General features: G+C 69.4%; 28 protein-coding genes, 1 tRNA gene and 2 pseudogenes. 18 read left to right on the top strand and 13 right to left on the bottom strand.

Features of this window, described 5'->3' with window-relative positions; genetic code table 11:
• The first annotated feature begins 117 nt into the window (after positions 1-117).
• Positions 118-1,263, top strand: a complete 1,146-nt coding sequence (locus LZ495_RS01615; RefSeq protein ID WP_235049994.1) for an NAD(P)H-dependent flavin oxidoreductase — start codon at positions 118-120, stop codon at positions 1,261-1,263.
• 43 nt (positions 1,264-1,306) lie between these two features.
• Here LZ495_RS01615 and LZ495_RS01610 read toward each other — a convergent pair whose 3' ends face one another.
• Positions 1,307-1,942, bottom strand: a complete 636-nt coding sequence (locus tag LZ495_RS01610) for a TetR/AcrR family transcriptional regulator (protein WP_235049993.1) — start codon at positions 1,940-1,942, stop codon at positions 1,307-1,309.
• A gap of 118 nt (positions 1,943-2,060) precedes the next feature.
• A complete protein-coding gene (locus LZ495_RS01605) occupies positions 2,061-4,850 on the bottom strand; it encodes a helix-turn-helix transcriptional regulator (protein ID WP_235049992.1) in 2,790 nt (929 codons plus the stop codon).
• A gap of 170 nt (positions 4,851-5,020) precedes the next feature.
• On the opposite strand from LZ495_RS01605, the gene LZ495_RS01600 reads away from it, so the two are divergent.
• The 3 genes from LZ495_RS01600 (at position 5,021) to LZ495_RS01590 (ending at position 8,126) form a co-directional block, all read left to right on the top strand.
• Positions 5,021-5,401, top strand: coding sequence for a nuclear transport factor 2 family protein (locus tag LZ495_RS01600; protein ID WP_235049991.1), 381 nt, complete (start codon positions 5,021-5,023; stop codon positions 5,399-5,401).
• Between the two features lie 252 nt (positions 5,402-5,653).
• Entirely contained in the window at positions 5,654-7,153 is a 1,500-nt protein-coding gene (locus LZ495_RS01595) for an MFS transporter (protein ID WP_235049990.1), read from the top strand.
• A gap of 97 nt (positions 7,154-7,250) precedes the next feature.
• Positions 7,251-8,126 (top strand): hypothetical protein, encoded by an 876-nt coding sequence (locus LZ495_RS01590; RefSeq protein ID WP_235049989.1) that lies wholly within the window; start codon positions 7,251-7,253, stop codon positions 8,124-8,126.
• A 5-nt stretch (positions 8,127-8,131) separates the two neighbouring features.
• Here LZ495_RS01590 and LZ495_RS01585 read toward each other — a convergent pair whose 3' ends face one another.
• The 4 genes from LZ495_RS01585 to LZ495_RS01570 all read right to left on the bottom strand — a co-directional run bounded on the left by LZ495_RS01585 (position 8,132) and on the right by LZ495_RS01570 (position 11,174).
• Positions 8,132-8,923 carry a TIGR03084 family metal-binding protein gene (locus tag LZ495_RS01585; RefSeq protein ID WP_235049988.1) on the bottom strand — a complete coding sequence of 264 codons (792 nt, stop codon included), beginning with the start codon at positions 8,921-8,923 and terminating at the stop codon, positions 8,132-8,134.
• 32 nt (positions 8,924-8,955) lie between these two features.
• On the bottom strand, positions 8,956-10,119 hold the full coding sequence (locus LZ495_RS01580) for a hypothetical protein (protein ID WP_235049987.1): 1,164 nt from the start codon (positions 10,117-10,119) through the stop codon (positions 8,956-8,958).
• A 13-nt stretch (positions 10,120-10,132) separates the two neighbouring features.
• Complete coding sequence (locus tag LZ495_RS01575; protein WP_235049986.1) at positions 10,133-10,348, bottom strand: hypothetical protein; 216 nt, start codon at positions 10,346-10,348, stop codon at positions 10,133-10,135.
• 184 nt (positions 10,349-10,532) lie between these two features.
• Complete coding sequence (locus LZ495_RS01570; protein WP_235049985.1) at positions 10,533-11,174, bottom strand: TetR/AcrR family transcriptional regulator; 642 nt, start codon at positions 11,172-11,174, stop codon at positions 10,533-10,535.
• Between the two features lie 332 nt (positions 11,175-11,506).
• On the opposite strand from LZ495_RS01570, the gene LZ495_RS01565 reads away from it, so the two are divergent.
• From LZ495_RS01565 to LZ495_RS01555, 3 genes are all read left to right on the top strand, one after another.
• A complete protein-coding gene (locus LZ495_RS01565; protein WP_235049984.1) occupies positions 11,507-12,163 on the top strand; it encodes a DUF6230 family protein in 657 nt (218 codons plus the stop codon).
• A 111-nt stretch (positions 12,164-12,274) separates the two neighbouring features.
• Positions 12,275-13,474: a DUF6114 domain-containing protein gene (locus LZ495_RS01560; RefSeq protein WP_235049983.1), complete on the top strand. Its 1,200-nt coding sequence runs from the start codon at positions 12,275-12,277 to the stop codon at positions 13,472-13,474.
• 4 nt (positions 13,475-13,478) lie between these two features.
• Positions 13,479-14,420 (top strand): hypothetical protein, encoded by a 942-nt coding sequence (locus tag LZ495_RS01555; protein WP_235049982.1) that lies wholly within the window; start codon positions 13,479-13,481, stop codon positions 14,418-14,420.
• Between the two features lie 174 nt (positions 14,421-14,594).
• Here the strand turns inward: LZ495_RS01555 and lepB are convergent.
• Positions 14,595-15,068 (bottom strand): annotated as a pseudogene (gene lepB / locus LZ495_RS01550) (signal peptidase I); the annotation flags it as partial.
• Between the two features lie 377 nt (positions 15,069-15,445).
• Here lepB and LZ495_RS01545 point away from each other — a divergent pair.
• From LZ495_RS01545 to LZ495_RS01525, 5 genes are all read left to right on the top strand, one after another.
• Entirely contained in the window at positions 15,446-16,573 is a 1,128-nt protein-coding gene (locus LZ495_RS01545; protein WP_235049981.1) for a CAP domain-containing protein, read from the top strand.
• Between the two features lie 499 nt (positions 16,574-17,072).
• Positions 17,073-19,898 (top strand): arylsulfotransferase family protein, encoded by a 2,826-nt coding sequence (locus LZ495_RS01540; RefSeq protein WP_235049980.1) that lies wholly within the window; start codon positions 17,073-17,075, stop codon positions 19,896-19,898.
• 453 nt (positions 19,899-20,351) lie between these two features.
• Positions 20,352-23,240, top strand: a complete 2,889-nt coding sequence (locus LZ495_RS01535) for an arylsulfotransferase family protein (RefSeq protein WP_235049979.1) — start codon at positions 20,352-20,354, stop codon at positions 23,238-23,240.
• A 285-nt stretch (positions 23,241-23,525) separates the two neighbouring features.
• Positions 23,526-23,609: transfer RNA gene (locus LZ495_RS01530), tRNA-Leu, on the top strand.
• A 158-nt stretch (positions 23,610-23,767) separates the two neighbouring features.
• On the top strand, positions 23,768-23,917 hold the full coding sequence (locus tag LZ495_RS01525) for a hypothetical protein (protein WP_235049978.1): 150 nt from the start codon (positions 23,768-23,770) through the stop codon (positions 23,915-23,917).
• Positions 23,918-24,351: 434 nt separating this feature from the next.
• Here the strand turns inward: LZ495_RS01525 and LZ495_RS45200 are convergent.
• A pseudogene (locus LZ495_RS45200) lies at positions 24,352-24,747 on the bottom strand (recombinase family protein); the annotation flags it as partial.
• Positions 24,748-25,729: 982 nt separating this feature from the next.
• On the bottom strand, positions 25,730-26,776 hold the full coding sequence (locus tag LZ495_RS01520) for a PDDEXK family nuclease (protein WP_235049977.1): 1,047 nt from the start codon (positions 26,774-26,776) through the stop codon (positions 25,730-25,732).
• Between the two features lie 483 nt (positions 26,777-27,259).
• Between LZ495_RS01520 and LZ495_RS01515 the strand changes: the two genes are divergently transcribed.
• The 4 genes from LZ495_RS01515 to LZ495_RS01500 all read left to right on the top strand — a co-directional run bounded on the left by LZ495_RS01515 (position 27,260) and on the right by LZ495_RS01500 (position 40,460).
• A complete protein-coding gene (locus tag LZ495_RS01515) occupies positions 27,260-30,745 on the top strand; it encodes a helicase-related protein (protein ID WP_505011338.1) in 3,486 nt (1,161 codons plus the stop codon).
• 84 nt (positions 30,746-30,829) lie between these two features.
• Complete coding sequence (locus LZ495_RS01510; protein ID WP_235049975.1) at positions 30,830-33,685, top strand: DUF1156 domain-containing protein; 2,856 nt, start codon at positions 30,830-30,832, stop codon at positions 33,683-33,685.
• A complete protein-coding gene (locus LZ495_RS01505) occupies positions 33,685-37,098 on the top strand; it encodes a DUF499 family protein (RefSeq protein ID WP_235049964.1) in 3,414 nt (1,137 codons plus the stop codon). Before LZ495_RS01510 ends, LZ495_RS01505 begins: the two co-directional genes overlap by 1 nt.
• Positions 37,099-37,775: 677 nt before the next feature.
• The gene (locus LZ495_RS01500) at positions 37,776-40,460 is read left to right on the top strand and encodes a polysaccharide biosynthesis tyrosine autokinase (protein WP_235049962.1); all 2,685 of its coding nucleotides are present in this window, start codon (positions 37,776-37,778) and stop codon (positions 40,458-40,460) included.
• A gap of 72 nt (positions 40,461-40,532) precedes the next feature.
• Here the strand turns inward: LZ495_RS01500 and LZ495_RS01495 are convergent, their stop codons facing one another.
• From LZ495_RS01495 to LZ495_RS01480, 4 genes are all read right to left on the bottom strand, one after another.
• Positions 40,533-40,985 (bottom strand): Panacea domain-containing protein, encoded by a 453-nt coding sequence (locus LZ495_RS01495; protein WP_235049951.1) that lies wholly within the window; start codon positions 40,983-40,985, stop codon positions 40,533-40,535.
• 140 nt (positions 40,986-41,125) lie between these two features.
• Complete coding sequence (locus LZ495_RS01490; protein WP_235049949.1) at positions 41,126-42,319, bottom strand: ARPP-2 domain-containing protein; 1,194 nt, start codon at positions 42,317-42,319, stop codon at positions 41,126-41,128.
• The gene (locus LZ495_RS01485) at positions 42,316-43,746 is read right to left on the bottom strand and encodes a hypothetical protein (protein ID WP_235050456.1); all 1,431 of its coding nucleotides are present in this window, start codon (positions 43,744-43,746) and stop codon (positions 42,316-42,318) included. Before LZ495_RS01485 ends, LZ495_RS01490 begins: the two co-directional genes overlap by 4 nt.
• Before the next feature lie 273 nt (positions 43,747-44,019).
• Positions 44,020-45,444, bottom strand: a complete 1,425-nt coding sequence (locus LZ495_RS01480) for a S1 family peptidase (protein WP_235049942.1) — start codon at positions 45,442-45,444, stop codon at positions 44,020-44,022.
• 509 nt (positions 45,445-45,953) lie between these two features.
• Here LZ495_RS01480 and LZ495_RS01475 point away from each other — a divergent pair.
• Together LZ495_RS01475 and LZ495_RS01470 are read left to right on the top strand one after the other, a co-directional pair.
• A complete protein-coding gene (locus LZ495_RS01475; RefSeq protein ID WP_235049940.1) occupies positions 45,954-47,045 on the top strand; it encodes a selina-4(15),7(11)-diene synthase in 1,092 nt (363 codons plus the stop codon).
• Positions 47,046-47,090: 45 nt separating this feature from the next.
• Positions 47,091-48,437, top strand: coding sequence for a cytochrome P450 (locus LZ495_RS01470; RefSeq protein ID WP_235049935.1), 1,347 nt, complete (start codon positions 47,091-47,093; stop codon positions 48,435-48,437).
• Positions 48,438-48,528: the final 91 nt, after the last annotated feature.

The following is a 48,528-nucleotide window of genomic DNA, read 5'->3' as shown; positions in this document are numbered from 1 at the left end:
CTGGGGCACGCCGCCGCGTTGGTGGGGGGGCGGGGGCCCCCCACCCCTCCGCTCACCCCGCCCGTACGCGCACCGACATCCGCATCCACCGATCGGCCTCGGCGTAGGGAGAGCTCCGTGCGCACACCGATCTGCGAACTCCTCGGCATCGAACTGCCGCTGCTCGCCTTCAGCCACTGCCGCGACGTCGTCGCCGCGGTCACCAACGCCGGCGGGCTCGGTGTCCTCGGCGCCGCCTCGCACACCCCCGAGCAACTCGAGCACGAACTGCGCTGGATCGACGACAACGTCGCCGGACGGCCGTACGGCGTCGACCTCATCGCGCCCGCCACCTACGCGGGCAAGGGCGAGGGCCGCGACACGGTCGGCCTGTGGGACCTGATCCCGGACGGGCACCGCAAGTTCGTCGACGAACTCCTGGCCGCGCACGGTGTCGAACCGCACGATCCGCCCTCGGCGGGGCAGCGCCACCGGCCCCGGCTGACCGAGGAACACGCCCGCGAATGCCTGGACATCGCCTTCGCCCACCCGATCAGCCTGATCGCCAACGCGCTCGGCGTACCGCCCGCCTACATGGTCGAACGCGGCAAGTCCGCAGGGGTCGCGGTGGCCGCTCTCGTCGGCACCAAGGCGCACGCGGTCCGGCAGGTCGAGGCCGGCGTCGACATCATCGTCGCGCAGGGCAGCGAAGCCGGCGGCCACGTCGGCGAAGTGTCGACCATGGTCCTGGTGCCCGAGGTCGTGGACGCGGTACGCCAGGTGTCGGCCGGCGGACCGCCCGTCCCCGTGCTGGCCGCGGGCGGCATCGTCAACGGTGCCCAGATGGCCGCCGCACTGGCCCTCGGCGCGGCCGGCGTGTGGACCGGCTCGGTCTGGCTGACCTGCGAGGAAGCCGAGACCGCACCCGCCACGAAAGCCAAGTTCGTGGCCGCCGGTTCGAGCGACACGGTCCGCTCGCGCAGCCGGACCGGCAAGCCGTCGCGGCAGTTGCGCTCGGCGTGGACCGACGCATGGGAAGACGCGGCCGCGCCGCCCGCGCTCCCGATGCCGGTCCAGTCCCTGCTCAGCGAACCCGCGCTGCGCCGCGTGGACCGCCTCGCCGAGTCCGGGCACGAAGGCGCCCGCGAACTGGCCACGTACTTCGTCGGCCAGGGCGTCGGACTGATGAACCGGGTCCGGCCGGCCCGCGAGGTCGTCTACACGATGGCCGAGGAATTCGCCGCGGCCGTCGAACGCCTCGGCACGCTGCTGGACGAGGACTGACCCCGGCGGAGCGGCCGGGCGGTACAGGGGCCGCCGGGCGGCATCAGCCCTTGGGCCGGTGCCCCACGCTCGCCAGCGCGATCTCCACGTACCGGTCCGCGATCTCCTTCGGCGACAGCGGGCCGTCCAGGCGGTACCAGTGCGCCACCGCCTGGGCCATCGTCAGCACCGCGCGCCCGGCGTCCACCGGGTACGGGGTGGTGAACTCGCCCAGCTCCACCGCATCGCGCACCGCGGTCTGCACGACCGCCTCCAACTCGTCGCGCATGCCGATGTAGCGGGCCCGGTTGTCCGGTTCGAGGCTGCGCGTCTCGGTGTCCAGGAACGCCAGCGGCGCCCGGTTCGCCATGTAGAGGACGATGCACTCCACGATCGCGGAGAACCGGTCCACCGGGTGGTCCCCGGCCTCGGCCACCGCGCTGCGGCAGCGCCCCAGCACCGCGTTCATCGAACCGAGCAGCAGCTCGACCAGCAGCGCCTGCTTGTTCTGGTAGTGGTAGTAGAGCGCCGGGACCGTCACGCCGACCCGGCGCGCGATGTCGCGCACCGTCGTGCCGTGGTAGCCGTGTTCGTCGAAGGCGTCCAGCGACGCCGACAGGATCGGCGGCAGCACGATGGGCCCGTACGCCCGCCAGTCGTCGTGGCCGTCGGCCCGCAGATCCGCCACCAGCTCGGCCATGGCACGTCCTTCGCTTTCCCGGCCCCCGCGAACGCGGGGGTTCGAGAGGAGAGTCTAGCGAGCGTTCGTTACAGCCAGGAGGCAGACTGCCTTCCGGTCATAGGCTGATGACGAACCGTCAAGAAGCCAGGTCCGGAATGCCGGCCAGTTCGGTCCGCGACAGGATCCCCAACTTCGGGTACGCCTTGTACAGGTGGTGCCCCACCGTGCGCGGGCTCAGGAACAGCTGCGCGGCGATGTCCTTGTTCGACAGCCCCTGCGCCGCAAGCCGGGTGATCTGGAGCTCCTGCGGGGTCAGCACGGCCGCCGCACCGGTCGGGGACGCTGCCGCGGGGCGGGCCGCCCCGGTGCCGGTCGCGTCCAGTTCGGTGCGCGCCCGGTCCGCCCACGGCTTGGCACCCAGCCGCTCGAACGCCTCCAGCGCGGCCCGCAGATGCTCGCGCGCATCCGTCTTGCGGCGCATCCGCCGCAGCCACTCGCCGTACAGCAGGGCGGTGCGCGCCCGGTCCATCGGCCGCTGGCCGCGGGCATGCTCGTCGAGAGCCGCGAGGAACATCTTCTCGGCCGCCACATCGTCGGCGAGCAGCGCCCGGCAGCGGAGGACGAGGGCGTCCGCCCACGGCTGCCGCACGCGGGCCGCCCAGTCCGCGAAGCGTGCGAACTGCTCTTCCGCACGAGCGGGTTCGCCGATCCGCACGGCCGCCTCGACGAGGTCGGACGTGCTGCGCGTCGTGCAGATGTGATGCCGCAGCGGCTCACGCGTCAGGTGCTCCAGCCGGGTCAGCGCCGCGGCGGCGCGGCCGAGCCCCAAGTCCAGCAGGCCGAGCGCCCAGTACGTCCACGGCAGGCCGGGGGCCATCGCCCCGCCCGCACCCGTCGCCAGCGCCAGGTCCGCGGACGTGCGGGCGGCGTCCTCGTCGCCCTCGAAGGCCCGGACGAGCGCCACCACGCTGTGGAACTGGCTGGTCCACTGCTGCTGCCCGGTGTCGCGCGCGAACCCCAGCGCCTCGGTGGCGGTGGCCAGCGCGTCCGCATGCCGGTTGCCGAAGATCTCCGCCTCGACCTGGAAGAACATCAGCGTGGGCAGGCGTCCGATGCCGCCCTGGCGGCGGCTCTCCGCGACCAGGTCGACGGTCAGCCGGAACGCCTCCTCGTCCTGGCCCTGCGTCAACGCGACACCGCACAGCATCTGCAGCACCCGGGCGTCGACCTCGCCCAGCGCCTGCGCCGCGGCGACCGCATCGCCGAGCGGCGGGGGAGCGGGACGGGATGCGGCCGCGGTGCCGTCGGTGCTGCCCGCCCAGCCCGGCAGTTCCTGCCCGAGGCACTCCACGAGGTAGCGCGCGACGGGCGTGACCGGGTCGTCCGCCGGCAGCTCCAGGGCGGCCAACCGCTCCAGGGTGTCCTGGAGTTCGCCCTCGCCGATGTACCACGCGGTGTGCGCGGCCTGGATCAGCAGCCGGGCGGCGAGACCCGGCACGTCCGCGGCCGCGTCCTCGGCGCCGGTCAGCAGCGTGCGGTGCGCGCCGGGGAACTTGCCGTGCCAGAAGTCCGCCAGCCCGTGCACGTGCGCGAGCGTGGCGCGCACCACCGGATCGGTGGCGCCGGACGCACTGCGCAGCGCGAAGTCCTGGGCCCGGTCCAGCTCGCCGGCCTCCGACGACCACTGCGCGGCCTGTGCGAGACGGTGGATCCGGCGGTCCTGATCGGCCGTCAGCCGGGCCGCGAACTCGTACGCCCGCGCCGCGGCCGCATAACCGCCGCGCTCCCGGGCGCGGCCCGCGGTCACCTCCAGCGCGTCGGCGACCGCCTCGTCCGGGCCCGTGGCCGCGGCGGCGAGCTGCCACGCGCGGCGGTCCGCCTGGTCCGGGGCGTCGAGCGCGTCCGCGAGCGCCCGGTGCGCCGCGATCCGGCGGTCCAGCGGCGCCCGCTGATGCACCGCGGCGCGGATCAGCGGGTGCCGGAACCGCGGCGCCCTGCCGACCATCTCGCCGCCCAGCCGGACCAGGTCCGCGGCCTGGGCGGGTTCGAGATCGGTCGCGTCCGCACCGAGCGCCGCGCCCGCGCGCAGCACCACACCCAGATCGCCCGAGTCGTCCAGCGCGGTCAGCAGGAGCAGCGTCTGGGTGGCCGCGGGCAGCCGGCTCACCTGGCCGTGGAAGGCCAGCTGGAGCCGGCTGGTCAGCGGCAGTGCACCCGGGCGGAACACCGTCGAGGCGTTGTCGGCGGCCAGCGCGACCGGCAGTTCGAGCAGCGCCAGCGGATTGCCGTGCGCCTCGGCGAGCACCCGGAAGCGTGCGGCAGGAGTCAGGTCGGCGGCCTGCTTGTCGAGCAGCGCCCCGGCCTCCGCGGGCGGCAGACCGGTCAGCCGCAGCTCCGGCAGGCCGGGCGCCGGGAAGGCCCCCTCGCCGTCGCGGGCCCCGAAGACGATGACGACACCCTCGGCGTGCAGGCGGCGCGCGGCGAACACCAGGGCGTCGGAGGAGACGCGGTCCAGCCACTGCGCATCGTCCACGACGCACAGCAGCGGCCCGTCGCCCGCGTACTCGGAGAGCAGCGACAGCACCGCGAGGCCGACGAACATCGGCTCGGGCGCGGTGCCGACGGCCAGCCCGAGCGCGGCGTCCAGCGCCTGGCGCTGCGGTGCGGGGAGCGCGTCGAGGTGCGCGAGCGCGGGACGCAGCAGCAGGCTGAGGCCGGCGTACGGCAGTTCCGCCTCGAACTCGACGCCGGTGCCGCGCACCACCGGGATCCCGTCGGCCGCCGCGGCGGCCGCGGCATGGTCGAGCAGGGTGCTCTTGCCGATGCCCGGCTCGCCGCGCACCACGAGGACGCCGCTGCTCCCGGAGCGGGCTTCGGCGAGCAGCGATTCGAGGGCGGAGCGTTCCGCGAGTCTCCCGTGCAGCATGCCCGGAACGTTACCTACCGATGTCCGCACGCGGCGGCCCGCGGAAGTACCTATACGTGACCGATTCCTGTGATCTCGATCATCCGTAGCTTCTTGACCTGCAGGAACGAGCAAGAAGCGGCAGGCGGAAGACCCGCCCCGCCCCCTACGGAGAACCGAGGACGGACCCCATGGCCACCATCACCGCCACCGACTACACCGCCATCGTCGAGCGCTACCTCGCGGTGTGGAACGAGACCGACCCGGCGAAGCGCCAGAAGCTCGCCGAGGCCGCGTTCACCCCCGAGGCCACCTACACCGACCCGCTGGCCGCGGTCGCCGGACGCGACGCGGTCGACATGGTGATCGGCGCCGTGCAGGGCCAGTTCCCCGGCCTGGTGTTCACGCTGGGCGGCCCGGTGGACGGCCACCACGACATCGTGCGCTTCACCTGGCACCTCGGCCCCGAGGGCGGCGAGGCGCTGGCCATCGGCTTCGACGTGGCCCGCATCGCCGAGGACGGCCGCGTCGAGACGGTGCTCGGCTTCCTGGACATGGTCCCGGGCGCCTGAGGCCCGACGCCACCCGCGCAGCCTGACGCCATGCCAGAAGCCGCGGGGCAGGCCGGAGTTCCGTCGCGACCCGGCCTGTCCCGCGCCCACCCGCAACGTATGCGGAACGCCCGACGCAACACCGCGCCCGCCCCGCGTGATGCCGCACCGGCCCGGCCTGCCGCATCCCACGCGCGCCCGGCCCATCTTCACCACTCCCTCCACCCCATCTGCCTGGGCCGTTCGACGGTCCGCATCCGGAAGGACTTCACCGTGGCCACCACCACGACCACCCCCGCCGCGCGTACCTCCGCGGCTCCCGCCGAGGACCGCGGCAGGCCGTCGTGGGGGACCCTCCTCGTCCTCCTGACCGGCATCTTCATCACCACGCTCGACTTCTTCATCGTCAACGTCGCCATCCCGGCCACGCAGGCCGACCTCGGCGCGAGCGATGCCGCGATCCAGTGGGTGGTGGCCGGGTACGGCCTGGCGCTGGCCGCGCTGCTGATCACCGGCGGGCGGCTCGGCGACATGGCCGGCCGGCGCCGGATGTTCATGGTCGGAATGGGCCTGTTCACGCTCGCCTCGGCGGCCTGCGGCCTGGCCGGGAACCCCGAGGTGCTGATCGCCGCCCGGGCCGCCCAGGGCGCGGCCGCGGCGCTGCTGATGCCCCAGGTGCTCGGCATCGTGAACACCGTCTACACCGGAGAGCACCGCGCCCGCGCGTTCATGGCCTACGGCCTGACCATCGGCTTCGCCGGCGTCTTCGGGCAGCTGATCGGCGGCGGCCTGATCGAGGTCGACCTGTTCGGCCTGGACTGGCGCAGCATCTACTGGATCAACGTCCCGGTCGGCATCGCCGCAATGCTGCTCGCCCCGCGCCTGGTGCCCGAATCGCGCGGCACCGCGGGCACGCGTCTGGACTTCGCCGGGGTCGTCCTGGTGACCGCCGCCATGGTCGCCGTCGTGCTGCCGCTGGTGCAGGGCCGCGAGCAGGGCTGGCCGCTGTGGACCTGGCTGTCGCTGGCCGCCGCCCCGCTGCTCCTCGCCGTCTTCGCGCGGCACCAGCGCCGCCTCGGTGCGGCCGCGGGCAAGGCCCCGCTCATCGACCTGGTGCTCTTCCGCGAGCGCTCCTTCTCCGCGGGCCTCGGCGTGATGCTCGCGTACCAGCTGGCCATGGCGTCGTTCTTCCTGGTCCTCGCGCTGTACCTGCAGATGGGCCACCACATGACCGCACTCGAGTCCGGACTGCTGTTCGTCGCGCTCGGCGCCGGCTACTTCGTGGGCGCCGCGCAGGCCGAGAAGATCGCGGCACGGCTGGGCCGCCAGGTGCTCACGCTCGGTGCCGTGCTGACCGCAGCGGGCTTCGCCGTGCTGGCCGAGACGGTCGCGGCGATCGGCGTGACCGGTTCGGTCGGCTGGCTCATCCCGGGCCTGGTGCTGTCCGGCTACGGCATGGGCGTCGCCCTGGCCCCGATGTCCGCGATCGTGCTGGCCGGCGTCACCTCCAGGCACGCGGCCTCCGCGGCCGGCGTGCTGACCACCGCGCAGCAGGTCGGCAACGCGCTCGGCGTCGCGCTGATCGGCATCGTCTTCTACGAGGCGCTCGGCGGCGGCGCGGTACCGAACGACTATGCGCACGCCATGACCTGGGCGCTCATCCCGCTCGCCGGGGCCTGCCTGGCGACCGCGCTGATCGTGCAGCTGCTGCCGAAGCCCGACCCGGCCGCGGACACCGCGGAGGACGCAGCTCCGATGCACGCCGGGCTGTGACCGAAAGTCGACGCCCGATATACCCAAACGCATAACGGATAGTGCCAAATCGGTGCGCGTTACGCTGGATCTGATCGATCGTTCGTGGAGGTCCGGCATGGCGCGTACCGAAGTCCGTCGACTCACTCCGATATCCGGATTCCCCTTCCCGGTCCGAGCCAGTTCCGGCACCGAGGCACGCGCCGAGGAGCTGGCCGCCCGCACCGAACGCGTCCTGGCCTGGACCACCGACGCGCTGCATTTCGTCCCCACCCTGCGGCTCAACGTGGCCGACGCCGAGGACTGGTCCGGCATCACCGACATGCCGCTGTACGGCATGCCGCGTACGGTGGACGGAGAGGTGGCCGTCGCCCCTGGCGACGCCCCGTTCTTCGCCGAGCAGCTGGCCTCGTACGAACCGCACATCAGCACGGCGACCCGCGCCAACCTCCGCGAGGAGTTCGGCGAGCCCGGGTCGCTGCTGCCGTACTACGAGGCCATCCATGTGCACGAGCTGATGCACCTGTACCACCAGCAGGACTGGGCCTCGTACCCCGACCTGTGGCTCGTGGAACTGCACGCGAACATGGGCATGATCGGCTACCTGTCCGAGATGGAACCGGACATGCTTCCGGCGGTGCACGCCCTGACCTCGGTCGTGTACGACATGCCCGCCGAGTCGATGTGGTTCCGGCGCCTCCCGGACATGGAACAGGCCCTGGAGAACGGCCTGTTCAACTTCGCCTGGTACTTCTTCCACCTGACCCTGGCGGCCGAGGAGCTGTGGGAGACCGGCGGGACCCCGCTGTTCCGGCGCCTGTACGAGTACGTGAGGGCCCGTCAGCACGCCGCCGAGCCGGGGCCGGTGACGCGGGACGAGATGTGGGCCGTGCACCCGGCGCTCGCGCAGATGATGGACGAGTGGCCGAGCGGCGTGGGCCCGGGCGGCGGGGGGCCGGTGCCTTCGGAGGGTCCCACCGAGCCGACCGACTGACCGGTTCAGCCGGTGCGGGCGGGCCGCTCGGGGCCGGGCGCTCCGGCGAAAGCCTGCGCGATGCCCGCCCAGCGGCCGGCGTCCTCACCCGTCACGGTCAGGCCCAGGTCGGCAGGATGCCGCCGCCGGGTGACCAGCAGGCAGAAGTCCTCTGCCGACCCGGTGACCCGGTCCGCGGCGTCGGGCGGGCCTTGCTCCCAGAGCGAGCCGTCCGGCGCCCGCAGCTCGACGCGCAGCTCCCCGGCGGGCGACGGGAGTCCGCGGATCGCGAACGAGAAGCCGAAGGTGCGCACCCCGATATGCACGATCGGGCGCAGCCGGGCGGTGGGTTCGCGCCGGACGCCCAGGGCGTCCGCGACGTCTTGGCCGTGCGCCCAGGTCTCCATCAGGCGGGCGCTGGCCATCGACGCGGGGCGCATCGGCGGGCCGAACCACGGCAGCTTCCCGTCGCCCGGGTACGCGGCGAGTGCCGCGGCCAGCCGCGTCCGGCTCTCCCGCCAGTGCGCAAGGAGCGCTGCGGGTGGCAGCGCGGCTCCCTCGGCCGCCGCCTGGTCGACGAACCCCGGTCCGATCGCGGCGAATTCCTTCAGCCGTGCGGCGAAGGCACCCGGGTCGGCGGCGGCCAAGAGGGCTTGTGCGTCGGTCCACGCGAGATGCGCGATCTGGTACGCGATGCTCCAGCCTTCCGCGGGAGTCGGCGCGGCCCATGAGCGGGCCGGGATCCCGGCGACCAGGGCGTCGAGGTCGTCGCCCTCGGCGTGCAGGTCGGCCAGGATCGCGGACAGGTCGGCGGGCATGCGTCCTCCTGCGGCAGCGGGGTGGAGCCAGGCTACTTCGCGCTGCCGTCCTTGCTGCTGATGCCGCTGTCGCCGTCGCTGTTGTTGCTGTCGGGGTCACCGTCGAAGTCCTGGAAGGCCTCCAGGGCGAAGACCCGTTCCTTCGCGGCGTCGTCCATCAGCTCGACGAGCGGGATCACCGCCTCCCACAGGTCCTGCTCCTGGACGGCCGAGGCCATCCGGTCCAGGTCCGCGTCGTCCAGCGTGCCGGCCGCCTCGGCGACCAACTGCCGCGACTTCTCCGGGAGTACGTCGACCAGCGGCAGGAAGTCGGACCACAGGCCGGTCGCGACGACGGCGCGGACCACGTCGCCCAGCACCTCGGGCGACTGGAGTGACGGCAGGACCGCGACCGCGCGGCGGTCGTCGCCGTCGAGCAGCGCGACGAGCGGCAGCAGCGCCTCCCACAGGTGCTCGCGGTGCACCGCGCGGACCAACGCGTCCAACTGCTCGCCGTCCTGACGTGCGGTCAGCCGGGCGATCTCGGCGCGGCGGGCGTCGCCGACCATCGAGGCGACCGCGAGGGCCTCGGCCCACAGGCTCTCGGTCGAGGCGGCCCGGATGACCGATGCCAGCTTCTCGGTGTCCATCAACCCGACGATGTGGTCGAGGCGTTCGGGCATGTCGACGAAGAACCCGACGCGCAGCACCACGTCGTCGCCGACCTGGCCGAGGATGCGGCCGATCGCGGCGTCGGACAGGTGCCCGACGAAGCGGCCCATCGTGACGAAGTCGGCGCGCGTCGCCAGCACCACGCCGATCTTGACGACGAGATCCTCCGGCAGGCGTTCGACCAGGTCGCGGACGCGGCGCGGGTCGAGGTGGCCGCACGACTCGGCGGTGAAGCCGATCGGCAGCTTCTCCACGATGTCCGCGGCGCGGGCCGGTTCCAGGCGGCCGGCGACCCGGGCGGCGAGCTTGGCGCCCAGCGCCTTCTGCGAGATGGTCGCCGCGATCGACGTGGGCACCAGCTTGGTGGCCTTGGCGATGCGGTCCAGCATGTCCGGCTGGTCGTCGAACAGGGACGCGGTGACCTGCTCGCGGAAGCGGCGCACGTCGGCGGCGGGCAGCGCGGCGAGGAACGCCAGGCGGTCCGGTCCGACGTCCAGGAAGTGGGCGGTCTTCTCTATCTCGGCGCGCGTGCGGAGCGTGTCCATGGGCGGGTCCACCTCACCTGAAGAGAATGCGCCGGACCGGGCCGCGCGCGATCGCCGGGACCATCTTCAACGAGTCCTCGGCGGCCTGGTCCAGGCCCGCCGATTGATCTTCGCGGGCCTTGCGCAGCGCCTCGGCGAGGAATTCCACATCGTCCGCCGCGAGTCCGGAGAATCCGTCCGGCGGCGCCGTACCGAGTTCCGTAGCGAGTTTCTCCACGGCTGTCGCCATGATTCCTCCCCGGGTACGCGGAAAAGTGGGACGCCCGAGTAACGTCGCAGCGCGATTCCCGGCTGTCAACGGCCGCCCGGAAATCGGTGTGGCGGTACACAATTCGGTGCCCGGGGCCGGCTGCGCACCCGCGAAGTCCGCGCGCCCGGCCCGATACCGGGGGAGCCGGCCGGGCCCGGGCGGGTCAGTCGGCGGGCCTGGGCGCCGGAAAGCCGGGGTCGAATTCCTCGATCGTGCGCAGCGTCCGCAGCAGCATCGCGACCAGCAGCGTGCGCACGAAGTCGCGGTCCAGGTCCTGGTGGTGCAGCCAGTCCAGGGTCACGCCCTCGCAGTACGACAGCCAGCCGGCCAGCGCGGCCCGGGCGGTCGGGGACAGGTCGCTGCGGCCGTACGCGCCCTCGGCGATGGTGGCCACGAGCTGCCCGCGCACCCGGTCGCGGATCGCCAGGACCTCGGCGTCGAAGCCGACGCCGCCGCTCACCACCGTGCGGTACGCGGCCTCGTGGCCCTGCGCGAAGAGCAGGTAGCTGTCCAGGGTGCGCAGCAGGCGTTCGCGCGGCGGCAGTTCCGGATCACGTTCGGCATTCATGATCAATTCGTCGACCGCGTCCTGCACCACGGCGATGTAGTAGCCGCGCTTGTTGGCGAAGTAGTAGTAGATCAAGCCTTTCGCCACGCCCGCGTGGTAGGCGATGTCGTCGATCGACAGGGCGTCGTACGAGGTGCGGGCGAACAGGCGGCGGCCGACCGCGATCAACTCGCTGCGGCGCTGTTGACTTTTGTTCAAAACCGGCCCTACTCTGCGGCTTGAAGGCGACGCCTGCATTGTGCCAGAGGAGCGGGCACAGGAACGGCGAGATCATGTTTCCGGCTGCTGCCGGAAGCAATTGGCAGGGTATTTCGACAGGCCGCGTGCGTCATTCCGCGGTCGTTCACGGAGACTGTTCCGCGCTGCCCGGAATTCCCGGTGCACCGCCGTATTCCGCGATTCGCGGACGGCCGTCCGGCAGGACCCGTTCCACCGTCGTGCGGCGCCGGCGACCACGCGGCAGCCGCACCGGCATGCACCACCCCAGCACCACCCCTGCACAAATCCAGCACCACCCTGCGCAACCCGTGGCAAGGCCAGACCTACGGGAACAACGGGAGGGACCAGACGTGATCGGGGACAGCGGCTCGGTGTTCGGCCGGGTCACGGCCAGACTGCGCATCGACGAGGAAACACCCGAAGGCGGCACCAGTTGGCGGCGCTCCGTGGCGGTCGGCGTGCCGGCGATCGTCGCGATCGGCGCCATGACCGCCGCGATGGCCCAGGGCGCGCTCGCCGCGTCGTTCGCCGTCTCGGGCACGAACTTCCAGGTCAGTTCCGGAAAACTGACCAGCAACGGGCTCGGCTCGTACGTCGGCACCGACAAGGACATCAAGGGCGACGGGCACTCCGTCGCGCTGCTGCACATCGGCGACGCGACGCTGAGCGACATCTGCCAGGCGGCCCGCATCAAGACCCCGCTCGGCGACGTCGTCTTCAAGCTCACGGCGGGCGGGCAGGCCGGTCCGGTGACCGCCAAGAGCCTGATCATCGATGCCGAAGACCTCAACGGCGACGCGGAGTTCGGCACCGTGGAGATCGGACGCGACGCCTCCACCCTGGACAAGGTGGCCGGCGCCAAGGGCGACCCGGGGGCGTTCGGCCTGCAGGCCGGTCAGGTGACGGTGAGCAACGTGAAGTCGAACGCCTGGGCCGCCACCGGCGGCGACTTCAAGCTCAAGGGCCTCAACTTGTCCGTGAAACTCGGCGGCCAGGGCTGCTTCTGAGCCGGTAGCGGCGTCCCGGCCCGGAGCGCCCGCCGGGCCGGGACGCCCGAATCCCGGTGAGATCCGCCCGCACGCGCCCACGCGTACCGTACGGAAGGAGCTGAGCCCGCCGTGCACCCCGGACGTTGGCTCGACCGGCACTTGCCGTTCCCCAGGGGACGCCGGCACTTCCGCCGCTGGCGGCGTACCCGGCCGTTCTGGGGCGGCTTCTACCTGATCCTGGGCGGCGTCGAGATCATCCTGATCCCGATGTCGCCGCTGTCGATCCTCATCACCCTCGGCGTCGGCGGCCTCGCCGCGCTGGCCATCGGATCGGTGCTCGTCATCGCGGGGCTGTGCCTGTGGTTCCTGCCCGCGCAAAGGCACTTCGTCTCGCTGGTGGCGCTCATCGCATCCGTGGTGTCCTTCGCGGCGACCAACCTGGGCGGCTTCCTGCTGGGCATGGCGCTCGGCGTGCTGGGGAGTTCGATGGGCTTCGGCTGGAAGCCGAGGAAGCCGACCGCGGCCGAGGGAGCCGGGCCGGGCGTCGGCGGGGACGACGACGGCGCCGGCAGCACGAAGTCCGGGGCGGCTGCGGCCGGTCCGGACCCGGGAACCCCCGCCGGGCCGCCCGGACCGGCCGTCCCGGCCGGCCCGGCGGGATCCCCGGATGCGGCGGGGCCTCCTGCGGCCGCCGGATCCACGGCCGCCGGATCCGCGAGGGCAGGATCCGCGGGGACCGCGGGGCCCGGTGCCGGGCCCTCCCCGGGCACCGGGCGTACCGGCCCGACCGGCGCGGCACTTGCCCTGCCCCTGCTGCTGATCGCCGCCACGATCGGCACGGCCGCCCCCAAGGCGCACGCCGCCGGATGCGCGGGAGGCGGAGAGTGCCTGCGTCCGGCACTCGACGCCGTCTCGGCCGCGGCGACCGTCGGCGAGCGTCCCCCGACCGTCACCGCGACCTACTTCGCGCCGATCGGCTTCGCCCTCGTCGAGATCACCGACCTGCCGACCCGGAACGGACCGCTCAGGGTCCTCAAACTCCGCATGGGCGCGGCGCAGTTGGGGGACTACCGGCTGACCACCAACGACGGTTCGCCGACCTACCGGATCGGCGCCGACCAGCTCAATCTCAACGGCGACGTCGTCATCTACGTCACGTGGCTGTACGGCTGCATCGAGGGCCTGATCTGCTTCACCTTCTCCGCGGAGGGTCTGCCGCTGCCGCCGATCATCCCGCCGTTCGTGTTCATGACCGACGTGAAGGCCGGTCAGGCGCTGGTCGATTCGGACATCATCAGGGCCAAGAACCTGGCGATCGAGACGGGGTGACCCGATGCTGCCGATCCAGGCCGTGCTGTTCTTCTCGTACGCGATGGGCGCCACGTTCGCGCTCGCCGCCGCCCGCCAGCTCCAGTCCTGGGAGCGGCGGCCGCTGCCGGACGCCGATGCCCATCCCGAACTGGCGCAGCGCGCGCGGGCATTGACCGCCAATCCGCACTTCGTCGCCACCGTCCTGTTCGCCGCGGTGCTCGTCGCACCTCCAGGGCTCTTCCTGCTGTGGCAGAACCCGTCCTGGGGCACGATGCACGTCGTCGCGCGGCACGAGGACCTGTGGGCCGGGTTCGTCGCGGTCTACGCAGGCGGCGTGGTGGTCGCCGCGATGCTCGGATTCTGGATCTCGCGCGCCCTGGCGCTGGTCGGCGCCGGGTACTGGGCCTTCCTGCAGGCGGTCGCGGCGTACTTCCTGATGTTCGGGACGCTCGTGCACGGCTGGGACGGCTGCGGCTACCGGCGCGTGCTCAGCCCGACGCGGAACGGATTCCAGACCTGGCCGGACGACAAACTGGTCAACAACATCTCGGAGTTCGCGACGTCCGGGACCTTCCTCGCACTCGTCTTCCTGGCCGGTCCGGTGGTCATGGTCATGCTGATGACCGAGATCAGCTGGCTCCTCGAAGGCTGGCGGCTGCCCGGCGCGGACGAAGAGCGCAAAGTGCGCCGCGTCTTCGCGGTCGGCATCGCTGCCTTGGGCGTCCACGTCATGCCGTTCGCGGGCGCCGTCTACGCGAGTCTGCTCGTGCACGGAACCGGCTGGTGGATCGGGCTCGCCGTCTTCGCGGTCACGGTCGGCCCGCTCCTGCTGCTGCGGCGGTCACCGGTGCGGTGGCTGTACGGGCTCGTCGGGGTCCCCGCGGGGCACTGGCGGGACGCCGGAGTTCCCTCCGCGACCTCCGGCAGGACCGGCGCCGCGGGACGTGTGGCGCCGACGGCGTAGCAGCGCGGTCACGCCGACCGCACTCGCCAGCACATTGAGCAGCACGCCGGCCGCTACCAGCCAGGCCAGCAGGAGCGCGGGGCTGTCCGGAGCACCACTGCCGGGCAGCCCCGCAGCGACGAAGTCGCCGTTCCCCTTTGCGAGTCCGCCCTCCGCGGGCCAGGGCTCGAGAATGCGCTCGACCCGGCCGATGACGTCCGATTCGGCGATCGTGCCGTGCTCCGCTGTCATCATGTGGCTCCGCGAGTCCAGCGAGTTCGCCCGGTTGTCGCCGAGGACGAAGAACCTGCCCTCCGGAACCGTGACTTTGAACGGCTTCTCCGAGGCGGCTACCCCTTCGGGGAGGTAACTCTCCGAAACTGGCTTGCCGTTGATGACTAAGCGTCCCGCGTCGCAGCAGACGACAGTGTCGCCGCCGACCGCGACCACGCGCTTGACGAGTTTCGCCGAGGGGGTCACGCCCCAGCCCGGCTGCCCGAAGATCACCACATCGCCGCGCCCGATGCCGTCCGCGGCCTTGTGCACCAGCATGCGGTCGCCCGGGCGCAGTGTCGGTTCCATCGAGACCGAACCCGACGGGACCTTGAAGGCCGCGTACAGGAAGAAGCACGCGATGAACGGCCCGGCGATGAGCAGGGCACCGAGCATGTGGGCGGCGATCCGTACGACCTTCGACGTTGCCGTGCGACGACCGACCGCCACGCGTCGACCCCCCGATTCCGACCGATTCCGAAGGCGGGCATACGACGAGCCCGCGGGACATCCTCTGCCCGGCGAGGCCGCCCCGACAAGCGGTCCGGGGCGCCCCGGCGGCATCATTTTCCGCGGGGCCGGCACGCCGGGCGACACCACTTCGGCGGTGCCGGGCACGTCACCGGCCATCGCCGGCCGCCCACCCGTAACGCATCCCACAGCTCCGGCGCGAACCTCTGCTTCCGCTTGTCCGTTGTCCCCTGCATAGTCACCGCGAGACCACCCCTGCCACCCGACGACCACCACCACACCAAGGGCGGGACGAACGCACGATGAGCACCACGCTGGCCCCGGGCGCCAACCGCCCGCTCCCCGACGGGGCGCTGACGCTCCGCGTACCCGGCCCGTTCGACCTGTCCCTCCTGGTCACCGGCGACGACGGCCGCGTCTCCGGCGACGCCGACTTCGTCTTCTTCAACCAGACCACCGCCCCCGGGGTCCGCCTCGAACGCGACTCCGCCTCGGTGAACCCCGGCAGCCTCCGCCGCGGCGCCACCCGTGTCACCCTCGTCGTCAGCCCCGCCGACCCGTCCGCCCGCCTGGGCTCGCTCCCCACCCCGGCCCTCACCGTCACCGACCGCGCCGGCGCCGTCCTCGCCCGCTTCACGCCCCACCCGGTGACCCACGAGACCGTCCTCCTCCTCGCGGAGCTGTACGCCCGCAACGGCACCTGGAAGATCCGCGCCCTGGGGCAGGGCTACGCCGACGGCCTGGCCGGCATCGCGCGCGACTTCGGCGTGGACGTCATCGACGAGCCCGCACCGGCCCCGGCCCGGGTGCCCGCGCGGACCCCGGCTCCGCCTTCTGCTCCGACTCCCGCACGGGCCCCTGCGCCGAACCGCCATGTGGCCCCGCCCAGTGCCCCGGCCCCGCATATCCCGCAGCCGGCCGGCCCGCACTTGACTCCCGACGGCAACAACCCGTTCGCCCCGCGGCCCGCCCAGTCCCCGTCGACGCCGCCCCGGCCGCAGGCGCCCCCGCCCATGCCCGCCATGCCGTCCACCCCGGAACTCGACCACCTCCGCACCCAGGTGATCGCCCTCACCAACGCCGAACGCGCCCGGCACGGCATGGGCGCCCTCGCGTACGAACCCCGGCTCACCCAGGCCGCCCAGGTCCACAGCGACGACATGGCAGCCCGCGACTACTTCGACCACACCGGCCTCGACGGCCGCCAACCCGCCGACCGGGTCACCGCCTCCGGCTACGTCTACAGCCGCTGCGCCGAGAACATCGCCGCGGGACAGCCCACGCCCGCCGAGGTCGTCACCGGCTGGATGAACAGCCCCGGCCACCGCGCCAACATCCTCACGCCCGAACTGACCCAGATCGGCATCGGAATCGCGTACGGCGGCAGCTACCGGATCTACTGGACCCAGGTGTTCGGCACGCCCCGGTAGAGGAGTCTCCTGCGGAGCCTCGCCATGTCGATATACCAATGGCCGGAAACCCCTTTCCTGCAAAGGATTGTGACTCTGCGTCAGACGACCGTGCCGGTCGGAATTCTCGCTTGACGAGGCCAACCGGGGCGATGCTCAATGAGGCATTTCCATGTCACGGGGGGAGTAGTACGCAACTATGTCCACACCCATGAGACGGGCCCTCGTATGGGCCTGCTCGACTGCCGTCCTGTCGACCTGCGTCGCGATCGGTGCAGTGGGAACCGCGGCCGCGGCACCTACCAGCCTGACGGCAGCACCCGTCACCGCACCGGCATTTGCGCCGTCATCCGGTACGCCGGTCTTCCTGCCCCAGGCGATCACCCCGCCGCAGCCGCCCACCTACCCGCAAGCGGGTATGTGGGTGACCCCGATCGCGACGCGTGTGACGGACGGCGTCGCGCCGGGGCTCCTGATCGGCGGTAATGCCAACGGTGGCGATATCCCGGTTCCGCCCAATATGTATATCCACGACAACAGCGGCCGCACGCTGGACTCGCGGGCCGCCGAAGGGGCGGCGCTTTCCGTCGTCAACTATCTCGGGCGCCCCGCATTGGCCGCCCGGGTCGGGACGAGTTGGCGAATCGTCGGCAACGACTGGAAGACCCTCAAGACTCTCCCGTTCGCCGACATGACGAGCGCCGAATCCCACTTGCGTACGAACCAGGACGGCACCAAGGCGCTCGTCACCTTCAAACGGGTCGCCACCGTGGACCTCACGCCTTACGGCGGTCCGCAGGTCGGCAAGATCCTCGAAGGCGTCGTCCGCGAGGTCGACTTGGCCACCGGCACGACGACCTTCGAGTGGTCGTCCCTGTCGGCGGGCCCGGGGCAGGTGCCTCTTGCCGACAGCCGAGTACCCATCGCCGCCGACGTCGACTACGTGGGCCTGAATGCCGCGGCCTACGACACCGACGGCGGCATCCTCGTCTCCGCGTCCTCGACCGGTTCGGTCTACAAGCTCGACCGGACCACCGGCGGCTTCGCCTGGATCCTGGGCGGCGAGCGCAACCAGTTCAGCTTCATCGGTACCGACGCGACGCCGCACCGCCCGATCGATGCGTCCCGCGAGCCCGGGACCGGACGCCTCGCCTTCCTCGACGACAACGCGTCGGCACCCGCACGCTCGGTGTCGTACACGCTCGACGAGACCGCCAAGACAGCCAAGCTCGACTGGCACTGGACGTCCGAGGACGCGTGGTCGGACGTCCGGACCGGCGGCAACCAGGTGCTCCCCAACGGCAACCGGCTGATCACCTTCGGCGCCAAGGGCGCGGTCGCAGAGGTCACGCCGGCCGGTGCCGTCGTCTTCGAAAGCCAGGTCCCGGCAGGCGTCGCGATCGAACGCGCGCAACGTGCCGAGTGGTCGGCCCCCGGTCGCGGGCTGCCCGTCATCTACGGCTCGCCGACCGCCCAAGAGGGCAAGATCGCGATCGACGCGACCTGGAACGGTGCCACGGACCTCGCCTCGTGGCAGGTGTCGGCCGGCTCGGACAAGGACCATCTGACGCCGGTCCTCACCGCCCCGGCCACCAGCCTGCAGACGGACATCAAGGCGGCGATCCCACCGGCCGCCGTCGGTTACACGGTGACCGCACTCGACAAGAACGGCACGCCGATCCCGGGCGGCGTCTCGTCCTTCCGGTACGTCGACGACATCATCAAGGCGGTGAGCCTGCTCCCCGACCCGTCGGTGATGGGCACACCTCTCGGCCTTGCGACACCGGTCCCCAATGGTCTGGTACGCGAGTTCGGCACGGGACTCGGCTACCAGGGGTACAACTACCCGAGCTACGGCACCTTCCTTGTGCATGGCCCGCTGGCCGAGGCTTACAAGGCACTCGGCGGACCCACCGGACCGCTCGGAGCGCCCACGGGGCAGATGGTCTCGTACCCGGACGGCGGCCGCGCGCTGCCGCTCGGCAACAAGACGCTGGTGTGGTCGCCCGCCACGGGAGCCCGCACCCTCGTCGGATCGATGTCGAACGCGTGGCGGACCTCCGCTGCTCCCGCGACGGAATTCGGCTACCCGACCGGCGATGCCGTGAAGGACCCGGCCGGAGCGGGCTGCCTGCAGGCCTTCACCATCGCCCGGCTCTACGCGGAGTCGTGCGACACCGGCAGTGCTTATCCCGTCTCCGGCGCGATCGGCACCCGCTGGGACTCCATCCGGCAGTGGCTCGGCTACCCCGTCGACCGCGCCCAGGCCGTCAACGGCTCGCTGGTCCAGCGCTTCCAGAACGGCGCCATCACCAGCTCGCCGGACGGCACCACGAAGTACGTCTTCGGCGCCATCTACGCACGCTGGCAGGAGCGAGGCGGCGCCGCCGGCTTCCTGGGCCTGCCGACGACCGACGAACTGCCGGTCGGCGACGGCATCGGCCGCGTCTCCCAGTTCCAGGGCGGCTCGATCTACTGGAGCCCGAAGACCGGCGCCGGTGAAGTCCACGGCGGCATCCGCACACGCTGGCTCCAGCTCGGCGGCCCCACCGGCTTCCTCGGCTACCCGTTCGAATACGAGCGCGCCTATGAGGGCAACGCGGCCGGCGGCCGGTCCAGCGTCTTCCAGGGCGGCGAACTCGTCTGGAGCGCGGCCACCGGCGTCCACGAAGTACACGGCGGAATCGGTGCCCGCTGGCGAGGCACCACCTTCTCCGGATTCTGGCTGGGCTTCCCGCTCACCGACGAGATGCCGGCCGGCAGCGGTCGCGGCCGCTATCAGGTGTTCCAGAACGGCGCCATCTTCTGGAGCCCCCAGACGGACGCCACGATCATCCGCGGGGCCATCGGAGAAAAATGGGCCACCCAGGGCTGGGATTCCGGCTGGCTGGGCTTCCCGATCCGGGACGAGTTCCCTGTCACCGGCACCAACGGCGTCGTCCAGCGCTTCGAGGGCGGTTCCATCACCTGGGGACCCAGCGCGGGTGCCCACATGATGCCGTCGTGGTTCGACCACACCTTCTTCCGTCCGAACATGGGCCTCCCGACCACGGACGTCCTGACAGCCCCGGGCGGCCAGGCCCAATACGTCCTCTACGAGCAGGGCGCCGCGTACACCAACTACGCCTCTTCCTCGAAGACGTACACGATCGCCATCTACGGGGGCATCTGGGCCAAGTACCAGTCCATGGGCACCCACAACAGCTGCCTCGGCCTCCCCAACACCGGCGAGTACGACGGCACCACCCCGGGAACCCGCTCCCAGCAGTTCGCCAACGGCACCATCACCTGGTCCGCAGCCACCGGCCAGACCGTCGCCAAGTGCTACAACGGCAAGACCTACTGAGCGATACCCATGCTCGACCCGAAGGGCCCGGCCGGCGCCGGGCCCTTCGGCATGCCCTCCGCCCACTTCCGGAATTCCCTTTTCGGTAATACCCGGTGACTCTGCGTCAGGCCATCGTGCCGGTCGGAATTCCTTCTTGACGGTGCCAACCAGCAGGATGCTGAATGGCCTTTTCCATTCTTCGGGGAGTAGTACGCAATCGTGTCCACACCTATGAGACGGGCCCTCGTCTGGGCCTGCTCGACGGCGGTCCTCTCGACCTGTGTCGCCATCGGGACGGCGGGAGCAGTATCCGCAGCGCCCGCATCCACCGGATCCGTCGAAGCATCAGCTGCCGCGCCCGCGTTCGTGCCCTCGCCCGGCGCACCGGTGTTCCTGCCCCAGGCCGTCACCCCGCCGCAGCCGCCCAAGTATCCGGAAGCGCATATCTGGGTGACTCCGATAGCCACTCGCGTGACCGAAGGCGTCGCGCCGGGGCTGCTGTTCGGCAGCAATGCGGACGGCGGCAACGTCCCCGTTCCGTCGAACATGTTCATCCACGACAACAACGGCCGCACACTGCTCTCGCTCAGCGGGGACGGTTCCGCGCCTTCGGTCATCAACTATCTGGGCCGCCCCGCGCTGGCTTTCAGGTCCGGTTACAACTGGGACATCCTGGGCAACGATTGGCAGTCACTCAAGTCGTTGCAGATCCCGCAACAGGCGTTCGCCCAGTCCCACTTGCAGACGAATGCGGACGGGACCAAGGCGCTCGTCACGATGAAACGCCTCGCCGCGGTCGATTTGACGCCGCACGGCGGCGCCAAGGACGCCAAGGTCCTCGAAAGCGTCGTCCACGAGGTCGACCTGGCCACCGGCAAGACGACCTTTCAGTGGTCCTCGCTTGCGGCCGGTGCCGCTCAAATCCCCTTCGACGACAGCCAGGTCCCGATCATCGCCAATGTCGACTACGTGGGCCTGAACGCCGCCGCGTACGACACCGACGGGAAGATCCTGCTCTCCGCCTCGTCCACCGGTTCGGTCTACAAGCTCGACCAGGCCACGTCCGCTTTCACGTGGATCCTGGGCGGCGAACGGAACCAGTTCGAATTCACCGGTACCAACGCCGCGCCGCGCCGACCCATCGACGCCTCCCGTGAGCCGTCCACCGGACGGCTGGCCTTCCTCGACGACGACGCAGCCGCGTCCGCCCGCTCGGTCTCGTACGTGCTCGACGAGACCGCCAAGACCGCCAAGCTCGTCTGGCAGTGGGCGCCCGAAGAGGGGCTCTCCGACGTCCGGACCGGCGGCAACCAGATCCTCCCCAATGGGAGCCGGCTGGTCACCTTCGGCGGCAAGGGCGCGGTCGCCGAGGTCACCCCCGCGGGCAAGGTCGTCTTCGAAAGCCAGGTCCCGGCAGGCGTCGAGATCGACCGCGCGCAACGCGCCGCGTGGTCGGCCCCGGGCTTCGACGCAGTCGACATCGGCGCATCCACCTCGTACGACGAGGGCAAGATCCCGATCTCCGCGAGTTGGAACGGCGCCACCGACCTCGTCTCCTGGCGGGTGTCAGCAGGCCCCGACAAGGACCACCTGACACCGGTCCTGACCGCCCCCGCCACCGGCCTGGAGACAACGCTCCGGGCCCCGATCGCGCCCACCACGGTCGTCTACACGGTGACGGCACTCGACAAGAACGGCACGCCGATCCCGGGCGGGACCTCGTCCATCCAGTACGTGGACGAGATCATCAAAGCGGTCAGCCTGCTCCCCGACCCGTCGGTCATGGGCACGCCGCTCGGTCTCCCCACCCTGGTCGGCACCGGCTGGGTCCGGGAATTCAGCGCCGGCCTCGGCTACTACTCGTACGCCGGCACCGGCACCGTCCTGATCCATGGCCCCCTGGCCCAGGCCTACCAGGCCCTCGGCGGAATCACCGGCCCGCTGGGCCCCCCGACCGGACCGGCGGCCACCTATGCGGACGGCGGCGGAGCATTGCCGCTCGGCAACAAGACCCTGGTGTGGTCGGCCGCCACCGGCGCCCGCACGCTCACCGGGACGATATCGAGCACATGGCGTCGGACCAGCAATCCCGCGGCAAAATTCGGTTACCCGACCAGCGACACGGTCAAAGACCCGTCCGGTGCCGGCTGCCTGCAGACGTTCGCCCTCGTACGCCTCTACGCATCGTCCTGCGACACCGGCCAGGCGTTCCCGGTCTCCGGCGCGATCGGCACCCGCTGGGACTCCCTCAAACAGTGGCTCGGCTACCCCGTCGACTTCCCGCAAGCCGTCGGCGGCCGGCAGATGCAGCGCTTCCAGAACGGCGCCATCCTCAGCACACCGAACGGCGCCACGACCTTCGTCTTCGGCGGCATCTACGCACGCTGGCAGGAGCTGGGCGGCCCGACGGGCTTCCTGGGCCTGCCGACGACCGACGAACTGCCGGTCGGCGACGGCATCGGCCGCGTCTCCGAATTCGAGCGGGGCTCGATCTACTGGAGCCCCAAGAGCGGCGTCGGCGAGGTCCACGGCGGCATCCGCACGCGCTGGCTCCAGCTCGGCGGCCCCACCGGCTTCCTCGGCTACCCGGAAGACTACGAGCGCGCCTATGCGGGCACCGCGGCGGGCGGCCGGTACAGCAGCTTCCAGCGCGGCCTCCTCGTCTGGAGCCCGGAAACCGGCGTCCACGAGGTCCACGGCGCCATCGGCTCCCGCTGGCAGGGCAGCATGCACAACGGCTTCTGGCTGGGCTTCCCGCTCACCGACGAAATGCCCGCCGGCAGCGGCCGCGGCAGCTACCAGGTCTTCCAGAACGGCGCGATCTTCTGGAGCCCGCAGACGGACGCCCAGATCATCCGCGGCGCCGTCGGCGAAAAGTGGGCCACCCAAGGCTGGGATTCCGGCTGGCTGGGCTTCTCGACCTGGGAAGAGATGCCCGTCAACGGCGGAGTCATCCAGCGCTTCGAAGGCGGCGTCATCACGTGGGGCCCCAGCGCCGGCGCCCACATGATGCCGCACGCGTTCAACCAGGTCTTCTCCCCAACGAACATGGGTGTCGCAACCACCGACGTCCTGACCACCCCGGGCGGCCAGGCCCAATACGTCCTCTACGAGCGCGGCGCCGCGTACACCGACTACGCCGCCTCCTCGAAGACGGACACAATCCCCATCCACGGCGGCATCTGGGCCAAGTACCAGTCCATCGGCACCCACAACAGCTGCCTCGGCCTCCCCAACACCCGCGAGTACGACGGCAGCACCCCAGGAACCCGCACCCAGTACTTCGCCAACGGCACACTCACCTGGTCCGCAGCCACCGGCCAGACCGTCGCCAAGTGCTACAACGGCAAAACCTACTGACCCCACCCCGAAGGGCCCGGCCACCCCACCGGGCCCTTCGCCATCCCCACCCCCACCAGCCCCACACCCCCCACAGCCCCAAATTCCCCCCACAGCCCCAAGCCCCCCCACAGCCCCAACCCCCCCCAGCCCCAAACCCCCAACCATCACCACCCACCACCCCCAAATCCACCCCACCCCCTCCCAAGTCGTCACCCGCAGACCTCACCTCCGATACCGCGTCGCAGGTCACCCCCGAACCTTGGTATCGTTGACCCAAGACGCGCGGCCCCAGGCCGCAGTCCAGTCCGGGTGGCGGAATAGGCAGACGCGCTAGCTTGAGGTGCTAGTGCCCGCAAGGGCATGGGGGTTCAAGTCCCCCCTCGGACACTTCTTGACCTATGAAGTGCAGTTCAGGATCACTCCTGATCTGCACTTCTTTGCGTTCTGGAAGATATGTGAGGCGTAGCCCGAAGCCGGCGTAGACGGGGGCCTTCTCGGCGGGCTCGGCGCGCACCAGCGCGGTGGTCATATCGCCGAGTTCCTCGATGATCTGGCGGATCCGCAGGGGTGAACCGCCGTTTGGTGGTGAGGGCGCGCAGGCGGTGCTGGGCCTGGGCGCGGACGGCTTCGGTCTCGGCGATCCGGTGCCGATGCTGGCGGCGGGCGTGCTGTCGGTGTCGAGGGCGGCGCGGTAGCGGTCGAGCTTGCGATCGCAGTCGGCGAGCAGGGCCTGCGTGGCGGCGGTCTGCGCGGCGAGGGCCTCGGGGGCTTGGTGCGCGGCGAGGGCGCCGACGGTTTCGCGGATGCGTGCGGGTGAGAAGACCCGGGCGATCCAGGCATCCAGCGGGGGCAGGAGGACGGCTTCGCGGAGCAGGACGTTGCGGGGGTGGTGGATCGTGTTGGCGAGGGCGTATTCCTCGGGGTAGCGGCAGGGGTAGTACGCCTGGTCGTTCGTCCAGTTGCCCTGCATCTTGCGGGTGCAGATCCCGCAGCGGAGGCGGCTCTTGAGCGCGTAGGGGTGGACGGTGCGGGCCCGGTCACGCGTGGTGCGGGCGCGCCCGCCGGCCGCCATGACGGACTGGACGGTGTCGAAGTCCTCCATCGACACCAGCGGTTCGTGGGCGGGTGCGGCGGACCAGATCCACTGGTCGGGGGTGTTCCAGCGGAGCTTGTTGGTGTGCCCGAGGGTGACCTCGTCGACGTCGAGGAGGACCTCGTCCTTGCGCTGTTTGTTCCAGGCCTGGTGGCCGGTGTAGCGGGGGTTAGTGAGGATGCCGCGGACGGCGCCCTTGGACCAGGCGTTGCTGGTGCGGTGCGGGTTGCGGCCGGGGTCGTAGGCGGACGGGCACGGGATGCCGTCGCGGGTAAGGCCCTCGGCGATGGCGTACAGGCCGCGGCCAGCCAGGTACTCGCGATAGATCCACTGGACGACCCGGCCGGTGTGGGGGTCGACGGCGAGGCCGTGCAGGCGTCGGCCGTCGGGGGCCTTGGCCGGGTTGGAGTGCGGGCCGAGGTCGATGAGCATGTACCCGTACGGTGGCCGTCCGCTGAGCAACCGTCCCTCGATCCTGGTCTGCGCGGACCCGGATGCGGACGCGGTTGCGCGCCGCCTTGGAAACCCGCCGTACATGTTCATGATCAGATCGTGGGCCTCGTTGGCCCCGTCGATCGCCCGCCGATCTCCGGCACCCACAGCGCCACGCCGTAGTGCTCGAACAGCGGGAGGTGTTGGCGAACTGCGCACCGTAGAACGCGCGCTGCGGCTCCCCGACCACCACCGCATCGAAACCACGGGCGGAGTTGCGCAGTTCGTCGAGCAACGCCGCGGACCGCGGGCGGCGCGGCCAGGGCAGGGCGCGGGTCTGGCCGACGTTGAAGTACTCGGCGACGATCACCCCGCCGACCGGTCCCACGAGGGCCTTGGCACGACCAAGCTGCCAGGAGCGTGAGGACTCCGGATCCTGGTTGTCCTCGGTGGAGGCCCGCCCGGCGAAGGCGAACTGCAACTCCGGCTTCGGAAGGTGGTGTTCATGCGTGCCTGAATGCGTCCGGGCGCGTACGTACTCAGGAGTGAGGGGCAGTTGGGAGTGGCTCATCCGGGGGCTCCTCGACGCAGGCTTCGCGTGGGTGCGGCGGTTCCGTCCGGCCGTGAAGCCATTGTGCCGCGCTTGGCCCGGCGCCGGGAGGGTCGTCTTCGGGTGCTTGCGCGGCGTGCGATGGTTCCGCTGCGCGGGTGCGGAGACGAGTCACCAGGTGGAGCAGGGCGCGAGCGGCGTTCGCCCAGGACGGGTTCGGGTTCGGCGAACACGATGTTGGGGCGCAACCGGGCGAATCAGTCGATGATCACATCGATGTCCCCTTCAAGCTCCGACACCATCTGTGATCGTGGCTGTCCGGAGGGTGTCGGCGGCGGCGGTCGGAACCACGAAGGTCGGGTAGCCATGGCACTCGGGCTGGTCGTGCATCACGCAGACTTCTGTCGGATGGATCCGGCTGGTGGCAGGCTGCTATCGCCGGAGCTCGCTCGGCTCGTACCGCAGCTGGTACGACCGCACTCCAGCACCGACCATGCGGTAGACCGTGATGCCGGCGAGGAACTCGGACTTGATCTGCATCGTCCTCTGACGTTCCTTCTCGGCGTTGTCGCTGATCCAGTCCTCGATCTGCTCCGGCAGCTTGAAGGTCAGCAAGTAGCCTCCGCCCGGCTCTCGCGGAGACACGGTCCACTCGGCGTCCCCGTTCTGCCCGGTCCGCCTCAGTCTCACGACGTGGTCCGGATGGGTGTCCGCGTAGTTCATGAACTGCTGTGCGTCGGACGCGGCCAGCGGGAGAACGAACGGCGCTGCGGGGAAGCCGAGCAGGAGCTCGGATTCGTGGTGGGTGGTCAGGGACGCGACGAAATCGGCGAGCCGGGACTTGGCGGCGGCACGGAACCCCGGTGCTCCGGTATTCACCACGGGCAGCAGATCCAGGGGTCCGGTGTCCAAGCGTTGACGCAGCTCCGCGCGCATCCACGACACAGGGAACGACGTGACGTGGTGCTGCACCTGGGCGGTGTACAAGTCCTGAGCTGCTTCCTTGATGGCCTCGAGTAGCCAGGTGAAGGACTCCCCGGAAAGGTCGATCAAGGAGATCTGGTGCGCGAGGGCGTACTCCTGTGCGTCGGACGTGAAACCGTTCGCGGAGAACAGGGCGTAGGAGTACTGGTAGCGCCGCCGCGGCCGGGATCCGGGTCGGTTCATGAAGTTCTCGTTGACATCGTGGATCACCCCGTGCGCGTTGCGCACGACCTCCAGCCGGCACGGCGTTCGGTAGTACTTCGCCTCCAGGAACAGTCGCACCGGAAGCGAGAAAGCCGGAGTGAAGGCGAACTCGCCGAGCACGTCGACCTGATGGACCGCGCCACGTCCACGTACGCGAAGGTTCCCCCCGTCCGAGACCAGCTCTTCGGGGTCCTGCTCAGCGTTCACGAGCAGCCGGTAGCCGCTGTGGCGCAACAGCCAGGCCAGCGCCTCCTCCAGGAGGTACCCCCGAAGCATCGCTCGAGTGGCCACTTCACTGCCCCCTAAGATCGTTTCGCCGCGAGTTAATAGGCGCGGCCCGTCGTGCCGGCGCCCCTCGGCGGCCGTGCGTAGCGGCAGCCGAACTTTACTGATCATTTCGTCCGACTGGGCCCGTCGCCAGAGCGTCATCACGGAACGGTCCTTGCCCTCGGCGGAGACGAGGCAAGAGGTCGCGTGTGGCCTGGCGGCCGGTCTCGAGACCGCTGGACACCGGATCACCCGCCTGGTCCGCGACGGCGACGGCCGGCAAGGAACGATCGCGTCTGCGAGCCCCGGACTACGAATCAAAGGTGACCGCGTTCCCGCCCCAGCCTGACAGGATCCAACGCCGTCAACGGCGCGGCGGACTACGCTGCGAGCGCCCGTCGGCCGCACAGCACGTCAAGCTCAGAGCCGGCAGCCGAGTCTGCGACCAGAACAGAGCACTTACTCGATACGATCGAGCGCAGCGCTGAGGCTTCTCGGTGCTTGGCCATGGGAGTAGGGCTCTTGCATAGCCATGAAGTCCAGCCTGGGGTTCGGCTGACTGGCCTCACTTCGGGGGAGGCCACGGTGGTGGCTGTCACGCCGATCGGCGATGCGCTGCATGTCACGCTCCGTAACGACGCTGGCCACTTGTCCGATCAGGTGTTGTTCCCTGACGACATCGCCGTGCTACGTCCGGAAGTCTTGAAGTCGCGATGGTCGTTCGATGCCGACCCCGCGCAGTTCCGTCTGGCCGCCGAGGCGCTGCGCATGCGGCACGCTGGTCTGTCGGATCCGATGCTGGCGGTGGAGACCAGCAGCATCGACCCGCTGCCCCATCAAATTCGCGCCGTCTACGGCACGCTGTTGGGCCAGCCAGGCTCCCTACGCTTCCTGCTTGCTGACGACCCGGGCGCCGGCAAGACGATCATGGCCGGCCTGTATCTCAAGGAACTGATGCTGCGTGGGGACGTGCGCCGCTGCCTGATCGTCGCCCCTGGCGGGCTGGTCGACCAGTGGCAGTCTGAACTGGCGGAGAAGTTCGGGATCGAAATGACGATCCTCACGCGCGACCTTGCGGAAGCGGACCGCGACGGTGATCCGTTCCGCCGCAATCCCATGCTGATCGCACGAATGGATCAACTGGCTCGCAAGGAAGAGTGGCGGGACCTGCTCGCGGACACCGAGTGGGACCTGATCGTGGTGGACGAAGCTCACCGGATGAGTGCCTCATGGTTCGGCAACGAGCTCAAGCGCACCCGCCGCTACGAGCTGGGTCAGCTGCTCGGCAGCATCACCCGGCATCTCTTGCTGATGACGGCCACCCCACACGCGGGTTCCGAAGCGAATTTCCAGACCTTCCTGGCCTTGCTGGATCCCGACCGGTTCGCCGGCGAGTACCGCCAAGGCGTGCACTCCACTGACACCAACGGTCTGATGCGCCGGATGATCAAGGAGGATCTGCTCACCTTCGAAGGGAAGCCCCTCTTCCCCGAAAGGGTGGCCGAAACCGTCGAGTACACCCTCTCCCCGATGGAGATGCGGCTTTACGAAGACGTCACCGAGTACGTGCGCACGGAGATGAACCGGGCCGAGCAGTCCGATGGCCGACGCCGCACGGTGGGGTTCGCCCTCACTGTCATGCAGCGGCGCCTCGCATCCAGTCCCGAGGCCATCTACCAGTCGATCCGTCGCCGTGCTGCTCGCCTGCGCACCTACCGGGATGAGGTGCTGGCTGGGGCTGGAGCCCTCGCGGCGGCGACGATGCCGTTCGAGCCAGAAGACTTCGACTCGGACGAGTTGGACGCCGGGCAGCGTGAGCAGTTCGAGGAAGAGGTCCTGGACTCTGCCACCGCGGCACGGACGGCTGTGGAACTCGATACCGAGCTCGCCGTCTTGGCGCGTTTGGAGGAGATCGCCGAGCAGGTGCGTGCATCGGGCGAAGACCGCAAGTGGCAGGAGCTGCGCTCCCTTGTTCTCAAGGCTCGCGAAAACGGTCTGGGCGGGGCCAACCAGGCCCCCCACAAGATCATCGTATTCACCGAGCACCGCGACACCCTGGGCTACCTCGCCAGCCGCATCACCACCTTGCTGGGTGGTGACGAGGATGCCGTCGTCACCATCCACGGCGGCACCCCACGCCAGGCGCGTCGGGACATTCGCACCCGATTCACCAACGACCCGCGCTGCCACGTCCTGATCGCCACCGACGCTGCTGGCGAGGGCCTGAACCTGCAAGCTGCGCACCTGATGGTCAACTACGACCTGCCGTGGAACCCCAACCGGATCGAGCAGCGGTTCGGGCGCATCCACCGCATCGGCCAGCGGGAAGTCTGTCGGCTGTGGAATCTCGTGGCCTCCCAGACTCGGGAGGGCCAAGTGTTCCGGCGGCTGCTGACCAAGATCGAGGAGCAGCGCCGCGCGTACGGCGGCAAGGTCTTCGATGTTCTCGGCGAGCACGCCTTCGCAGACGAGCCGCTGCGTGACCTGCTCATGCGCGCCATCCGCTACGGCGAGCAGCCTGAAGTTCGGGCGCACCTTGACCGGGTCATCGACAGGTCCGTGGCCGATGGTCTGAAGGAGCTAATCAAAGAACGAGCGCTGGCCAGCCCGGAGATCGGGCTGGAGGATCTCGCCGAGCTGCGCCGGCAGATGGACGAGGCCCACGCCCGGCGCATGCAGCCCCACTTCGTGCAGGCGTTCGTCATGGAGTCCTTGCGTGCACTGGGCGGGCGGGCGTCCAGGCGAGAGAAGGACCGGTTCGAGCTGACTCACGTCCCAGCTGCACTGCGCGAACTTCGGCGCACCATAAGTCCACGGTACGCGCGTATCACCTTCGAGCCCTCCGCAACAGTGGTGCCCGGGCGACCGGACGCGGAGCTCATCGCGCCCGGGCACCCGCTGATGGACGCGATCGTCACCGAGATCCTGAACAGGTACGGCGACACCTTGACTCGCGGTGCCACGCTCCTGGATCGGGCTGCCACTACCCCCCGGCTCGTCGTCGCCTTGCTGGAGGAGCTCACCGATGGGCGCGGCGCCCCGATCAGCAAGAGATTTCAGTATGTCTCCGTCCTGCCGGACGGAGACGCAGAGCCTGCGGGCCCCGCGCCATATCTGGATCTGTCGTTGCCCGCAAACCTGAACGCGGAGCAGGAGGCCGCACTGAAACTCGCCGTGGAGGCAGAGCTGTCGTCCGCCTGGCTAACGGACGGCGTCGAGCAGGTCGCCCAGACATGGGCGATCCAGCACGGTCTGCCCGAGCACCGCGCGGATGTCGTCGCGCGTGTCGTCCCTGCTCACGAGCGAACCAAGAAGATGGTGCAGCAGCGGCTGAAGGCGCAGCTGAATTTCTGGGATGGCGAGGCGATCAAGCTGGCCGAGGCGCAGGCCGCGGGCAAGAAGATCCGCGTGTCGCCGGCTACCGCACGTGAGCGTGCCCGCTCCCTGGAGAGCCGACTCGAACGCCGACTGGCCGAGCTAATCCTCGATGCCCAGGTCAGCGTACGCCCGCCACAGATCATCAGCGCCGTACTGGTGCTACCTGCGTCGGTCCTCCCTGCCGCTGCGGATAACCAAGCCAACCCAGACAGCTACGCCGTGGACACCAGCGTCGTCGAGCGCAGAGCCGTCGATGCCGTCTTGGCCGCGGAACGCCGGCTCGGACGGGATCCAGAGGAGATGAGCCACTCCAACAAGGGCTTCGACATCCGTTCAGGCAAGCCTGACGGCCACCTGGTCTTCATCGAGGTCAAGGGCCGTGTCCTGGGTGCCGACACCTTCACGGTCACGACGAGCGAGGTCGGGTACGCCAAGAACGCCGAACCTGATTACCGGCTCGCGTTGGTGGCCGTCGACCTGGACACCCCGGACGGGTCCAACGACCATGTTCGTTACGTGCTCGACCCGTTCGCTGACTTGGTGCTGGACAAGTACGTGGACGATCTGCGCCGCAAGTGGCAGCTCGAATGGGACCGAGGGATCGACCCGGTCTGACCGTTCGGAATCTCTAGACTGTTCATCTGCTCGAACGCCTGCTGACGCGACGATCGAGTCCACATCGAACACGAGACTGAGCAGGTGAACCCCGCAGTGCAGCCCGGAGCCACATCAGGTGCCGTACCTCGACGCAAGCTGATCGAGGTTTCGCTTCCGCTCGAGGACATTAACGCTGAGTCCGCCCGCGAGAAGTCGATCCGCCACGGTCACCCTTCCACGCTGCACCTGTGGTGGGCGCGTCGCCCTCTTGCTGCCGCCCGAGCGGTGCTGTTCGCGCAGCTCGTCGACGACCCTTCGAGCCACCCGGAACTGTTCCCCGCCGAGGAGGATCAGAAGGCAGAGCGTGAGCGCTTGCATGGAATCATGCGCAGATTGGTGAAGTGGGAAAACATCTCAAATGAGACTCTGTACCGAGAGGCTCACGATGAGATTCTCAGGAGCACCGGGGGTAAACCACCGAAGATTTTGGACCCTTTTGCGGGCGGCGGCACGATCCCCTTGGAGGCTCAGCGTCTGAGCCTTGAGGCTCATGCCAGTGACCTTAACCCGGTGCCAGTGTTGATTAACAAGGCCCTCATCGAGATCCCGCCGAAGTTTGCAGGACAGCCTCCCGTGTTCCCCGGGGCCGCTGAGGCGCGGATGGGGCCATGGCCCCGTGCCATGGGATTGGCGGAGGACGTTCGTCGGTACGGCGCCTGGATGCGCGATCACGCGCAGGAGCGCATCGGGCATCTGTACCCAAGTGCAGCTGCACCGGTACTCGGCCCCGACGGCAAGCCCACTGGCAAAACGACAAAGGCTACGGTAATCGCCTGGATCTGGGCGCGCACAGTCACCTGCCCGAATCCCGCATGTGGTATCAGGATGCCTTTGGCGGGCTCCTGGTGGCTCGGCAAGAAAAAGGGCAAGGAGGCGTACGTCGTCCCGAACCTGGTCGATGACGCAAGTGTGCCTGGTGGGCGCCGGGTCGAATTCGACATTGAGCATGATCCTGCGAGTGCTCCTAATGGCACCGATGATGGGACCGTCGGCCGCAAAGGCGCACACTGCGTAGGGTGTGGCAGCGCAGTTGACCTGAAGTACATCAGATCCGAGGGGCGCGCCAAGCTCATTGGCCAGCAGTTGGTCGCCATAGCCGCGGAGAAAGATAAGCGTAGAGTCTACCTACGGCCGAACGATAACGATGTCGACGCAGCCACTGTCGAGCGTCCCGAAGAGGTTCCCGCCGGACAATTGGGGCATTATCCGCGCGACATCAAGGCTCCGATTTACGGAATGACAGATTTTGCCGATCTTTTCACGAATCGGCAGCTCGTTGCGCTCACCACCTTCAGCGACCTCATCTGCGAAGCTCGAGAGCGGATTGTTGCCGACGCTATTGCAGCAGGGATTGATCGCGGCGATCGTCTAAACAACGGTGGCATGGGGGCGGAAGCCTACGCAGATGCAGTCGCTACTTATCTCTCATTTGCTCTGAGCAAGATGGCCGCGCGAAATAATACAATGTGCACCTGGGAAGCTCGAATGGACCGACTTCGTGGGTCATTCCAGCGCCAGGCAATCCCTATGACTTGGGACTTTGCGGAAGCGCCCCCTCTTGAGGAATATGGCGGTGGATTTACCACTGTAGTGGCATCGGAAGCTGAAGTTCTTGATGGTATGGCTATTACCCGATTTGCCGGCTCGGCATTGCAGGCAGACGCAGCGAGTCGCAGTTACGACGGGGCTCTGATCTCCACTGACCCCCCATACTACGACAATATTGGCTACTCTGACCTGTCCGACTTTTTCTATATTTGGCTCCGCCGATCTCTCCGCGACATTCACCCGAATCTTTTCGGGACCATGCTTGTGCCTAAGGCGGAGGAACTCGTCGCCAACCCATATCGCCACGGTGGAAAGGGGGAAGCGGAATCTTTTTTCGAGAAGGGGTTTGAGCTTGTCTTCTCGCAGGCCCGGCGCGCCGCATTGCCTGAATATCCAATTACGGTCTTCTATGCTTTCAAGCAGTCGGAACTTGAAAAGGAGGGTATTGCTAGTACCGGGTGGTCGACCTTCCTGGACGGGATGATCCGGTCCGGTTGGATCATCACTGCAACGTGGCCTATTCGTTCGGAACTACCAAATCGCATGATGTCCGTGGGGATGAATGCGCTCGCTTCATCCATCGTGCTGGCTTTGCGGCCTCGAGAGGCGACGGCCCCCGCAACCGACCGAACCGGTTTCCTTGATGCTCTGCACAATGAGTTGGAAGCAGCCCTTCCGAAGATCCGCGAGGGTGCGATCGCGCCTGCGGACTTGCGCCAGACAATCTTGGGTCCTGGCATGGCAGTGTTTTCCCGCTACTCGCGGGTTCTGGAGGACGATGGTTCGCCCATGAGCGTGAAGACGGCACTGGCATTGATCAACCAGACCTTCGATGCGCTCCAGAACGAACACGACGCCGATTTGGATGCCGACACCCGCTTCTGCCTGGACTGGTACCGCTCTTATGGCTGGAACACCCGTCCCTACGGCGACGCCGAGTCCCTGGCCGTTCCGCTCGGTCTGTCGGTGGAAGGGATCGCCCGCGGCGGGGTCCTCACTTCCGGCGGCGGCAAGGTCACACTGATCAAGCCCCAGGACCTCGACCCGAAGTGGGATCCGGCCAACGACGACCGGCTGTCGTTGTGGGAGGTCACCTGCCACCTCGCCCGCGCGTATGCGGCCGAGGGACGCGAAACTGCCGCCCGGCTCATGGCCGCTGTGAAGGATCGGGTGGGTCTGGACGAGGTCAACCGGTTGGCCACCCGTTTGTACGAGCTGATGGAATCCCAGGACGCCCCGACCGCTGGCCTGTTCAATGGCCTGGGCGGCGCGTGGGCGGATGTGTCGGCGACGTCGGCTACGCTCCGTTCGGTTGCGGTGGCTGAGACGCTCTTCGGGGGAGACGACTAATGGCGCTGACGAACAACGAGAAGGTCCTGCGCGGCTTCGACCAGCTGTTGGGAGGCATGCGTCCCTGGGTTGACATGCGCATGTCCGCCCAGGCGCCGGCTGGCAAGGACTGGGTTGAATCGGTCGCCGCCGAGGACGCCGCGAAGTTCGGCACGTCGAAGACGTACTCGCGGGACGACGTGCGCTTCTTGCTGCGCTTGGTCACCGAGAGGTGGAAGGTCTTCGAGAAGGACCTGTCCCGTCCGCAATCCGCATTGGCTTCCGAGTTGCGGGAGACTGCGAACGCGGCCCATCACGGGGAGAAGTTCTCCTCGAACGACACGTACCGTGCGTTGGACACGATCGAGCGTCTGTTGACGGTCATCGGAGCCACGGATGAGGCCGATGCGGTCGCGAAGGTGCGTATGGAGCACCAGCGCGAGGTCTTCGAGAAGCAGACCCGCAACCGTGTGGCCCGTGAGTCACAGGCGGTCAAGGTGACCGGCATGCAAGCCGGTACGGCGATCAAGCCGTGGCGGGAGGTCGTCAAGCCACACGCCGACGTGATCCGCGGGCAGTTCTCGGCAGCGGAGTTCGCCGCCGACCTTTTCGCCGTGGCCAACGGCCTCACTGCCGCGCCGGAGTACCTCAATCCGACGGAGTTCTTCGCGCGCACCTATCTGACCAGCGGCCTGTCCGACCTGCTGACCCGTGCGCTCAAGCGCATCTCCGGGGACGCCGGGGCCAGCCCGGTGATAAACCTGCAGACCCAGTTCGGCGGCGGCAAGACCCACTCGATGCTGGCCCTGTACCACCTGTTCGCCGAGGGCCTGACAACGAGCTCCCTGCCTCCGGCAGTGCAGGACATCGTGCACGACTGCATGCCGGCAAGTGAGGGCAACCCCCTGAGCTCCCTGCGAGTCAAGCGTGTGACCCTGGTGGGCACGAAGCTCTCCCCGAGCCAGCCCATCATCAAGGATGACGGCACACAGGTGCGCACGGTGTGGGGTGAGCTGGCCTGGCAGCTCGGCGGCCGGGCAGCATTCGACCGCGTCGCCGAGGCCGACAGGACTGGCACAGATCCGGGCGATGCCCTGGACGCCGTTGTACGCGACATCGTCGCAGGCGGCGAGAGTGTGCTGATCCTGATCGACGAGTGGGTGGCGTACGCCCGCCAACTGGTGGGCCGCGACGACTTGCCCGGCGGGACGTTCGCCACGCAGCACACTTTCGCCCAGCATCTGACCGAGATGGCGAAGTCCGTCGCGGGCGTCATGGTCGTCGTCTCCATTCCCGCCTCGGACTCGCTGGACAACGGGGGCGGCGGATCGGCGCTTGAGGTCGGTGGCCCCAACGGGCACGTGGCCCTGGAGGCGTTGCAGCAGGTCATCGGCCGCAACGCCGACGACTGGCGGCCGGCCAACAACATCGAGTCCTTCGAGATCGTGCGCCGACGCCTGTTCGAAGAGCCCGATGCGGCAGCACTGGCGGACATTGCCGCGGTGGCCAAGCAGTACGTGAAGTACTACCAGGAGAACACGGGATTCTTCCCCCGTGAGACGACGACCGGCGCGTACGAGCAGCGTGTCCGGGCGGCCTACCCGATCCACCCCGAGCTGTTCGACCGGCTCTACGAAGACTGGTCGACGCTGCCGAAGTTCCAGCGCACCCGCGGTGTACTTCGCCTGATGAGCGTGGTCATCAACGCATTGTGGGACGCCGGCGACCAAGCCCCGCTGATCACTCCCGGCACCGTCCCCGTCGACGACACGCAGGTGTTCAGCGAGATCACCAAGTACCTCGATGACAACTGGAAGCCCGTCGTGGACAAGGACGTCGACGGCGAGGGCTCCACCCCGAAACAGATCGACCGAGAGCGTCCTTCGTTCGGCCAGCGCGCGCTGACCACGCGCATCGCCCGGTCAGTGTTCATCGCCACCGTCCCGACCTTGCGCTCGGCCCACAAGGGCGTGGACATCCAGCATTTGCGTTTGGGCACAGCCGTGCCTGGCGACGTCATCAACCACATCGGCGACGCACGTGCCTTGCTCGGTCAGCGCGCCACCTACTTCTACGAGGATGGCGACCGGTCGTGGTACGACTTGGCGGCCTCAGTCTCCCGCGTGGCCGCCGACCGTGCCGCCGGCTACAGCGAGGCTGACGTACACGCCGCGATCGTTGCTCGGGTCAAGACCGCCGAGAGGGAACCGAAGTCTTCTTTCGGCGCGGTTCACGCAGCCCCGCTGGACACCGGGGACGTGCCCGACTCCGAGGTCCTCAAGCTGGTGGTCCTGCACCCGAAGTACGCCTGGGGCAAGGATGCCTCCGCGGCCACATCGTTCGCCGAGCGCCTGCTGCTGGAGTCGGGCACCGGGCAACGCCAGCGCCGCAACATGCTGGTCATGGTCGCTGCCGACCGTGAGGCCTACCCTGAACTGGAAGGTGTGACGCGCGAATACCTGGCCTGGCGGTCCATCGCCGACGAGGCCGAGGAACTGGAGCTCAGCCCCCAGCAGCGCAAGCAGTCCGTAACCCGTGCCCGCCAGTTGGATGCGGCCGTCGACGACCGCGTCCGCACGGCATTCACCGCAGCACTGGTCCCGACCGAACTGCCCGGCCAGAAGCCGACAATCTCCTTCACCCGGGTCGCCAAGGACGGGGGCTCCCTGGCCGAACGCGCCACTGCGGCGCTCAAGGCCAAGGGCTGGGTCACCCCGGTACTTGGGGCAACGCTCGTGCGCATGGCCCTCGAAGGGGCGCTGGCCAACGCATGGAACAAAGGCCACGTACGGTTCGGCGACCTGTGGTCGTGGTACACGCAGTACCCCTACCTCAAGCGACTGCCCAACCGTCAGGTGCTGGAACAAGCCGTACTCGGCGCTGCCGAAGTCCTCCTGTGGCAGCAGGACGCCTTCGCACTCGCTGACGCCTACGACCAGGCCACCGATGAATACCTGAACCTCTGGATCCACGGCGACAAACCCGAACCCGGTTTCGTCACTGACGACACTCTCCTCGTTCAGCCGAGCCGCGCGGTCGCCCAGCGCTCCCGAGTCATCGACATCCCGCCGGATGCTCCGGGTGCCGCTCAGGACGGCGGCAACAGCGGCTCAGTGGCTACCCCGCCCGCCAGCGCCAGCCCCACGACCTCGCTTGCAGGACCTGACGCCCAGCCCCCGGCTCCAGCGGCAACCAAGGTCGCCCGCAGGTTCTGGGGCGTCAAGACGCTCAACCCCAATCGCCCCGCCGCAGACTTCGCCAACATCCAGCAGGAAATCCTCGCGCACCTCGAGGCCGCTGATGGCATCGAGCTCGAGGTCCGCATCGAAATCACCGCAGCCGCAAGCGCAGGATTCTCCGAACAGCAGGTGCGCACCGTCCGGGAGAACGCCGCCCAACTGAAGTTCGAGGACAGCGGCTTCGAAGACGAATGAGTGGCGTCGACGTCCTCTCGAACGCCGGAGCGATGGAGAGGAAGGCAGCGAGGTCCCGGTGATGTCCTCACTCCCTCACCGGCTTCCAGTCGGTGAGGCGGTTGCGAGTCCCGAGGGCCGAGTAGCCCGCGGACATCCATCACTCACCCAGATGGGTGAACTGCTATCTGTGCCGGTGACGACGCCTCGGGTGCGTGGGATCGTGTCTATCAGAGCACGAGGAGGCCGTAGGCCTCCATGGGGTTGGCGTGTGGAACAAGTCCCCCTCGGACACAATCGGTAGACCCGCAGTCGGTGATGGTCGAGTTTCGACCATCACCTTTTGTGTTTTGACATTGAAGAATTGACCGCGCTCAGGCCACCGTGAGCACCCGCGCCAAGCGACCGAGCGATTCGTGGGACGCGGTCTTAGGCGGATACCGGTGCTCTCGTCGGGGTCGGCATGCTGGGCGCGTCACCGGTGCGGCGCACTGCAATGCGGGTCGCGAGGGTCGGTGCCTCGTTTGGCGCATGGGTACTCCGGTGGATGGAGTGGGAGTGGTGACGGTGGTGTCGGTTGGACCGACACGCCTGGAGCGCGGTGATCTTCGGGACCGGCGAAATGTACTGTGACCGGCATGTCACTAGTTGTAACGTCTCGTGCGTTACGAGGTAGACGACCGCGTCTGTCGCTGATCGTGCTGGCGGCCTTCTGGGTGGCCGCAGGCGGCAGCCTGGGTACGTACGGGCTCAACGCTCCGGCCACGGGACTGGTGTTCCTCGCGGCGATGCTCGTCCTGCCGTCCGCGCTGTACTTCAGGTCCGACGGGAACGTCGGGACGTTGGAGCCCACGAACCCCTGGCGCGCCCGGTTGCCGTGGGTGCTGTGGGGCTTCGCTGTATTGGTGGTCGTCTCGGCGCTGTCCATGCGCACGTACGCCGCGGTCCAGAACGGTGCGGTGTACCTGTCTTTCGTGGCGCTGCTGGCGATCGCGGCGGCCTGGACGTCGGCCGGTTCGCCGATGCTGGTGCTGCGGGCGGTGCGGGCCGTCGCCGTGGTTCTTGCGCTGGTCTACCTGGCGTCGGTGCTGGTCTACGGCCCGGGCAACTACGTCGTCATCCCCGCACGCCTGCTCGGCGAGAGCGTGTGGATCGGCATGGTGGCCGCGGTGCCGCTCACCGACCGCAAGTCCCGCTGGGGATACGCCGTCCCTCTGGTGCTGCTGGCCGCCGACGTGTTCAGCCTCTCCCGCACGTCCAGCGCGGTGTGCGCCCTGCTGTTCCTGGGCCTGGTGGCCAAGGGGCGCAGCCGCAAGGAGCTGGGCAAAGTCCTCGCGGTCAGCGCGGTGGTCGGTTGCTCCGCCTGGCTCGTGATCACCCGCTACGAGCCGTTGCGGAACCGGTTCATCGACAACGACGGCGCGTCCATGGCCGGAGTCCGTGTCGGAACGTCGGGGCGCAGCGACCTGTGGGCCACCACCTGGGAGTCGATCCAGACGTCCCCGTGGATCGGCCACGGCATCGGCAGCGCCGGCAACCTGCTGGCCGACCCCGCGAATCCGGCGGACCTCGGCCATCCGCACAACGACTACCTGCGGCTGTGGCACGACCTGGGGCTCCTGGGCCTCGCGTTGTGGCTGGCCGCCTTCGCGGCACTGGGCATCGGTGCGTACCGGCGGCGGCGTCACGCGGCGAACCAGGCCGACTGGGCGATCCACCAGGCCGCCCTCCTCGCGCTGATCGGCCTGAGCCTCAACATCCTCACCTCCAACCTGCTCGTCTACGCCTTCGTCATGGTCCCGATCGCGGTCATCGTCGGAACCAGCATGGGCCGCGCCGACATTCGCGACGAGGCGCCCGCGCGGCCACGCACCCCTCGAGACCCGCGAACCGGTACCGGGCAGTCCCCAGGCCGCCGACGGCTCGACCCGAGAAAGCACACCGTGGACCTGCGCTGCTATTTCCGAGCCCTCGCCCGGCGTTGGCTGACCATCCTGCTCATGACGTCGGCCGGCCTGGGCTGCGCCGTCGCCGCCACGCTGGCCGCAACGCCCCAGTACCAGGCGACCGCCCAGATCTTCGTCTCCGCGCGGACCACGACCGACATCACCCAGCTCAATCAGGGCAGCAGCTTCTCCTTGGCGCGCGTGGAGTCGTACGCCGACGTCGTCTCCAGCCCCCGCGTCGCCGCCGCGGTCGTGGACGCTCTGGGGCTGCCGCTCTCACCCGAGTACGTGGCGCAGCGCATCGGCGCCAGAGCCAAGCCGGACACGGTGCTCATCGACATCACCGTCACCGACCCGGACCCCGTCCTCGCCGCGCGCATCGCGAACGCGGCCGCCGCGGAGGCCGGCAAGTTCATCGTCGGCCTCGAAACGACGCCGGGCCGGGGCAGCGCTCCCGTTCACATCGGCGTCACCCGCAGCGCGTCGCCCCCCGCCGAGCCCGTGAGCCCACGGCCGTACCTGAACGCCGCGCTGGGCCTGTTCGCCGGTCTGCTCGCCGGTATCTGCCTGGCCATGGTGCGCCACAACCTCGACACCAGCGTGCGCACCGAGGACGAACTGAAGGGCGCCACCGCCCTTCCGGTGCTCGGGGTCATCCCGTTCGACAAGCGCGCCCAAGCCGACCCGCTGGCGGTACGTCCCGGTGCGCTGAGCGGACGCGCCGAGGCCTTCCGGCTGGTCCGCACCAACCTGCGGTTCGCCCAGGTCGACCGGCAGCAGCAGGTGATCGTGGTGACCAGCGCGCTGCCCGGCGAGGGCAAGACGAACACCGCCGTCAACCTCGCGCTTTCGCTGGCCGAGGCCGGACAGCGGGTGTGCCTGGTCGACGCGGACCTGCGCAACCCGTGTGTCGCGAAGACCCTCGGCCTGGTCCAGAGCGCCGGACTGACCACGTTGCTCATCGGCCACGCGGAACGGGACGACGTGCTGCAGCGCGGCACGGACGACAACCTCGTCGTCCTGACTTCGGGGCCCATCCCGCCCAACCCCGCGGAAATCCTGGCCTCGATGCGCATGCGCCAGATCCTCGAAGACCTCGGCCGGGACTTCGACATCGTCATCGTGGACAGCGCCCCGCTCCTGCCGGTCGCCGACACGCTGGGCCTCGCCCCGATCGTGGACGGCGCCATCCTCGTCGTACGAGCCGGACGCACCCGCGCCGACAGTGTGGAAGCCGCGATCGGTGCGCTCCGAGGTGTGAGCGCTTCCATCCTCGGCACGGTGCTGAGCATGGCCCAACTCTCCGGCGCTCGCGGCTACGGTTACGGCTACGGCAACCCCGGCGCACGCGAAGCAGCATCGGACCGCCCGAAGCCGCCCTTGCCGCGCTCGGTCCACAGCGATGCCTCGGAGAGCTCATCGAGCAGGCGCGCCTAGACGATCGAGAGCTTGGCGGCCGTCGAGAGCCCCGGCGGCCTTTTGGCGGTGTGCGCGGTGCTGCGGGCGGCGTCAGAAGGCCGTCACGGCCTGGCCTGCGGCGCGGAAGTACACCGCGATCTCGGTGTCGGGCATGTGTGCCGTGCAGCCGTCGTCCGGGCCGGCGCCGGCGCGGTCGCGGGTGTTGGCCCATACGGGATCGCGGACGATGCGGCGCAGGTCGCCGTCCGGGGTGCGCGCGTACCGGTCGAGTACCTGGACGAGCGCGCCCTTCTGGGCTGTGTCGAGGTGGTCCGGCTCGGCGTCGTGCTCCCACCGGCCGCCGCCGCGCTGGGACTCGTACAGCTCGCGGTTGATCGGCGCGACGAGCCACGCCTCGAACCCGGAGTCCACCAGCGGGCGTTCCTGCGCGGCGAGGCAGTCGCCGTGCGCCAGGTAGAGGAGGGCGTGCATGCGGAACGGGCTTACCTCGTCCCGGTGTTGCTGCATGAACATGTACCCGAGCGCGTCGAACACCGCCACCATTCGACTCTCCCCACGCTGAGTGATGCGATGACTCCGTATCGCAGTGACGGTAGCTGTTGCAGCCCTGTGGTGATGCCGACTTTGGAGGATTCGCACGGTCGGGACGCCAGTCGCCGGGTGGCGCCTATTGGGGGCGCCCGTCAGCGTGATCGGCCGTCGCCCGGCGGGGCGTCATCGCGGCGGCCCGTGCGGGCGAGGCGGTCCACTACGTCCTGGCGCAGCAGACCGGTGAAGCCGGCGGCCTCGATTCGGTGGGTCAGTTGGGACGGTTCGGTGCCGAGGGCCTGGGCTGTGGCGAGCAGGTCCCAGCTGTGTTCGTGCAGGCGCGACAGCAGGTATCCGCGCTTGGCCTGGGTCGGCGAGAGCCGGAAGGTCTTGCAGTACGCGAGCTCTCCGCCGGGGCCGGAGATCAGCTCGCCGATGTGGTTCTCCTCGTTCAGGCGGAACGACGGGAGCATGCGCGAGAGGGTGAACTCACCCATCCGGTAGATGTGTTCGTAGGTGTACGTGCCCTCGTGGAGCAGGCCGTCCGCCATGGCGCTGTCGTGGAAGTGCGCCCAGTCGAGCGACTGCCGGGCCGCCTCGCGCCGCAGGTCCGCGAACGAGGCGACACAGTCGGCGTCGATCGCGGCGGAGTAGTCGGGCACACCGGCGACATAGGTCGTGTAGTGGAACAGCACCTCGCCGTACATGTCCTCCAGCAGCGTGGTGTGCAGCGCCCGGTAGTCGGCGGGATGGGGGACCACGAAGACGCCTGCGAGCGCGTCCGCGACGTACAGCGCCACACCGCACTGGCCCGGGTGGATCTCGAAGGCGCGCAGCGCATCGGCGAGTCCTCGTACCTGGGCACCGCAGTAGGCCTCTTCCACACGCGGCGACAGGCCGTGCCGGACGGCGGTGTCCGTCCACTCTTCCCATACTGTCGTGGGGCCGCCGAAGTGCAGGGCGAGATAGCCCTCCATCGCCAGATGCAGGGGAAGGAACCGCAGCCGTCCCGGAGCGGTCCGGCGCGCCATGCGGCGGATCGCCCGCGCCCCGGTCTGCGCCTTCGCGCCGCGCGGTGTCGCCGGCCGTTCCTGGAGTTGGGTGCCGAACGCCGCCGACGGTTCCGTGCCTTGGCTCCACGTGGCCACGAACGCGTGCGGGATGTAGGAGCGGTAGACCGTGCCGTCGCCCACGTCGACGATCGAGGGGTCTCCGGCCTCGTACACCCGGCGGTCCAGGCGCAGGCCGGCGATCGGCTGATCGCGCACCAGCGGCACCAGGCGGACCGCGCCCCAGACTTGGGACGGGCGCACGGACAGCCCGGTCAACGCGAAACCACCGGTGGTCACGATGCCTTTCCTTCCGCGAGGAACTGCTCCTGCCGCGCGGCCAGGTAGCGGTTCAGTTCGTCGAAGCCGGACCGGCCCTCGGCGAACCGGGCCAACTCGACGAGTGTCGGCACGTCCTCCGCATCCCGGACGCCGACCGTCGGGATGCCGGGACCGAGCCGCTTCACGCCGAAGTCGTCGGCGTCGTATACCGGGTTGAGATGGACCATCGACGTCGAGCCCGCCGGGTCCAGCCGGGCCCGCCACACGCGCAGCACTTCCGCGGCGAGCCCGGGCGGTGCGTTGTCCCAGCCGTCGGAGACCACGACAAGCCGCTCGGGACGCAGCTCCAGCGCGTCGATCAGCCGGTCGCCCAGCCCGGTCGGGCCCGAGGGCCGGACCATGAGCGGATCCGGCGCCCCGGAGGTCCAGAACGACGCGTACGAACCGGCAAGTGCCTTCAGGAGGTAGTGGCACGCGAGCGCAACGGCCAGCGGGCGCTGCGGCTTGGCGGTCGACCCGAACGACGAGAAGCTGTCGTCGAGCACCGCGACCACGTGCCCCCACCTGCCCACGGCGTCGCCGGCCACGCGGCGTGCCGCGGCCGTCATCGCGGCGTGCAGCTCGTCGTGCCGGCGGGCGCGCACCTCCCGAGGCAGCGCGAGTACGTACGACGCCAGCCTGGTCAGCGGCATCGTGCCGAGGTCGGTGCGCACCTCGTCGACCTTCAGCCGCTCCGCGGAGCCTTGCAGGCGCAGGCGTTCCACCCGGGTGAGGTTGGGGGTGATGCGGCGCAGGAACTCCGGCCGCGGCACCCTGTGCCGGGCCGCGAAGCCTTCGGCGACGGTGTACGGCAGGTCGTACAGCGCGCTCGCCGCGTAGTGGGCCTGCCGCCACGACTCGAACAGAGGCGTGTCGAATCCCTTCATCCTGCGCAGCGGGGCGAACAAAAACGGTCCCGTCTCGCCCTGGGCTGACAGGTGGGCGTGCCGCACGGTCGCCTTCACAGCGCCTCGGTATTTGACCGCGTCGAACGCGGGGTCCGGGCGCTGCGCGATCCACTCGCGCATGATGGCCCGGGTCCGGCGGTTGTTGACGCCGAGCCGCGCCAACTCGCGGAACAGCCGGTACACGCGTTGCGGCGCCATCACCTGGAGGCGGCGGGCGATCAACGCCCCTTCGCGGCGGCGTACCGCGGGTGCCAGATCGCGGCTGGACACGAGCAGGTGGCGCACGATCAGCGCGGCATTGTGGTCGTTGACGTCGAGCGCAAGGCTCGCGGCATACAGCTCACGGTAGTTGCCGAGCATGTACTCGTGCAGGAACGCGAGCGACATGTGCTGGGCCTGCTCGCTGTCCCGGAACTCGCGCTGGCCGGTCGACGTCACGGCCGCGTTGACGAACAGCAGGGTGTCCTCGCAGGCGACCCACTCCCGACGCTCCACTATGTGGCCTTCCCCCGATGACCGGCATGCGAGGGCCGGCCGGGGAATGGAGGAGCGAACAGCGAGGGATCGCTTAAGAGGCGGTGTCGAAAGTCGCAGCCGAAGTCCCGCGGCCGGCCGAGCCGATTCTATGGACCCTCGTTACCGGGCGCCCGCGAATAGCGGGCGGGGCGGGGGGGGGGGGCGGGGGGGGGGGGGGGGGGGGGGGGGGGGGGGGCCGGGCCCCCCCCGCCGGTCGTGCCTTGCGGAGAACAGGGGTGTGGCGACGGTGGGGCGTCAGCGGGTGGCGAGGTAGCCGGGCAAGCCGTAGTAGGCGTCCCAGATGTCGGTGAAGTAGCCCTCGCAGCGGTCCCAGGCACCGCCCCAGTCGTCGCTGCCGCCGCCTCCGCCGCCGCTGGTGACGCCCTTGGCGACGACCTTGCCGACCGAGTTGACGGTGTAGACGGGGCCGCCGGAGTCGCCGCCTATGAGGCACTGGCCGAGCTTCATACCCTTGACGGTGTTGCGGACGATGGTGCCGGAGTCGTACTTGACGGTGATGCCCACGGCGGTCACCGTCCAGCCGCAGTGTTCGCCGGTGCTGGCTCCGCCGGTGCAGTACTTGTCGCCGACAGCGGAGCGCCGCGACCACATGGCGCCGACCGGGCGGGCGGACGTGGAGGTCACGCCGCCGACGTACATGGTCGCCGCGGAGGTCAGGCCCGCGTCGAGCTTGATGAGCGAAAGGTCGCCCCGGTACACGCCGTTCACCCGGACGCTGCCGACGCCGTTGGCCCATGTGTCGTTCACGACATTGCCCATGCCGGTGACCTGAGTGCCGGCCCAGCCGCCCAAGCTGGTGCAGTGTCCGGCAGTGAGCATGTAGGCCGCGCCGTTGGAGCGCCACGAGAAGGCGTCGGTGCACTTGCCTTTGACGTTGGTGCGTATCCACGCGCCGGCCCAGAAGCCGCCGTTCGGCGAGTCGCGGTCGCGGCTCTTCGGCTCGGCCGGGGCTGCGTCGGTGACGGTCCGGATCACGACGGCGTCCGCGCCGTAGCGCGCGGCCAGAGCGGCGCGCATGGGCTCCGTCGGGGCGTTGGACTCGAGGAGGACCTGGTCGCGGTCCGCGATGATCTGCGCGGTGAAAAGCCGGTTGGTGTCGGGTAGTTCGGTTGCGGTCAGACCGAGCACCTCATCCTGGATCGCGGCGAGCCGGGTCAGGCTGTACTTCACCAGCGGAGCCTTCGGCGTGATGATGTACGGGTTCTCGACCGCGGTGGCCTGCTGGGGCGCCGCCTGCTTCGCCGCTGCCGTCGCGGCAGGTGAAAGCGCGGTGCCGTCGGCGTCCTTGCTGTCCGGGGGAGGCGTGACACTGGTGTCATCGGTGCCGTCGTCCGCCGGGCTCAGGTCCGGCGGCAGGGCGACGGGGGCGGAGGCCTCCGCCTGCGCGTCCGTACGGATGACCGGCACGTACAGCGTGTTCCACTTCACGTACGGCTTGCCGTAGACGTCAGGCTTGGCGAACGCCCGCTCCTCGGCCTGCTGCAGTGCATAGGCAAGCCGGTAGTCAGGCGGCGTGGCACCCGCGTTCGGGTCGAAGTCGATCACCTCGACAAGCGCCTGGGCCGGCTCCGCGGCCACCGCGGAAGCGGCCGACGCAGCGATCAACGACAGAGCCACCGCGCCGGTCGCGAGCGCGCGAACGGGCAGGGGTACCTTCATGCATCCTCCGCAACGTGGTCGCCCGACGCCAAGGCCGACGGGTCGACGCACTGTGACGTGTGCCGCAGCTCCGCCACGAGGCCCATGCGCAAACACGCCACCTCTCCCGCGGTATCTGGATGCTCTCGAAGGGGCACGGGCACGGGCACCGGCGGCAGCGCGCGGCCCAGGGCCATCGGTGGGCGACGGCGAGGGGAGACGAAGGCGCACCCGTCGCTTATCGGTGGCAGCGGGGTCGGATGCCGATGCGGATGGGCACGGAACGCTGGGCCGCGTCCGGATTCGGCTCCTTGCGCTGGGCGACGATCAGCGCCCTCCCGCCGGGGCCGGGAATGCCCGACGTCGGTGGACTCTGGGCTTTGGGGCTGCGGGGGGCGATTGAGAGGTTACTGTGTGTGAGGGATCAAGGGGGTTGGCTGCGCTGTGTGATCGATTTTGACTGAAAAGGGGCGGTGCTCACCGCAAAAGATGATCACGGCAGAGGTGCGGTGGCCACTACTGTCACGGCGGTGTCGTTCCATCCCGGTAAGCCAAGGTGGTCACAAGCAATGGACGAGAGACTCGCTGTCCCGCCCATTTACTCGCCTTTCCAACCAGCCATCCACCCGCGATTCGCCGAGATCGATCGACAGACAGGAGAGTGGGCGGAGAAGTTCGGCATAGGCTCGGCCGCGTTGCGCGCGCAACTCGTCCGCCAGGACATAGGCCAGCTCGCTGCCCGGATCCTCCCGGATGCGCAGCCGGACGTCGTACAAGTCCTGTCGGACTTTGTCATGTGGCTGTTCGGAGTCGATGACGGGTGCTGCGAGGAAGGTGTCGAAGGCGCCGACCCGCACGATCTGATGCCGGTGCTGTCGCGGTTGCTGCGCGTGGCGCAAAGTCCGAGTGCGGCGCTGCTGCCCGACGATCCGCTGGCTCGGTCCATGCGGGATCTGCGGGCGCGTATGGCGCTGTTCGCCACGCCGGCGCAGGCGACTCGGTGGGTGGAGCACCTCCGCGAGTACTTCATGGCGTTGGTGTGGGAGGCCGTGCATCGCAGCCGCGGCACGGTGCCGGGGCTCGACGACTACACGGTGATCCGCATCGGGGACGGGGCCGCGGCGACGGTGGCGCCGATTCTCGAGTTCGCGTACGGCTACGAACTCGACCCGAACGAGCGGGATGCGCCCGCGGCGCGTGCGTTGGCCGAGATGGCGTGCTTCGTCGTCTCATGGGACAACGACATCTTCTCGTTCCACAAGGAGAACCGCGCAGACGCCTATGTGCTCAACGCGGTGAAGGTCCTGCGGCACGAGTACGGAATCACCGCTGAGGAGGCGCTGTCGCTGGCGATCGCGCAGCGGGACCGCGTGCTGATCCGGTTTTTGGCGGTGCGCGAGACCGTGCTGGAGCGCGCGTCCCCGGAACTGCGGCGGTACGTCGACGGACTCGGCACGCTCATCCGTGCCGCACAGGACTGGGGGATCTCGTCGCGACGCTACACGTGTCCGGACGACCCGGCGGACCTGCCCGAGGTGTTCACCGACGTGCCGACGGATGGGAGCGCCGAACCCTTGCCTATTCCCTCGATTTCGTGGTGGTGGGACGACGTCCGTGTCTGACGTTGTGCCGGCTGCCCGTCCGTTCTCGCGCAAAGGAATCCTGGGATGACCGTCACGCTTCGCTCGGTGCCGCGTGCACCTGGTCGAATACCCCTGTTGGGACATGTACTTCCGCTGGCCAGGCGCCCGTTCGGTTTCCTGGAGGGGCTGGGTGACACGGGTGGATTCGTACGTGTCGACCTCGGCACCTCACCGGTCTACTTCGTCACCACACCGGAATTGATCAACGAAGTCCTCGTGGCCAAATCGCGGGACTTCGACAAGGGGCGATTGTTCGACCGGGCCCGGGCGTTCATCGGCAACGGGCTGACCACGTCGAGCGGCGAAGTGCACCGCAGGAACCGTCGGCTCATGCAGCCGGTGTTCCATCACGAGCGGATCGCCGGATACGCCGACATCATGGGCAAGTTCGCCGTCGAGATGATCGAGCCGTGGCAGCCGGGGAGTGTGCTCGCGCTCGATCAGGAGATCTACCAGTACACGCTCAACACGGCCACCGAGACTCTGTTCGCGACCGAGCTGGACCCGGGCGCGGCGGAGGAAGTACGGCGCTACGTACCGGTCCTCATCAAGGAGGCGCTGACGCAGACGGCGCTTCCCGAGGCGTTCACCCGCATGCCGTTCCCAGCGAACCGCCGCTTCGACAAGGCAGTGGTCAAGGTACGGGCGGCCGTCCAGCAGCTCATTGCGCTGGCGCGCACCCGGGACCCGGAGGAACAGGTCGACCTGCTCTCGACGTTCGTGCTGCTGCGCGACGCCGAGACGGGCGACGGCCTGACCGATGAGGAACTCGGCGACGAGATCGTCACGTTCATCATCGGCGGCACCGAGACGACCGCCTCGACGCTGGCCTGGACCTTCCACGAGCTCGCGCGGCACCCCGAGGTCGAGGCGCGGGTCGTCGAGGAGATCGACGCGGTCGTCGGCGACGGGCCCATCGGGATACCGGAGATCGGCAAACTGGAGTACCTGAACCGGGTCGTGGACGAGGTCTCCCGGCTGCACTCGTTCCTGCTGCTCATGCGCCGGGCGCGGCAGGACGTGGTGATCGGCGATGTCGAGTTGCCGGTCGGGACGGAGATCGCCTTCAGCCCGTACGCGATGCACCGGGACGCCCGGGTGTACGACGACCCGGCCCGCTTCGACCCGGACCGCTGGCTCCCCGACAACAAGGCAGGCCGCTCGCGGGCCGACTACATCCCGTTCGGGGCGGGTCCGCGCAAGTGCATCGGGGAGGGGTACGCCCGCATGCAGATGTCGATCGTGCTGGCCACGGTGCTGTCCCGGTGGCAGCTCCGGCCGGTGGAGTCGCCGACTCCGGTACGGGACGTCGTGGCGGTGGTCCCGCGGCCCAACCATCTGCCGATGGTCGCGGAGCCGCGCGTGCGTTGATCGTGTCCAGCCGGTGCTCTTCGCGCCGGGTCGGGACGGGCGGGGGGCGGGGCCCCCCCCCGGGGGGGGCCGGGCGGCCGCCCCGCGCCCC

Source organism: Yinghuangia soli (assembly GCF_021502675.1).
GTDB classification, from domain to species: domain Bacteria; phylum Actinomycetota; class Actinomycetes; order Streptomycetales; family Streptomycetaceae; genus Yinghuangia; species Yinghuangia soli.
This window is presented reverse-complemented; position numbering and strand designations above follow the sequence as displayed.

Coding starts and splice junctions, on each gene's coding strand:
- LZ495_RS01495 (WP_235049951.1), bottom strand. CDS start 40,985: ATGGTGGCGGTGTTCGACGCGCTCGGGTACATGTTCATGCAGCAACAC.
- LZ495_RS01480 (WP_235049942.1), bottom strand. CDS start 45,444: ATGAAGGTACCCCTGCCCGTTCGCGCGCTCGCGACCGGCGCGGTGGCT.
- LZ495_RS01505 (WP_235049964.1), top strand. CDS start 33,685: ATGGCGCTGACGAACAACGAGAAGGTCCTGCGCGGCTTCGACCAGCTG.
- LZ495_RS01575 (WP_235049986.1), bottom strand. CDS start 10,348: ATGGCGACAGCCGTGGAGAAACTCGCTACGGAACTCGGTACGGCGCCG.
- LZ495_RS01605 (WP_235049992.1), bottom strand. CDS start 4,850: ATGCTGCACGGGAGACTCGCGGAACGCTCCGCCCTCGAATCGCTGCTC.
- LZ495_RS01600 (WP_235049991.1), top strand. CDS start 5,021: ATGGCCACCATCACCGCCACCGACTACACCGCCATCGTCGAGCGCTAC.
- LZ495_RS01610 (WP_235049993.1), bottom strand. CDS start 1,942: ATGGCCGAGCTGGTGGCGGATCTGCGGGCCGACGGCCACGACGACTGG.
- LZ495_RS01540 (WP_235049980.1), top strand. CDS start 17,073: ATGTATATCCACGACAACAGCGGCCGCACGCTGGACTCGCGGGCCGCC.
- LZ495_RS01470 (WP_235049935.1), top strand. CDS start 47,091: ATGACCGTCACGCTTCGCTCGGTGCCGCGTGCACCTGGTCGAATACCC.
- LZ495_RS01515 (WP_505011338.1), top strand. CDS start 27,260: ATGGGAGTAGGGCTCTTGCATAGCCATGAAGTCCAGCCTGGGGTTCGG.
- LZ495_RS01585 (WP_235049988.1), bottom strand. CDS start 8,923: ATGCCCGCCGACCTGTCCGCGATCCTGGCCGACCTGCACGCCGAGGGC.
- LZ495_RS01555 (WP_235049982.1), top strand. CDS start 13,479: ATGCTGCCGATCCAGGCCGTGCTGTTCTTCTCGTACGCGATGGGCGCC.
- LZ495_RS01525 (WP_235049978.1), top strand. CDS start 23,768: ATGATCTGGCGGATCCGCAGGGGTGAACCGCCGTTTGGTGGTGAGGGC.
- LZ495_RS01570 (WP_235049985.1), bottom strand. CDS start 11,174: ATGCAGGCGTCGCCTTCAAGCCGCAGAGTAGGGCCGGTTTTGAACAAA.
- LZ495_RS01580 (WP_235049987.1), bottom strand. CDS start 10,119: ATGGACACGCTCCGCACGCGCGCCGAGATAGAGAAGACCGCCCACTTC.
- LZ495_RS01590 (WP_235049989.1), top strand. CDS start 7,251: ATGGCGCGTACCGAAGTCCGTCGACTCACTCCGATATCCGGATTCCCC.
- LZ495_RS01545 (WP_235049981.1), top strand. CDS start 15,446: ATGAGCACCACGCTGGCCCCGGGCGCCAACCGCCCGCTCCCCGACGGG.